The organism is Embleya sp. NPDC059213 (assembly GCF_042754445.1).
Classification (GTDB): Bacteria; Actinomycetota; Actinomycetes; order Streptomycetales; family Streptomycetaceae; genus Embleya.
The window spans coordinates 1-57184 of the sequence record NZ_JBHZAV010000041.1 but is presented as its reverse complement, the minus strand read 5'-3'; the positions used below and the strand labels follow the sequence as shown (position 1 = coordinate 57184).

The following is a 57184-nucleotide window of genomic DNA, read 5'->3' as shown; positions in this document are numbered from 1 at the left end:
ACGCGCAGGGTCTTGACTCAGTCAAGGACATCGTCGGCGTACTCGGGCGCTCCCGGGCACCGGAAACCGGTGTCGTAGTGTGGAGAGGTCACGGGAGCCCGGTGAGACCGGGCTGAGAGGGGGGCTGCGAGCCCCCGACCGTCCGAACCTGATCCGGGTCATACCGGCGAAGGGAGTTCTTCTCACCATGGCCGGACCCACCATGTCCGAGCACCCCACCGATGTCGTCGTGGTCGGCGCGGGCGTCGTCGGACTGTCCGTCGCCTGGCGCGCCCGCACCCGCCACGGACTCTCGGTCACCGTCGTCGACCCGACCCCGGGCCGAGGTGCCTCGCACGCCGCCGCCGGCATGCTCACCCCCGTCTCCGAACTCCAGTACGGCGAGGAGAGCCTGCTCCGGCTGAGCATCGAATCGGCCCGGCGCTACCCCGAGTTCGCGGCCGAACTGGCCGAGGCCGCGGACCTGCCCTCGGGCTACCGCGCGTGCGGCACGATCGCGGTCGCGCTGGACGCGGACGACCGGGCCGTCCTCAAGGACCTGCACGCCTACCAGCAACGACTGGGCCTGCAATCGTCCTGGCTGACCAGCCGCGAGTGCCGGCGGCTCGAACCGATGTTGTCCCCGGCGATCACCGGTGGCCTGCACGTCGAGGACGACCACCAGATCGACAACCGTCGGCTGGTCGCGGCGCTGCTCGCGGCCTGCGCCCGGGCCGGCGTCGCCTTCGTGCGCGAGGGCGTCGAGCGGGTCCTGGTCGCCGACGAGCGCGCGTACGGCGTGCGTACGGTCGGCGGACGCGACCTGCTCGCGGACCAGGTGTTGCTCGCGGCCGGTTGCCGTTCGGCGCTGATCCCGGGCCTGCCGCCCGAGGTGGTCCCGCCGGTGCGGCCGGTCAAGGGCGAGATCCTGCGGCTGAAGGTACCGCCGGCGCTGCTGCCGCTGCTGTCCCGCAACGTTCGCGGCGTGGTCAAGGGCGGCAGCATGTACCTGGTCCCGCGCGCGGACGGCGAACTGGTGATCGGCGCGACCGAGCACGAACTCGGCCACGACACCGAGGTGACCGCGGGCGGCGTGTACGAACTCCTGCGCGACGCACACGAACTCGTCCCCGGCATCACCGAGCTGCCGCTGGTCGAGACGCTCGCGGGGCTGCGCCCCGGCAGCCCGGACAACGCGCCGATCCTGGGCCGCTCCGCGCTGCCCGGCCTGGTGGTGGCCACCGGGCACTACCGGCACGGCATCCTGCTCACCCCGATCACCGCCGACACCGTGGCGGAGATCCTCGCGCACGGCACCACCCCCGAACTCGTCGCGCCGTTCGGGCCCGACCGCTTCGCGACCGCCGCCCGGAAGGTGATGGCATGAACGACACCGAGGTCCCCGTCGGCGGCACCGACGGCATCGAGGTCCGCGTCAACGGCGACCGGCGCCACGTCGCCACCGGCACCACCGTCGCCGAACTCGTGGCCACGCTGACCACCGCCGCCAAGGGCGTCGCGGTCGCGGTGGACGAGTCGGTGGTGCCGCGCGGGGCGTGGGCCGAGACCGTGCTCGACGCGGGCAGCCGCGTCGAGGTGCTGACCGCCGTCCAGGGAGGGTGACGGCATGGCCGACGACAAGGAAGACAAGCTGACGATCGCCGGGGAGTCCTTCACCTCGCGACTGATCACCGGGACCGGTGGCGCGCCGAGCCTGGAGATCCTGGAGCAGGCGCTGATCGCCTCGGGCACCGAGATCACCACCGTGGCGATGCGCCGGGTGGACCCGGGAACCGCGGGCTCGGTGCTGGACGTGCTGCGCCGGCTGGGCATCCGGGTGTTGCCGAACACCGCCGGGTGTTTCACCTCGGGCGAGGCGGTGCTGACCGCACGGTTGGCCCGCGAGGCGCTGGAGACCGACTGGGTCAAGCTCGAAGTGGTGGCCGACGAACGCACGTTGTTGCCCGACGGGGTGGAACTCGTGGACGCCGCCGAACGGCTGGTCGACGACGGCTTCCGGGTGCTGGCCTACACCAACGACGACCCGGTGCTCGCCCGCCGGCTCGAACAGGTGGGCTGCGCGGCGGTGATGCCGCTCGGCTCGCCGATCGGCTCGGGCCTGGGCATCCGCAACCCGCACAACATCCGGCTGATCACCGAGCAGGCCGGTGTCCCCGTGGTGCTGGACGCGGGGCTCGGCACCGCCTCGGACGCGGCGCTCGCGATGGAGTTGGGCTGCGACGCGGTGATGCTGGCGACGGCGGTCACCCGGGCGCAGTCGCCGCGGTTGATGGCCGAGGCGATGCGGTACGCGGTGGACGGCGGTCGGCTGGCGTACCGCGCCGGGCGGATTCCGATGCGTCATCATGCGCACGCGTCGTCACCGATGGCCGGCATGCTGGAGGCGAGCCCCGAACACCCCGCCTTCTGAGCCGCACACCGGCCGTCGGCGGGGAACCGAGGGGAAGACCGTCGGCGTCCACAGGACAGTGGACCCTACACTCCTGAACATGGACACGACCTTGAACGATCCGCTCGTCGGGCGGCTGCTCGACGGTCGATACCGGGTCGATGCCCGAGTTGCCGCGGGTGGCATGGCCACGGTGTACCGGGCCCTCGACACCCGACTCGACCGCACCGTCGCCCTCAAGGTGATGCACGCCGGGCTCGCCCAGGACCCCGAGTTCACCCGCCGCTTCATCCTGGAGGCGAAGGCCGCCGCGCGGCTGTCGCATCCCAACGTGGTCAACGTCTTCGACCAGGGCACCGACGGCGCCGTCGCGTACCTGGCGATGGAATACGTCGAGGGCCGCACGCTGCGCGAGTTGCTCCAGGATCTGGGCAACATGACCCCGCGCGAGGCGTTCGGGGTGCTGGAGCCGATGCTGGCCGCGCTCTCCGCCGCGCACCGGGCGGGCTTCGTGCACCGTGACGTCAAGCCGGAGAACGTACTGATCTCCGACGACGGCGGGATCAAGCTCGGCGACTTCGGGCTGGCCCGCGCGACCACCACGACCGCGACCGCCGCGACCGGCAAGGTCCTGGTCGGTACGGTCGCCTACCTCGCCCCCGAACAGGTCGAGCGCGGCGAGTCCACCCCGCGCTCGGACGTCTACGCGGCGGGTGTGGTGCTCTACGAGATGCTCACCGGCCGGCAGCCCCATCACGGCTCGACCGCGGTCGAGGTGATCTACAAGCACGTGCACGCCGACGTGCCGCCGCCCTCGCTCGCGGTGCCGGGTCTGTCGCACGCGTTGGACACGCTGGTGCGCGCGGCCACCGTGCGCGACCCCGAGCACCGGCCGAACGACGCCGAGACGCTGCTCACCCTGGTCCGCCGGACCCGGCACGCGATGCCGGACGCGGACCTGGACTTCGGCGCGGCGCTGCGCCTGCCGCCGCCGCCCGAGCCGATCCACGACAACGCCACCAGCGTGTTCCGCGCGGGCGAGGTGCTGCTGCCGCCGCACCTGGCACCGCTGGGCCTGAGCGTGGACTCGACCCAGGACGAACAGTCGCGCTACGGGGCCTACGACGACTCCTATCCGGCGGAGCACCACGAATACGCGCCGACCGCCGAGGGCGCCCCGCCGCCGCCGGACGCGCCGGGCGGCGGATATCCGCAGCAGCCCGCGCTGCCCGGTCGGCGCCGCCGGCGGGCCCCCTCGCGCGGGATGATCGTGCTCGCCATCGTGCTGCTGGTCGCCGCCGCGATCGGCGGCGGCGCGTGGTGGTACGGCTCGGGCCGGTACTCCGACGTTCCGGGCGTGCTGAACATGACCCAGGCCGACGCGGAGAAGCGACTCAAGGGGGCCGACCTCAAGGTCTCCTACGACGGCGACGGGGAGTTCAGCGAGACGATCGCCAAGGGCTCGGTGATGTCCACCGACCCGGCGCCCGGCAAGAAGGTGCTCAGCGGCTCGACGGTGAAGGTCAAGCTGTCCAAGGGTCCCGAACGGCACGTGGTGCCCACCCTGGTGAACCTCAAGGTGGAGGAGGCCCGGAAGGCGCTCGCCGACGCGGCCCTGAAGCCGGGCACCGAGACCCCGGTGGCGAGCCCCAAGCCGCCCGGCACCGTGGTGGGCAGCCAACCCGCCGTCGGCGAGCAACTCCAGCGGGACAGCGTGGTCGCGCTGATGGTCAGCCGGGGCCCGGACACCGTGGTGCCGGACCTGACCGGGCTGAGCCTGGACGAGGCCAAGGCCAGGTTCCTGCCCACGACCGGGGTGACCGTCGAGGCGGATCCGACCCAGCAGTTCTCGGACACGGTGCCGGTGGGCCGGATCATGTCCTCCACTCCGGGCACCAACGCGAGCGTGCCGTTCGGTACCAAGATCACCGTGGTGCTGTCCAAGGGTCCGGACCTGGTCCAGGTCCCGACGGTGACCGGGATGAACCCGGACGACGCGGGTCGCGCGCTGCAGGCCGTCGGGCTGCGGGTCAACAACCGGATGATCCCGCTGATCCCGGCGAACGTCGGCAAGCAGGACCCGGCGGCGGGCTCGATGGTCAAGCGCAACAGCGAGGTGTTCATCTCGAACTTCTAGTGCGCCCCGCCGAGCCGCCGACGCGGCACGGCACGTGCGAAGGCCCCACTCCGATTCACTCGGGTGGGGCCTTCGTAGGTACGGGGCGCGGTCTCCGGGCGACTCAGGTCAGCGCCGGACCCTCACCGCTCTCCTCCTGGTAGGAGTAGCGCTGCTCCTGCCACGGGTCACCGATGTTGTGGTAGCCCCGCTCCTCCCAGAAACCGCGCTTGTCGGCCACCATGTACTCGATCCCGCGCACCCATTTGGGGCCCTTCCAGGCGTACAGGTGCGGCACGATCAACCGGACCGGGAAGCCGTGCTCGGCGGTCAGCGGCTCGCCGTTGTGGTGGGTGGCCAGGATGGTCTGATCGTTCGCGAAGTCGAACATCCGCAGGTTCGAGCTGAAGCCGTACTCCGCCCACACCATCGCGTGGGTGACCTCCGGGGCGGGCGGGGCGATCTCCAGCAGCTTGGCGATGGTCAGCCCGCTCCACTCGTTGCCGAGCATGCTGAACTTGGTCACGCAATGAAAGTCGGCGATCACGGTGTCGTGCGGCAGCGCCGAGAACTCGTCGTAGTTCCAGCAGTGCTTGTCCCCCGAGGCGGTCGCACCGAAGACGCGAAAGTCCCATATCTCGGGCTTGAACCGCGGAACCGGTCCGTAGTGCAGAACGGGCCATCCGCGCTGGATGCGTTGGCCCGGCGGAAGTCGCGGATCGCGGTCCGGAGCCTCGGTCCCACCTTGTGCCGCTTCCGTATGCCCCATACCTCACATGGTCCCAGACGCCCCGACCGGCCAACGACCGCCCCTACCACACCCTTGGTCACCGACGGTCACCATTCGTGATCCCGAGGTCGGCACTTCGCCCCCGGCACCCTCCGACCGGGAACGCATCGCGTCCTGACCCAGGCGTGCGCCCGACCGGGCACCGCGCCGGATCGCTTCCACCTGGTGGCGAGCGATCCCGCGGGCACTCCCGAGGAGTACCTGGACGCCGACGGGGTCGGCGTCCGGGCGCCGGCGCACAACCTCTGGGGTGCGCCTGCGGACTCCGCCGCCGCGAGCGACGACTTCCCGATCCGGTTCGCCGGACAACATCACGACGCGGAGACCGGTCACCACTACAACTTCCAGCGCTACTACGACCCGGAGAGCGCGCGATATCTGTCCGCGGATCCGCTGGGCCTGGCCCCGGGACCGAATCCGTACGCCTACGTGGCCAACCCGATGTCCGGGATCGACCCCCTCGGCCTGGTGGAATGCCCGGCCGTCGGCTTCACCGAGGACACCGTGGGTACGGCGTTCGACGGCATGCGCGGCGGCGGCGGTCACGCCATTCGGCATCTGTTCGGCGAGAGGGACGGCCCCAGCGTGTTGCCGAACAAGGGCAGCCCGGACGCGAAGATGAAGGCGTTCCAGGAGGCCGCCACGCCGATCCTGACCCATCCGACGAAGACGTTCGACTGGCGGATGGGCGATGCCATGACGAAGGCGTTCGCCGGCAAGGTGAACGGGCGCGACGTCGTAATATTCGTCGCCAAGGACGGGCCGTACGCGGGGAAGGTCATCTCCGCCGTCGCTCCGGATGCCGCCAAGGCCGCACTGTGGGGGCTGTCGTGAACGAATTGGAACAGGCGCTGCGCTGGGACGGCGTGGACGCGATGGTCAGCCTCTTCGCGGTCCACCCGCGAACGGCGCCCGCGGTCGCCGGCCCGCTCGTGCCGGACCCGGCTCCGGTCGCCGTCGGCGTGCATGTGCTGCACGACGCGGACGCGGTGTTGCCCGGCCTGGTCGTCGTCGAGTGCGATCTCACCTACGAGCGGCTGCCCGCGGACCTGGCCGCGCTGCTCACCGGGATCCTGGAGCAGGCGTGCGCCGACGGCGCGGTGCTCGCCTGGCTGGGGTTCGAGGGGTCGTTCCACTTCGAGCACCTGCTCACCGCCGACATCGCGGATCAGATCTACGGCGTCTGCTCGAACGACCTGGGCCCCCGCCTGGCGCCGACCCGGGCGGTTCGGCGGGACGAGCACTGGCGAACCACGATCTCGACCTACCGGGAAATCCTCCGGGGAAGTGGGCGAGCGCGCTGAGCACGGCGGCCCCGCCGAGTGGGACATGTTCGACATCGGAAGGCAAGGCTGCCCTTCGTGGCGGAAGTGCTACCAAAAGTGACAGGATTCGAAGGAAACTCCTGCCTCTTGCGCGCTCGGGGTTCCCCCGTGTCCCACCCACACCGAAAGGTGCGTCGCGATGCACAGTGACCCGCAGATCATCGAGCTTCTGAACGAACAGCTCACCGCGGAGCTCACCGCGATCAATCAGTACTTCCTGCACGCGAAGATGCAGGAGCACCGGGGCTACATCAAGCTCGCGGCCTGGACGCGCCACGAGTCGATCGACGAGATGAAGCACGCCGAGAAGCTCACCGACCGCATCCTGATGCTGGAGGGGCTGCCGAACTACCAGCGGCTGAACGCGCTGCGGATCGGCCAGAACCTGGAGGAGATGTTCCGCGCCGACCTGGCGGTCGAGATGGAGGCCGTCGAGCGGCTGCGGCGCGGCATCCCGTTGATGCGCGAGAAGGGCGACGCGACCTCGGCCAACATCTTCGAGGACATCCTCGCCGACGAGGAAGAGCACGTCGACTACCTGGAGACGCAGCTCGGCCTGCTCTCCGAGGTGGGCGAGCAGCTCTACATCGCGGGCCTGCTCAAGCAGCCGAACGAGAGCTGACCGCGCGCCGGGACACCCTTCGCGGGACGCGTCGCGGACACCGCGACCCCCATCCGGACAACCGGCCGGATTGTGTCACCGATCACCCGGTATTCCCCCCGGCGAGCGCTGAGGTTACCCTTACCTAAGTAGCCTCGCCGCTGGGGGGAATCTCCGTGTACGTCTGCATGTGTTTCGGTGTCACCGACAAACAGGTGAACGACCGGATTGCCGATGGCGCGCGCAGCATGCGTGAGATAGCCCAGTCCTGCGGCGGTGCCGGCACCGACTGCGGGCGTTGCGTCAAGAGCATCACCGCGATGTTGCCCCGGGACGAGTCGCGTCGCCGCCGTCGCGAGTCGTGCGGCGAGGCCGAGACCTGCGCGACGACCGCGTGCTCCGGCGCCCCCGCCGTCGAGCCGGTCGCCCTGCCGATGCCCACGGTCGCCGTCGCGGCCGCGGCCGTGCCGGACAACGTGATCCCGCTGCGCCGACACACCGCCGCCTGAGCCCGCCGCCGGCCGGCTTTCAGCCCTTCGCCGCCTGCGCGATCGCGGTCGCGGCCCGCGCGCACCCGGCCGCGTCCACATCCATGTGGGTGACCAGCCGGATCAGCCGAGGCCCGAACGCCGACACCAGCACCCCCTCCGCCCGGCAGCGCTCCGCCACCGCGGCCGCGTCCGGCTGCCCCTCGCCCAGTTCGACCAGCACGATGTTGGTCTCCGGGTCGACCACCACGAAGCCCGCGTCGCGCAGCCGATCGGCCAGCTCCCGCGCGTGCTCGTGGTCCTCGGCCAGTCGCTCGACGTGGTGCCGCAGCGCGTACAACCCGCCCGCCGCCAGGATGCCCGCCTGCCGCATCCCGCCGCCCATCCGGTGCCGCATCCGCCGCGCCTCGGCCTCGTACTCGGCGGGCAGCAGTACCACCGAGCCGGCCGGGGCGCCCAGACCCTTGGACAGACACACGCTGAGCGTGTCGAACAGCGCCCCGTACGCCCGCAGCGGCGTGCCGGTCGCCACGTGCGCGTTCCAGATCCGCGCGCCGTCACAGTGCAGCGGCAGGTCGTGGCCGTGCACCAGGTCGCGGATCGCGGTCAGTTGCTCCAGCGGGTAGACCGAACCGCCGCCCCGGTTGTGCGTCTGCTCGACCGCGACCAGGTCGGTACCCACGGTGTACGGGTTCCCGACCCGGATCAGCCGGGCCAGGTCGGCGACCTCCAGCAGGCCGCGTGGGCTCAGCGTGGTCCGGGTCTGCACGCCGCCGTGCCAGGCCGCCGCCGCGTCCTCGTGCGCGACGATGTGCGCGTCGGCGTCCAGGACCAGTTCACCGCCCGCCGGCACGGACAGCCGCACGGCGAGCTGATTGGCCATCACCCCGGTCGGCGCGAACAGCGCGAAGGAGTGCCCGAACAGGTCGGCCACGTATTCCTCCAGCGCCCGGACGGTGGGGTCCTCGGCGTATACGTCGTCGCCGACCTCGGCGTTCGACATCGCCGCGCGCATCGCGGGGCCGGGCTTGGTGACGGTGTCGCTGCGCAGGTCGGTGAAGGTCATACCGGCAGCATTCCAGACGCGCCGAAGGGCGGACCCCGGGGAGGGTCCGCCCTTCGGCGATCACGTCGGCGCCGGATCAGCTCTTCCGGTACATCTCCGCGACCAGGAACGCGAGGTCGAGCGACTGGCTGCGGTTCAGCCGCGGGTCGCACGCCGTCTCGTAGCGCTGGTGCAGGTCGTCGACGAAGATCTCGTCGCCGCCGCCCACGCACTCGGTGACATCGTCGCCGGTGAGCTCGACGTGGATGCCGCCCGGGTGGGTGCCGAGCGCGCGGTGCACCTCGAAGAAGCCCTTGACCTCGTCCAAGACGTCGTCGAAGCGGCGGGTCTTGTGCCCGCTGGACGCCTCGAACGTGTTGCCGTGCATCGGGTCGGACACCCACACCGGCTGCGCGCCGGCCGCGGCCACCTTCTCCACCAGGGCCGGGAGGTTGTCCCGGACCTTGCCCGCGCCCATGCGCACGATGAAGGTCAGCCGGCCCGGCTCACGCTTGGGGTCCAGCTTGTCGATCAGCGCGAGCGCGTCCTCGGGCGAGGTGGTCGGGCCGAGCTTGACGCCGATCGGGTTGCGGATCCGGGACGCGAACTCCACGTGCGCGCCGTCCAGCTGCCGAGTGCGCTCGCCGATCCAGACCATGTGGCCGGACACGTCGTACAGGTCGCCGGTGCGCGAGTCCACCCGGGTCAGCGCGTCCTCGTAGTCCAGGATCAGCGCCTCGTGGCTGGCGTAGAACTCCACGGTGCGGAATTCCTCGGGGTCGGTCCCGCACGCGTGCATGAAGCGCATCGCGCCGTCGATCTCGGCCGCGAGCCGCTCGTAGCGCTCACCCGAGGGCGACAGCGCGACGAAGTCCTGATTCCAGGCATGCACCTGGCGCAGGTCCGCGTAGCCGCCCGTGGTGAACGCGCGCACCAGGTTCAGCGTCGCGGAGGACGAGTGGTACATGCGCTTGAGCCGCTCGGGGTCCGGGGTGCGCGCGGCCTCGGTGAAGGCCAGCTCGTTGACCGCGTCGCCCCGGTAGGACGGCAGGGTCACTCCGTCGCGGGTCTCCATGCCGCTGGAGCGCGGCTTGGAGTACTGCCCGGCCATCCGACCGACCTTGACCACCGGCACCGAGGCCGCGTAGGTCAGCACGACAGCCATCTGCAGCAGCGTCTTGAGCTTGTTCTTGATCGCGTCGGCGGTGTTGCCGACGAAGGTCTCCGCGCAGTCGCCGCCCTGGAGCAGGAACGCTTCGCCCTTCGCCACCGACGCGAGCCGACCACGAAGCTGGTCGCACTCGCCGGCAAAGACGAGCGGCGGATAGGAACGCAGGTCCGCGAGGGCGGAGCCCAGGGCCTCGTTGTCCGGCCACTCGGGCTGTTGGGCCGCCGGGAGGGTACGCCAGGATTCGATGTCGTTCAGGGTCACCGCTCAAGACTAAGCGGAGTGGCAACCCGATTGGACCCACCGCCCGGAGAGCGAGACGCCGACTCGGCCCGCCCGCTAGGCTGCGGCCGTGATTGCGATCGAATTCCATCGGAGTTTCTGGTGGCCCGTCCCTGCGGCGGCCCACTGACTTCGCGATCACCTTGACGATCCGACGGCCGCCCGGCAGGGCGGCCCTTTGTTTTTCCCGGACCGGGCGCTGCGCCCGGAAGCGGAGGACAACGGCGGATCGCCCGGTCGGGAGGGCGTCTCTTCCCACCGAGGAGCACCCATGCGCACCGCCGACGCCCTGTCCCCGCTGTTCTCCGCGGCCCCGCCGCCCTTCGCGCTGATCCGCCGCGAGCACTCGTCCGACGTCGAGCTGCTCACCGGCGAGATCGTCGACGTGGACGACCTCGCCGACCTCCCGCTGTCGCAGGCGGGCGGCCCCGGTCACGAATTGCTCGCCCTGGTGCCGTACGCGCAGATCCGCGAGCGCGGCTTCGAGTGCCACCGGGACGGCACGCCGCTGCGCTGCCTCCGGGTCACCGGACAACTGCGGCTGCCCCTTGACGAGGTACTGGCGGCGCTGCCGGACGGGCCGGTCGAGCTGCGCGGCGGCGGCTTCGACGTGGACGACGAGACCTACGCCACCATCGTCAAGCGGGTGATCCAGGACGAGATCGGCACCGGCGAGGGCGCCAACTTCGTCATCCGGCGCGACTACCGCGACCACATCCGGGGCTACACGCCGGCCACGGCGGGCACCCTGCTGCGCCGGCTGCTGACCCGGGAGAGCGGCGCCTACTGGACCTACCTGATCCACACCGGCGACCTCACCCTGATCGGCGCGAGCCCGGAGCGGCACGTCAGCTCGGTGGGCGGCGAGGTGGTGATGAATCCGATCAGCGGGACCTACCGGCATCCGGCCCAGGGGCCCTCGCGCGAGGGATTGCTGGCCTTCCTGCGCGATCCCAAGGAGATCGACGAGCTGTTCATGGTGGTCGACGAGGAGCTCAAGATGATGAGCGCGGTGTGCGACCTCGGCGGCGCGGTCGAGGGCCCGTTCCTCAAGCCGATGGGCCACCTCACGCACACCGAGTACCTGCTGCGCGGGATCACCTCGCACGACGTCGCCGAGGTGCTGCGCGGCACGATGTTCGCGCCGACGGTCACCGGCAGCCCGCTGGAGAACGCGTGCCGGGTGATCCGTCGACACGAGCCGACCGGGCGCGGCTACTACTCCGGCGTGCTCGCGCTGATCGGGCGCGACGACCTGGGCCGGCGCACGCTGGACGCGCCGATCCTGATCCGCACCGCGTACATCACCCCCGACGGCGCGCTGCGGGTGCCCGCGGGCGCCACCCTGGTCCGGCACTCCCGACCCGAGGACGAGGTCGCCGAGACGCACGCGAAGGCGGCCGGGGTGCTGGCCGCGCTCGGTGTGGTGCCCGCCGCCGAGCACACCACCGGCGCGACGCTCGCCACCGACCCCGAGGTGGGCGCGTTGTTGGCCGCGCGCAACACCGCGCTCGCGCCGTTCTGGCTGCGTCCGCGCGACGAGAGCGCGCTGCGCGCCCCCGAGCTGGCGGGCCGGCAGGTGCTCGTGGTGGACGGCGAGGACACCTTCACCGCGATGCTCGCCCACCTGCTGCGCACGCTCGGCCTGCGGGTGGAGGTCCGCTCGTACGACGACGTGACCTCGCGGCGGGTGCGCACCGCCGAGCTGGTCGTGCTCGGCCCCGGGCCGGGCGACCCGCGGGACGCGGCGCACCGCAAGATCCGGTTGATGGGCGCGCTGCTGCGGACCCGGCTGGACGCGAGCGGGCCGCTGCTCGCGGTCTGCCTGGGGCACCAGTTGTTGGCCCGCGAACTGGGCCTGGACCTGGTCCGCAAGGCGCGGCCGTATCAGGGCAAGCAGGTCGGCATCGACTTCTTCGGCCGGCCGGAACGGGTCGGCTTCTACAACGCGTTCGCGGCGGTGCGACCGGCCGCCGGCGTGCCCAACGTCGAGTTCGCGGCGGATCCGGAGAGCGGCCTGGTACACGCCCTGCGGTCGAGCCGGATGCGGCTCGCGGGCGTGCAGTTCCACCCGGAGTCGGTGCTCACCCACAACGGCCTGACCATCGTGCGGGAGTTGCTCGCCGGGCTGTGAGGCCGACTCCCGAAGCCGCCGCGCCCGGCCCGAAACGACCGGGTGCGGCGCTCGGGACCCGGCCGGCACCCGGCCCCGGCGTCGCACCGGCGTGCGACGATAATCGCGTTGCTCGCCACGGTGCGGCGGAGGATCCTCGACCCCGTTCGTTGACCGGTTTCCAGTGGAGGGGGTTCCCGTGGGCTCCGATTGTCCGCCGCACGACCCCGTCGACTGGAGCGGTCGCAGACGCTGCCGCAAATGCGGAGTGACCTTCGGTGGGCCGCGTCCGCTGCCACCGTCGCCACCGGAAGCCGATGGCTGACCCGCCGCTCCCGCCGCCGCACTTCCATACGGCGCCGCGCACCCCCTGGGACGCACTGCCCACGGACGCGCGCGCCGCGGTCGAACGGTGTGCGGGACGCGTGCTGGCCGTCGCCACGGTGTGGGCCGGATTCAACTGCGAGTTCGCCGCGACCGTGACCACCGAACGGTCCCGCTACTTCGTCAAGGGTGTCCCGCGCGATCACCCGGCAATCCCGCAGCAGCGGGTGGAGGCCCGGGTCGCCCCGCATGTGGGGGCCGTCTCGCCGCGGCTGCGCTGGGAGGTGCGGCTGGACGACTGGGTGCTCCTGGGCTTCGACCACATCGTCGGCCGACACGCCGATTTCGCGCCCGGCACCGCGGATCTGCCGCTGGTCGCGGACGCGCTGCGCCGACTGGGCCGGGTCCCCGTCCATGATCTGCCGCTGCCGCGGATCGAGGAGCGCTGGCGCTCGCTGTTGACCAGCCGTCAGTTGGAACTGCTGCGCGGCGAGAGCCTGTTGCACACCGATCTGCATCCGCACAACGTGCTGATCGGCGATCGCGGCCCCCGCGCCTACCTGGTCGACTGGGCCCAGCCCGCCCGGGGCCCGGCGTGGATCGAGGTCACGCTCGTGGCCAGCCGGCTGATGGACGAGGGACACACCGCCGAGCAGGCCGCCTCGTGGGCGGACCGATTCGCCTGCTGGCGCACGGTATCCGGCGAGGCCATGGAGACCTTCGTCTTCGCCGCCACCAACCAGTGCGCGCGCGGCATCGGCGCCACCCACGCGGCCCCCTGGAACGCCCGCCTGACCGCCCTCGCCCAGGCCCGCGCGGCCCGGGCCCACCGCCGCGCGTACTCCCCCGAGCCCATGCGATCGCCCGGCCGGCCGACCCCCGAGTGAACCGCAACAACCGAACCCGTCCTTTGGAGGCACCGATGTCCGACCTCGACGCAACACCCAGTCCGCGCAAGTGGGTCGCCGACCAGGCCCGGCTCTACGAGGAGTCCGGCGGCACCAAGGGCACCACCATGCAGGGCGCGCCGTGTCTGCTCCTGGACACGCTCGGCCGCAGGAGCGGCGTCCGACACCGCACCGTGCTGATCCACGGACGCGACGGCGAGGACCACCTGATCGTGGCCTCGCTCGGCGGCTCGGACCACCACCCGCTGTGGTACCTGAACCTGACCGCCGACCCGAGGGTATGGCTGCGGGTGGGCACCGAACGGTTCGCCGCGATCGCCGAGACGCTCTCCCCCGAGGAGAAGGCGCGGGTGTGGCCGCACCTGGTCGAGGTGTTCCCGCCCTACGAGGGCTACCAGCGCAAGACCGAGCGGGACATCCCGGTGATCCGACTGCGTCGTACCGACGATCGACACGATTCCTGAGCCGGAACCCACCGGCCGGCCCGCACCCTCCGTCCGGGGTGGGGGCCGGCGTGTACCGCCCGGTTATATGGGTGGGAGCCGGCGCGTACCGCCCGGTAGGCTCCGGCCGTTCGCCCCGACGGTCGAGCACGCTCCTTCCTACGACGGGTACCCCGCATGCGCCTGCGTCGCTGTCTCGCCTCGACGGCCTTCCTCGTGCTGCTCGCCTCGCCCGTCGCGCACGCGGCGCCGCTCCCCGATCCCGCCGCCGACCAGGCGTCGGCGCAGACGCAGCAGGCCGAGCTGATCGGGTTGCCGGATCGGATCCGGCCGGCCGCTCCCGTCGAGGTCACCGCGAAGCTGCGCAACACGGGTGCGGTCGCGTTGTCGCTGACCCCGGTGGTGACGATCACCGGGGATCGCCGGATCGCCCCCCACCAGGCCCGGGTGGAGGTGCTGGATCCGACCCTGGGCACCTGGGTGGTCAGCACGCTGGACACCTCCGCCGCCGCGCCGCTGCCGTTCCCCGGTGGGCACGGCGAGACCTCGGGGCGGCTGGCACCGGGCGCCTCGGTCGAGTTCCGGGTGCGTTTCTCGATCGCGGCGAACGTCCCGGCGCAGTTCGTCAGCGTCGGCGTCGGTCCCCGCCAGGGGACTCCGGCCGACGCCGGCGAACCACGCTTCACCAGCGGCTTCTTCGCCGAGACGATGTTGCTCGGGCCGGACGGCGGCCTGCCCACCCGCCCGCCGCCGCCCGGCGAGACCCGCGGCCCGTCGGTGCCCGACGCGGCGCCGGATCGTATGGGCGGCGTCGCGAAGGTGTTGCCGACCCAACGGCGCGGCTCCGGCGCGACGTTCGCGCTGACCGGCGTGCCCGGTTGGCTGCGGGCGGGCGGCGGTGCCGCCGAGTTCCGACTCACCCTCTCCAACGACACCGACCGGGTGCTGGCCGGGGTGCGGCCGGAGTTGATATTCACCACCGGCCAGTCGCCGATCACGCCCGGACAACTGGTGGTCGAGGCTTACGACTCCTACCGACCCGGCTGGAACCCGGTCGATCTCACGGTGCTCACCGACCCGGCGAACGGTCGCAGCGCGCACCTGTCCGGAGCCCTGTCGCCGACTTCTTGGGACGAGCAACGCCCGTTGCCGCCGGGCGAGTTGGCGACCATCGCGATCCGGGTGTCGATCCCGGCCGGCTCCCCGGTGGCCGGAGGCGACCTCGCGGTGCTGGCCGGCGGCGGCCCGCCCGGACAGGTACCGGCCCGGCTCGTCTCCCGCAGCGACTTCCAGGTCTTCCACGTGCCCAACCCCGGCGCGCCGGGCGGCACTGCCCGGCTGCGCCCCGAACTGCCGCCGACCGCCCCGGACTCGGCGGCCGGGCAGCGCGGGGAGGACGAGAACGACCCGTTCACCCTGGCCACCGTCGCGGTCTGGGTCGGGCTGGCCGGCCTCGGCGCGACGATCGTGCACTTCGCGCGCAAGAACCGCCGGCAGAGCGTCGGGGCCGGACTCGGACCCGACGCCTGACTCGGCGTCATCCGTGCTCGCGGATCAGCCGAACAACACCTTCGCCTCGTCGTACAGCGCCGCCGGCACGGTCTTGAGTTCGCGGGTCGCCGCCTCCAGCGGCACGGTCACCACGTCCGTGCCCTGCAGCGCGACCATCCGGCCCCAGTCGCCCGCGTTGACCGCGTCGATCGCGTGGAAGCCGAACCGGGTGGCCAGCCAGCGGTCGAACGCGGTGGGCGTGCCGCCGCGCTGCACGTGGCCGAGCACGGTGGTGCGCGCCTCGTGGCCGGTGCGCTTCTCGATCTCCGCGGCCAGCCAGTCGCCGATGCCGGACAGCTTGACGTGGCCGAACGCGTCCAGCGTCCGGTCCTTGGTGACCATCTGGCCGGCCAGCGGGATGGCTCCCTCGGCGACCACGATGATCGGCGCGTAGTTGGTCCGGAAGCGGCTTTCCACCCACCCGCAGACCTCTTCGACGTCGAAGTTCTGCTCCGGGATCAGGATCACGTTCGCGCCGCCGGCCATCCCGGAGTGGATCGCGATCCAGCCCGCGTGCCGGCCCATCACCTCGACGATCAACACCCGCCGGTGCGACTCGGCGGTGGTGTGCAGCCGGTCGATCGCCTCGGTGGCGATGTTGACCGCGGTGTCGAAGCCGAAGGTGTAGTCGGTCGCGTTGAGGTCGTTGTCGATGGTCTTGGGCACCCCGACGACCTTGACGTCGTGCTCGTGCAGGCGGGTCGCGACGCCGAGGGTGTCCTCGCCGCCGATCGCCACCAGCGCGTCCACCTCGAACTTGGCCAGGTTCTCCCGGATCCGCTCGATGCCGCGATCGACCTTGATCGGGTTGGTCCGGGACGAGCCCAGGATGGTTCCGCCGCGCGGCAGGATGCCGCGTACGGCCTTGACGTCCAGCGGCATGGTGTCGCCCTCGAGCGGGCCGCGCCAGCCGTCCCGAAAGCCGATGAAGTCGTACCCGTAGTCCTGGACGCCCTTGCGGACGACCGCCCGGATCACCGCGTTCAGGCCCGGGCAGTCGCCGCCGCCGGTCAGTACTCCGACACGCATCGAAATCTCCGATTTCTTCCGTCCGGCACGATTCGCGGCCCACGCTACCGGTGCGAGAAGCCACCTCGACTCTTCCCACCACCCGTTCGAGGTACCCGACTTGATCGCATCGATCGGCCCGCGTCCGGGCGCGCTCGCTCCGACGGCCTCAGTCGTCCAGGCCCTTCTCGATGGCGTAGCGCACGAGTTCGACCCGGTTGTGCAGTTGCAGCTTGTTCAAGGTGTTCTGTACGTGGTTCTGCACGGTGCGGTGGGACAGGAACAACCGCTGGGCGATCTGCTTGTAGGACAGGCCCTTGGCGACCATCCGCAGCACCTCGGTCTCGCGGTCGGTCAGCCGCGGCGCGGCCGGGCCCTTGTCCGCGTCCTTGCGCGGCGGGTCGGTGGCCATCCGACGGAACTCGCCGAGCACCAGCCCGGCCAGCCCGGGAGTGAACACCGGGTCCCCGACCGCGGTCCGGCCCACCGCGTCGACCAGTTCCTCGCGACTCGCGGACTTGACCAGGTATCCGGTCGCGCCCGCCTTGACCGCCTCCAGCACGTCCTCCTGCTCGCCGCTCGCGGACAACACCAGGATCCGTACCGAGCGGTCCTGCCGGACCAGTTCGCGAGCCACCTCGACGCCCGGCAGCTTGGGCAGGTGCAGGTCCAGGATCACCACGTTCGGCGAGGTGGCCCGGGCCCGGCGGATCGCCTCGGGGCCGTCGCCGGCGGTGGCGACCACGTCGTAGCCGGCCGCCGCGAGGTCGCGGGCCACCGCCTCGCGCCACATCGGATGATCGTCGACGACCAGGACCTTCAGCGGCGTCGAAGCCGGTTCGGCGGTCGGTGTGGGTGTACTCGTGTCGCTCATCCGCTCCCCTGCCTGGGCACCCGGAACTCCAACTCGGTGCCTTCTCCCGTCACCGACGACCACACCACGGTGCCGCCGAGATCGCGCACCCGGCCCTCGATCGACTGGGCCACGCCCAACCGGCCCTGGGCCCGGGCGGTCGCCAGTCGGTCCGGAGCCATCCCCGAGCCGTCGTCCCGGACGCTGATCACGATCTCGTCCGGTTCGTCCTCGACCAGGATCCACGCGTTGGCCTGCTCGCCGGCATGCCGACGCACGTTGTCCAGGGCCGCCGCCACGGCCGCGGTCACCTCGCGCGCGGCCGGCGTCGGCAGCAGGACCGGTGTACCCGGCGAGGACACCGTCACCCGCGCGCCGGCGAACGCGCCCAGCAACACCCGCAGATCCTGTCGGGCCGGGTCGCCGCCCTCCCCGGAGCCGGGCAGGTCGGCCGACTCGATCCGGGCGGGCGTCGCCGAGATGAGTTGCCGCAGTGCCACCTCCTGCTCGCCGGCCAGCCTGCCCAGGCCCGCCGCGTCACCGCCGATCTCGGCCCCGCGGCGTTGTACCAGGGCGAGCACCTGAAGCACGCTGTCGTGGATGTCCCGGGCCAGCCGCTCCCGCTCGCGGGTGGCCGCCTCCAGTTGCAGCGCGCGGGCCAACGCCTGTTCGCTGACCCGGGCGATCTGCACCACGTAGCCGACCGCGCCGCCGGCGAGCAGCAACAGCACGGTGTTGTGCTGGTTGTCGGCGGTGAGCGCGCCGCGCTCGGCCACGTTGGACGCGCCGATCGCGAGCGCGGCCAGCGCACCGGTGCGCCAACCACCCTTGATCGCACAGGCCAGCACCGGCGCCGAGGCCCACACGGTGGGCAGCGTCATGGTGCCCTGGGCGATCCGCTCCGGGTCGTCCAGCCAGCGGGTGGCCAGCACACAGCTCACCGCCACGCACACGTCGATGATCAGCAGCGGCGGCGCGCGGAACCGGGGGCTGCGGAAGCCGTACGCGGTCGCCGCCGTCCAGATGGTCAGCAGCGCCATGATGGCCCAGCCGCCGGCCGGATAGCGGTACTCGTCCGCCACCTGCGCGTAACGCACGACCGCGTAGCTCAGCGCGAGCACCCGAAAGACCGTGAGTGCCCGCCAGAGCGACTGTTCGACCCCCACGTGAACCCCCAGGATGTGCCGAGTGCGCCCGGTCAGGCGGCGGGTCGGCCGGAACCGCCCGACGCGTCGTTCGGGTCGGCCGCGGCGCCGGCCTCCGGATCGGTGGCGCCCGTCTTCTCGGCCGCCTTGGCCGCCTGCCTGCGGGCCTCGTCGATCCGCTTCTTGGCATCGGCCGCGTACGTGTCGACGTACTCCTGGCCGGACAGTTCCATCAGCGCGTACATGATCTCGTCGGTGATCGCGCGCAGGATGAAGCGGTCGTCCTCCATGCCCTCGTAGCGGGAGAAGTCCAGCGGCTCGCCGACCTTGATCCCCACCCGCATCACCTTGGGCACGATCTTGCCGGGCGGCTGGATCTTCTCGGTGTCGATCATCGCCACCGGGATCACCGGGGCGTGCGACTCCAGCGCGAGCCGGGCGATCCCGGTCTTGCCCCGGTACAGCCGGCCGTCCGGCGAACGGGTGCCCTCGGGATAGATGCCGAACAGGTGCTCCTCGCGCAGCACCTTGAGTCCGGCGTTCAGCGCGGCCTCACTGGCCCGGCCACCGGTGCGGTCCACCGGGAGTTGGCCCACGCCCTTGAAGAACGCGGCGGTGAGCCGGCCCTTGACCCCGCGTCCGGTGAAGTAGTCCGACTTCGCCAGGAAGGTGATCCGCCGCGGGACCACGACGGGCAGGAAGAAGGAGTCCGAGAACGAGAGATGGTTGCTCGCCAAAATGGCCGGGCCCCGGTCCGGGATGTGCTCCTCGCCCTCCACCCAGGGGCGGAAGAAGAGCCTCAACACGGGGCCGACGATCATCTTCATCAGCCGGTAGAACAACCCTGACCTCCTCCTCGGGACAGGACGAACCCTAGAGCATGCCTTCCCGCCCGGACCCCGGTACGGCCCGGTCCGACCGACCCCGGGCGCGGGCGGCGAAAGCGGGCGCACGGGGCCCGGAGCCGGATCGCGCCCCGGGACGAAGGCGGGCATCCCGGGACGGGTGCGACCGGCGTCGCGCCGCTGTACGCATCGCGCACCCCCGTGGGACGATTCCGGAGCGCCCGGGTGTTGGGAGTAGTAGGCGGAACCACTCGCCGTCCGACCCCGTTATGGAACCTGTATCGCCGTCGTCCACCGGCCGGCACACCTTCGGGCCGACCACCCGGTCGGCCCGTCTCGCCAAGCCCGTCACCCCGAAGGAGCCCGTTGGTGTCGATCCTGCCCGGTGCCGAGCCCCACCACCACGACGGCGGCCCCGTCGGCGTCCTGCTGTGCCACGGCTTCACCGGCACGCCGCAGTCGATGCGGCCGTGGGCCGAACACCTCGCCGAGGCCGGTCTGTCCGTGTCGCTGCCGCTGTTGCCCGGGCACGGCACCCGCTGGCAGGACATGAACCTGACCACGTGGCAGGACTGGTACGCGGCCGTGGACCGCGCGTTCGACCGGTTGCGCGAGCGCTGCGACACGGTGTTCGTGATGGGCCTGTCGATGGGCGGCGGTCTGGCCCTGCGGCTGGCCCAGCAACACGGCGACGAAGTGGCCGGCCTGGTGCTGGTCAATCCCTCGGTACAGGCCGACGACCCCAAGGTCAGGCTGTTGCCGGTGTTGCGCCACGTCATACCGTCGGTGCCCGGCATCGCGTCGGACATCCGCAAGGAGGGCTCGGTGGAGCTCGCCTATCCGCGCACGCCGGTGAAGGCGGCGTACTCGCTGTCCCGCTTCTGGCGTGTGGTCGGCGCCGATCTGCCACAGGTCACCCAGCCGGTGCTGCTCCTGCACAGCCCGCACGATCACGTGGTCTCGCCGGCCAACTCGGAGACGGTGCTGGCCCGGATCTCCTCCACGGACGTCACCGACGTCCTGCTCAACGACAGCTACCACGTGGCGACGCTCGATCACGACGCGGAACGGATCTTCGCATCCAGCCTGGAGTTCGTACACCGGCTCGCGCCGGACGCACGGACTCCGGAGACGGCCGAGAGGGACTGAACGAACGGTGCGCGGACGTGGCAACGGACTCGACGCGGAGTCCTTCAAGCCCCTGACCGACCTCGACCCCGAGGCGGCGGACGTGATGCTGGTCGCCCTGCGGGAAGCGGGGGTCGCGGCATACGTCTCGACGTTGGAGCCTCGGGACGCGGACGAGGAACCCGAACAGATCGAACGGCTGTGGGTGGACGCGACGGCGACGTCGCGGGCCCGGGCGATCCTGCGCTCGCTGACCGAGCCCTCCTCGCCCCGCTCCCGGGCCAAGGAGGCGACGGGCGGACCCGCCGACATCCCCCAGGTGGATCCGCCGCGCGCGGAGGGCGCCGACCGGGCGGAACCGGCGAAGCGGGCCGAGCCCGCCGAGGCCGCGACACCCGCCGAACGCCCGGGCGACGACGAGGTGTGGGCGCAGATCGTCGCGTCCTTCGACACCGACGTGGCCGACCCGGTCCCGCGCTGGCCGGTCGCCGAGGACCTGGGCGGCGAGCGTCCCGAGCGCGACGAGCCGCCCACCGACGGGTCGTTCAAGGTCGCGGTGCCCGCCGCGGGGCCGCGCGACTACTCGCTGGCGCCACCGGGATCGCCGGTGATCGACGAGTTGGACGAGGACCCGGAGGAACACTTCGTCCCGCCTCCGCCGCCCCCGCTGCCCAAGACCGACGCGGCCACCAAGGTCGCCTGGATCGCGCTGGTGGGCGGTCCGCTCTACCTGCTCGTGTCGGTGCTGCTCGGCCGCCCGGTCGGGCCGTGGACCTCGTTCGCCGCGTTCGCCGCGTTCACCGGCGGATTCGTAGCGCTGGTGGCACGGATGCGGCGAGATCGGGACGAGGACGACCCGGACGACGGCGCGGTGGTCTGACTCGGCGTCACCCGGGTCGGCGGCGGCGGGTTTCGACGAGACGTCATCCCGCATTCCGAGTCCGGGTCCGGGTACCTTCCTTGCGTGGACGCGGATAACGAGGGACGCCTGATCGGCGAGCGCTACCTGCTCGCCGACCGACTCGGGCGAGGCGGCATGGGTGCGGTCTGGCGGGCCCGGGATCAGGTCCTGGGCCGCGAGGTCGCGGTGAAGGAGATGCTGCCGCAGCCGGGGGCGGACGACGCCGAGCGGGCCCGGCTGCGCGAGCGCGCCGCCCGCGAGGCGCGCGCCGCCGCCCGGCTGAGCCACCCCTCGGTGGTCCGCGTCTACGACGTGGTCGAGGAGGACGATCGGCCTTGGATCGTCATGGAGTTGGTTCCCTCGCGCTCGCTGGCCGAGCTGATTCGCGCCGACGGCCCGATGGCCGCCGACCGGGTCGCCGAGATCGGCCTGACCATGATCGACGCACTGCGCACCGCACACGCGGCCGGCATCCTGCACCGGGACGTCAAGCCCGGCAACGTGCTGATCACGCTCGACGACCGGGCCGTGCTCAGCGACTTCGGCATCGCGGTGGTCGAGGGCGACTCGTCGGTGACCCAGTCGGGCGTGGTGCTCGGCGCGCCGGCGTACATTCCGCCGGAACGGGCCAAGGGCCTGAATCCGACGGCGGCTTCGGACCTGTGGTCGCTCGGCGCCACCCTCTACGCGGCGGTCGAGGGCAAGGCCCCCTTCGAGCGCTCGACGCCGCTGGCCACGCTGACCGCGATCGTCAGCGAGGAGCCGGCGCCGGCCAAGCACGCGGGCGCGCTCGACCCGGTGTTGCGCGCGCTGTTGGCCCGGGACCCGCAGGAGCGGCCGGACGCGGCGGAGGCCGAGGCCATGCTGCGGGAGGCCCTGCGCGAGATCCGGGAGGAGAACTCGGCCACCCGGGTGCTGCCGCTCCCGCCGGTGCCGCTGTTGCCCCGCCCCGCGCCGAAGGCGCCGGAGGTGGAACCCGAGCCGGCGTCGAGGGCGGAGTCGACGGCCGAATCGATACCCGCGGCGGTGCCCGCGATGCGCTCGATCGAGCCGGATCCGGACGAAATACCCCGGGGCGACGCGGAGATGGCGTCCCCGCTCGTCCCACCCCCCGCACCACCCGACACATCCGAGCGCCCGGCCCGCACCTGGCCCCGGCTGCCGCTGCCGGCCGCGATCGCGGCCCTGGTGGTCTTCGGCGTCGTGATCGGCCTGATCCTCTTCCTGATCGCCCCCGGGGACGACAAGAAGCCCACCGCGAAGGGCACCGGCGACACCAACTCGCCCGCCCCGCAGGGCAGTCCGTCGGCATCGACCTCGCCGAGCAGCGCCGCGTCCGCCCCGGCGGCGGGCTCACTCACCCAGCCGCCGCCGAACACCGAACCGCCGCAAACCGGGGCCGGCAGCCCACCCGCGCAGACCACACCGCCGACCGAGCCACCGCCGACCGGCTCGAACGGCCTGCCGGCGGGCTGGACTTCGTACACGGGTAACACCACCGGCTACCGGATCGGCCTGCCCCCTGGGTGGAGCAAGGTCAAGACCGACCAGTCGCAGGAGTTCTTCGCCAACGCGGAGCGCACGCTCAAGCTCAACGTGGACACCGTGCCCAGTTCGCCGACCGACCCGGTCCAGGACTGGAAGGATCTGGAGCCCGACGTACGCCGCAGTTTCCCCAACTACCAAAAGGTGTCCATCGAGAAGGCGACGTACCGCGACTACCCCGCCGCCGCCTGGCACTTCACCTATGGCAGTTCGGTCAGGCACCACGTGCTCAACCTGGGCTTCACGGTCCCGTCCGGCCGGGGCTATTCGCTCTACATGGACACCCCGGACGCGGTCTGGAACGACCCGGCCACCCAGGAGTTGTTGGCCGGCTTCATGGCCACCTTCCAGCCCTGACCCCGCGCGCCACCCTCAGCCGGCGGGCACCCGCAGGACGGCCAGCACCGGGCGGTGGTCGGAGGCCGCGGCGTACTCGGCGTCCGTGACATCGTCGGGCACGCCGCACCCGAGCACCTCGATGCCCCCGGAGGCGAACACGCCGTCCACCCGGCGACCGGGATCGCGGCGCGGCGAGGTGAACTCCGAGCCGTCGGGCGCGATCGCGTAGCCGTCCTGCAACTCCTCGGCCAGCCGGTCCCACCCGGGCCGACCGGCCGATTCGTTGAAGTCCCCGGCCAGCACCCGGTGTTCGACACCGAGCCCGGCCAACCGGCGCAACACCAGCTCGACGTGCGCCGAGCGCTCGGCGGCGTCCAGGCCCAACTGCGTGGCGGCCACCGCGAATTCCGCGCCGCCCACCTCGACCACGGCGCCGGCCATCCCGCGCTGCCCCAGCCCGGGCGTACGCGGCAACAACACGTCCTGCGCCCGGCGCACCCGCACCCGCAGACCCCCCAGCAACAGCGGGCCGGCCGCAGTGCCCCCGCCGGTTATCACCACCAGGCCGCACTCGCGTGCGAACCGGGCCACCGCGTGCCGCCACCGCAACGATCGCGGCGCCTCCTGGACACACAGCAGATCCGGCGCGCAGTGTCGAACGATGCGCACCACGGCCTCCCGGTCGTCGCGCAACGAGCGCACGTTGTACGACATGACCCGGATCCCACCGGTACCGACAGTCACAGCAGCCCCCTTGCCCGGTTTCCGGCCGCTCGCCCGGATCGACCGGCTCGTCCGTCCGCCCGACGCACGGGCGGTGTGTCGCACGCGAAGTCGCGGTACGGGTCAGTGCCGGGCCAGGTCCGCCGCGCCGACCAGTCCCGCGTCGCTGCCCAGCGAGGCCACCACGACCTCGGCGCCGAGCCGGTGGCCCCGGCGCAGCACACTGCGGTAGGTCTCCAGGGCGGGGACCAGCAGCAGGTCGCCCGCGTCCGAGACACCGCCGCCGATCACGAACGCGGCGGGGTCCAGCACCGCCGACAGGTCGGCCAGGCCCTGGCCGAGCCACGTGCCCAGTTCGCGGAAGGCGGCGAGCGCGACCGGGTCGCCCAGCAGCGCGGCCTGGGTGACGTGCGGGCCCTGGATGCCGGCGGGCGTGCCGTTGCCGAGCGCGAGCAGCTTCTCCGCGGCCTCGGGCATGCCGGCCGCGCGGTCGCGGGCGTAGCGGGTCAGCGCGCTGCCGCTGGCGTACTGCTCCCAGCAGCCGTAGTTGCCGCACGGACAGGCGATGCCGTTCGGAACCACCCGCATGTGTCCGGGCTCACCCGCTATCCCGCCGCCGCCCCGGTACAACTCGCCGCCGAACACGATCGCCCCGCCGATGCCGGTGCCGACGGTCACGCACATCACGTTGGTGTGACCCGCGGCGGCGCCGAAGCGGACCTCGCCCCACGCGGCCGCGTTGGCGTCGTTCTCCACCACGACCGGGAGGCCGATCAGCGCCTCCATCCGGTCCCGCAGCGGTTCGCCGACCCACGCGCCGACGTTGGCCGAGAACAGCACCGTCGACCGGTCCGCGCCGATGAAGCCGGCCGCACCGAGCCCGACCGCCTCCACGACGTGGTTCTGCCGCAGGGTGTCCACCGCCTCGGCGATCACCTGCGCGGTGCCATCGGCGTCCTTGGGGGTGGCGATCTTGAGCCGATCGAGGATCACCCCGTCGGCGTCGACCACGCCCGCGAGGATTTTGGTGCCACCGATGTCGACACCGATCGTGAGTCCCATGTCGTCCCAAGCTCGTTCGCGTGCATTGCCCGCAACGGATCGTACTGGTCCCTTCCCCGGGTCCACCCCACCCGTACGCCCGCAGGTCACCGCGGGGATGCCCGCTCACGGGCCGGCGGAGGGGCACCCGACCACGCCCGGGCGCGCACTCGCGCTATTCGTCGTCGAGCCGAATCCGCTCGGTCTCGGCCGGCTTCGCGGCCCACCGACGCTCGCGATCGCCGACGAAGGCCCGGTACGCGGACGCCAACTCGGCCCCGGCCGCGGCCAGGTGCGCGGCGACCTCGGGATGCCTGCGCACGACCTGCTCGCGCACCGCGTCGGCCTGCTCCACGAGGGTCTCGGCCAACCTGCGCGCCTCCTCCGCCAACCGCGCGGCGGGCGCCTCGTCCCCCTTGTCGCCCCCGGTCAACGAGTCGGCGAGCCTGCGCGCCTCCTCCCCCAGCCGCGCCCAGGGATCGGCCCGCTCGCCGCCGTCCCGCTCGGCACGCACTCGATCGTCGGCGTCCCCGGCGTCTGCGGCGTCCGCATCGGCCGGCGGCACCCGATCCGTGCTGTCCGCCCACGCACCCGCGTCGTCCTTTGCCCCGCCCTTGCCCGTCACCCGCTCATCAGGATCCATCCGACGCATTGTCCGCGCTCCCGCGGCGCAACGCGAACACGACGGCGCACCGCCGAAGGCGGAACCGCGCCCCTCGGCCGGCCCGCGAGGCAGGAAACCGAGCCCGGCCCCTACACGGCGGTCTGCGCCGGCCGCCGATCGGCACCGCCCGGCGCCGCCCGCTCCCCCGCCCCGGCCACGTCCCCGACGGCCCGACTCGCCCGCCACAACCGCTGGCCCGACACCACCGTCGCCGCCACCAGCAGCGCGTTGCGCAACCCGAGGACGAACACCGCGTGCGGCCGGGAGCCGAGCAACTCACCGAACCAGATCGGGAATTCGAGCAAAGTGAGCGGCATCGCACACAGCAGCAGCACGGCCACCGGACGCTGTGTGGTGTCCGGCCGCACCAGGCACACCGCCGCCAGCCCGATCAGCCACACCAGATACTGCGGGCTGATCACCCGACTGGTCACCACGAAGATCAGCACCGCGCACAGCGCCGCGTCGCACGCCGTCGCGCCGGTGAACCGACCCGCCCGCACCCGCCAGCACACCAGCCAACCGAAACCGAGCACGCCGGCGACCAGGCCGAGCCGGCCGACCGCCAGGACGTACGGGCCGTGGAACTCCAGCGAGCCGTAGCTCTCCCGCACCTCACCGCTCCAGCCGAACCGGGTCGCCAGGTGGAAGCCCATCGCGAACACCGACTCGACCTCGATGCCGCGTTCGCGCTGAAAGCCCACGAACGCGAACGCGCCGGGCAACACGGCGGCGCAGCCGAGCACCACGGCCGCGCCGCCGAGCAGGGTCCAGCCGTACACCCGGGCCGTTCGGGTCCGCCCGCGCAGGCCGACGAAGATCAGCACCGGCCAAACCTTGACCGCCGTCGCGACCCCCGCCAGCAGACCCGCGAGCCGGGTGCGATCGCCGCGCCGGCCACCGATCAGCAGCAGCGCGGCCACCGTCGGCGCGGTCACCGCGAGGTCGTAGCGAGCGAGCACTATCGGTCCGAGCAACGGCACCGCCACGACCCACAGGGCCGCCCCGTGTGGCAGGCCCCCGCGCCGGATCGTCCGCGCCAACAACCACAACACCACCGCGTCGGCGATGACTATCACCAGGTAGACCGACGTCGCGTAGTCGAACGGCAGCAGCCCGGGCAGCAGCAGCACCCCCGCCGCACCCGGCGGGTACTGCCAGCGCACGTCGTCCGCCGGAAAGGTCCCCGAGCGCAGCACGTAAAACCACTCGCGATAGATGGCCCGCGCGTCGCCGGTCACGAACGGCCACGGATTGGGCACCACGTCCATCGCGGTGAGCAACAGCAGGAGTCGGGTCGCCACCCAGACCGATGCGATGGCCCACAGGACCCCGGACGGACTGCGTAACACGCTCCGCGGGTGGTGCGAACGAGCAAGGCTCACCCCCGGATCGTATCGACGCCGGCGGCACCGATCCCCCGGTCTGGGATCCTCGATCGTGATGAAGACCTTGATCGTCACCAACGACTTCCCGCCGCGTCCCGGCGGCATCCAGTCCTTCGTGCACTCGATGGCCCTGCGGCTGCCCGCCGACGGCGTCGTGGTCTACACGTCGTCGTGGAAGGACCGGGCGGAAATGGCCGCGTTCGACGCGGCACAACCCTTCCCGGTGGTGCGCGACCGCACGCCGATGCTGGTGCCCACGCCCGGTGCGGTCCGCCGGGCCCGCGAGATCGCCCGCGCCGAGGGCTGCGACACCGCGTGGTTCGGCGCGGCGGCGCCGCTGGGCCTGATGGCGCCCCGGCTGCGCGCGGTCGGCGTCGAGCGGCTGGTGGCCACCACGCACGGGCACGAGGCGGGCTGGGCGGTACTGCCCGGGGCGCGGCGATTGTTGCGGCGCATCGGCGAGGGCGTGGACACCGTCACCTATCTGGGCGAGTACACCCGCGCGAAGATCGCCCCCGCGCTCACCCCGGCGGCCGCCGCCCGGATGGTGCAACTGCCGCCCGGTGTGGACGAGAAGCTCTTCCGCCCGGACGTGGGCGGGGTCGAGGTGCGCGCCCGGCACGGGTTGGCCGATCGGCCCGTGGTGGTGTGCGTGTCGCGCCTGGTCCCGCGCAAGGGCCAGGACGTACTGATCCACGCCCTGCCGCGAATTCGACGGCGGGTGCCGGACGCGGCCCTGCTGATCGTCGGCGCCGGACCGTACCGGGACCGGCTGGAGGCGATGGTGGACGAGGTCGGGGTACGCGATTCGGTGGTGTTCACCGGCGCCGTGCCGTGGGCCGAGTTGCCCGCGCACCACGAGGCCGGTGACGTGTTCGCGATGCCGTGCCGGACCCGGCGCAAGGGGCTGGACGTGGAGGGCCTGGGCATCGTCTACCTGGAGGCGTCCGCGGTGGGCCGGCCGGTCGTGGCGGGCGACTCGGGCGGTGCGCCGGACGCGGTCCTGGCCGGGGAGACCGGCTACGTGGTGAACGGGCGTTCGCCGGCCGACGTCGCGGACAAGGTGGCGGGCCTGCTGGCCGACCCGGCACTCGCCGCCCGGATGGGCGCGGCGGGCCGGCGCTGGGTGGAGCGGGAGTGGCGCTGGGATCTGCTGTCGGGGCGGCTGCGCGGGCTGCTGGACCCCGACGGGGCGACCTGAGCCGGCTCGTGCCGCAGGCGGCCGGCCCGGGAACCCCCCGGACCGCCCGCCTGCGTCGTCGGCAGCGCCCGCCGTGTGCTCAGCCCTCGTAGATCTTCTCGATGTCCTGCTCGAAGTCCCGCAGCACCAGGTTGCGCTTGAGCTTGAGGGACGGCGTCACGTGGCCGCTCTCCTCGGTGAAGTTGATGGTCAACACCCGGAACTTGCGCACCCCCTCGGCCCGCGACACGGCCTTGTTGCCCTCGTCGATCGCGTCCTGCACGGCGGCCAGCAGGTCCGGGTCCTCGGCGAGGTCGGCAACGCTCGCGTCGGCGGGCTTGCCGTGTTGTTCCTTCCAGGTCGGGAATGCCTCCGGGTCGATGGTGATCAGCGCGCCGACGAACGGGCGGCGGTCGCCGACCACCATGCACTCGCTGATCAGCGGGTGGGCGCGGATGCGGTCCTCGATCACGGCCGGGGCGATGTTCTTGCCGCCCGCGGTGACCAGGATCTCCTTCTTGCGCCCGGTCACGGTCAAAAAGCCGTCGTCGTCCAACACGCCGATGTCGCCGGTGCGGAACCAGCCGTCCTCGAACGCGTCGGCGGTGGCCGCGTCGTTCTTCCAATAGCCGGTGAACACGTTCGGACCCTTGGCCATGATCTCGCCGTCCTCGGCGATCCGCACCGTCGAACCGGGCACCGGCCGGCCGACCGTACCGATGCGAATCCCGACCGCCGGGTTGACCGTGTGCGCGGCGCAGGTCTCGGTCAGGCCGTAGCCCTCCAGGACGGTGAAGCCGATGCCGCGGAAGAAGTGTCCGAGCCGGGTGCCCAGCGGCGCGCCCCCGGAGATCGCGTGGGTGGCCTGGCCGCCCAGCGCCGCGCGCAGCTTGCCGTAGACCAGCTTGTCGAACACCTTGTGCTTGAGCCTGAGGCCCAGGCTGATGCTCGCCGCGTCCATGCCCTCGCTGTAGGCGATCGCCGTTTCGGCCGCCATCTCGAAGATCCGGCCCTTGCCGTCCGCCTGCGCCTTGGCCGAGGCCGCGTTGTAGACCTTCTCGAACACACGGGGCACCGCGAGCACGAAGGTCGGCTGGAAGGACGCGAGTTCCTTGGTCAGGTCCTTGACGTCGGGACAGTGCCCGATGCGTACCCGGGCCATGATGCAGCCGATCTCCAGGATCCGGCCGAGCACGTGCGCCAGCGGCAGGAACAGCAGACAGCTCGACTTCTCCGGGACGAACAGCTGGGTCAGCAGCGCGACCACGTTGCCCAGCTCCGCCTGGAAGTTGCCGTGCGTGAGGATGCAGCCCTTGGGCCGCCCGGTGGTGCCGGAGGTGTAGATGATGGTCGCCACCGAGTCGGCGCGCAGGGTCGCGCTGCGCTCCTCGACCACGGCGTCGGACACGTCCTGCCCGGCGCCGACCAGCGCGGCCACGGCGCTCTCGCCGACGCCCTCGTCGATCCGCCACACGTGCTTGAGCTCGGGCAGCCGCTCCCGGGCCCGCTCGATCGCGCCCTCGTGCGCGGAGGTCTCCACGATCACCGCGCGCGCGCCCGAGTCGATCAGGATCCATTCGAGCTGCTCGGCCGAGGAAGTCTCGTAGATCGGCACCGAGATCGCGCCGGCGCACCAGATGGCGAAGTCGACCAGCGTCCACTCGTAGCGCGTGCGCGACATCAGGCCGATCCGGTCGCCGGGCTCGATGCCCGACGCGATCAGGCCCTTGGCGATCTCGTACACCTCGGCCAGGAACCGGGTCGAGGTCACATCGGTCCAGCGTCCGCCCACCTTGCGGGCGAGCGCCGGGGCATCCGGTGCCTCCGCGGCGTTGCGCTTGATGAGGTCGGTCAGGTTGCCCTCCGCGGGAACCTCGGCCAGGGCCGGGACGCTGCACTCGCGCACTGATGCTCCTCGTTGCGGTCTCGGCGCCGGGGTACGGCGCTGCCGTTTGCCGTGTCCGTGTCGGTCCGTCGCCGGCGTGTCGAAGTCGCCGGTGGGCCCACGGGTCTGTGCTTCGGTCGGTTCTTCGGTCGGTGCTTCGGCTGTTTCTTCGGTGGGTCCGGTCGGTGCGGCTCTTCGTCGGCCCTGTCGAGTCGTCGACGGTGGCAGACGTTACTGGCAAGTAGGTCCGGGGGACAGAGGTCACGAGGATCCTGTGCCCGGGCTCACGCCACGGACAAGGCCCCGGCCGGATCGACGCGGATCCGGTCCGCGGACCGACGGTCCATCCGTCCCGATTCGGTGGTGCATGTCGAGAGTATCGATTCGCCGTGACGCACGGGTGTGACGGAGGCAACCCCGACACGCCGTCGGTTTCGGTTCCGAGCCGTCAGTACAGTGACGGGCATGCGGGTCCACGTGGTGAGCGACGTCCACGGCGCTGCCGAGGCACTCGCCCACGCGGGCGACGGCGCCGACGCCCTGGTGTGCCTGGGCGATCTGGTGCTCTTCCTCGACTATCACGACCTCGACCGGGGCATCTTCACCGACCTGTTCGGGGTGGAGAACACCCGCAGGCTGCTCGCGTTGCGCAACGCCCGCCGGTTCACCGAGGCCAGGGCGTTCTCCGGGGCGTTGTGGGCGGACGTGCCGGGCGGTGCCCGCGCGGCGATCGAGCAGGCGGTGCGCCGGCAGTACGCCGCGCTGTTCGCGGCCTTCCCGACGCCGACCTACGTCACCTACGGCAACGTCGACGTGCCCGACCTGTGGCCGGACTACGCGCGTGCCGGGGTGACCGTGCTCGACGGCCAGGTCGTCGAGATCGGCGGCCGCACCTTCGGCTTCGTCGGCGGCGGGCTGCGCACGCCGATGCACACGCCGTACGAGATCTCCGACGAGGAGTACGCGGCCAAGGTCGCCGCGGTCGGTCGGGTCGACGTGTTGTGCTGCCACATCCCGCCCGCCGTGCCGGACCTGACCTACGACGTGGTGGCCCGCCGGTTCGAGCGCGGCAGCGAGGCGGTGCTGCGGGCCATCCACGAGACCCGACCCGACCTGGTGTTGTTCGGTCACGTGCACCAGCCGCTGCGGGCGCGGATGCGGATCGGACGTACCGAATGCGTCAACGTGGGGCATTTCCAGGCCACCGGCAAACCGTACGTCCTCACCTGGTGAGCCGGTGCCGCGTACGCGCAGGTCGGGCACGATAGCCTTCGAGCGGATCGGTTGTACGCGGACATCCGGTGATGTCCGTCCGGGACAGCCATAACAGCTACGCGAGCTTCCGGAGGACTCCTCACGATGGCTGAACGGACCAGCTCGACCATCACGATCGACGCCACGCCGGCCGAGGTCATGGCCGTCATCGCGGGGTTCGAGGGCTATCCCGAGTGGACCGGCGAGGTCAAGGAGACCGAGGTCCTGGAAGTCGACGACGCGATCGGGCGCGCGGTGCGCGTGCGGTTCAAGCTCGACGCCGGGGTGATCAGCGACGAGCACGTGCTCGGTTACACGTGGGACGGCGACCGCGAGGTGCGCTGGACCCTGGTGACCAGCCAGATGCTCAAGGCGCTCGACGGTCGCTACGCGCTGAGCCCGATCAGCGGCGGCACCGACGTCACCTACGAACTGACCGTGGACGTCAAGATCCCGATGCTGGGCATGCTCAAGCGCAAGGCCGAGAAGGTCATCATCGACCGCGCCCTGACCGGGCTCAAGAAGCGCGTCGAGAGCTGAACCGGCGGTGACGCGGGTCCTGCTGGTCACCGGCCTCCCCGGGGCCGGACGCACCACCGTGGCGGCGGCGACGGCGGTGGCCTCGGCGCGGGCCGGGCGACGCACGCTGCTGCTCGCGGCCGACGGCACCCGCGACCTGGACGCGGTGCTCGATGTGCCGGTGGGCGCGGACCCGTTCGACGCGCTGCCGAATCTGACCGTGCAGCGGGTCGCCGCGCGGGCCGAGTTCCAGCGCGAGTTCCTCCTGGTCCAGGATCGGTTGAGCCAAGCGCTCGCGGTGGTCGGGGTGGATCCGCTGGATCCCGAGGAGATCACCGTGTTGCCCGGCGCCGGCGATGTGCTGGCGCTGCGGGTGCTCGCGCGGGCGGTGAACGCGCGGCGCTACGAGTTGATCGTGGTCGACCTGCCCGCCGTCGAACGAGCGGTGCCGGCGCTGGCGTTGCCGGAGGGACTGGCCCGTTACCTGGACCGGTTGTTGCCGGTCGAGCGTCAGGCGGCCCGGGCCCTGCGGCCCGTGCTGGCCGCGGTCGCGGGGGTGCCGATGCCCGAGGACTGGGTCTACGACACGGCTCGACGGGTGAACATCGAGCTGGAGGTGTTGCGGACGCTGGTGTCCGCGCCCACGACGACGGTCCGGGTGGTGGTCCGGCCCGGGACGGTCGCCCTGGCCGCGGCGCGGCGGGCCGCGTCGGCGCTGGCGCTGTTCGGCCACCGGATCGAGGACGTGATCGTGAACGGGGTGGGCGCCGCCGACTCGCCCGATCCGGTGGTGCGTTCCCGGGCCGAGGTGGCGCGCGAGACGGTGGACGCGCTGTGCGCGCTGTTCCCGCGGGTGCCGCTGGCACAGATCCCGACCCTGGCCGCCGAGCCGCTGGGCGCAGCCGAACTCGCGGACGTGGCGGCGCACTTCGCACCGGTCGGGCCGGGCGGCCGGACCGACGACGAGCACCTGATCGAACGCGACGGCGAGCGGCTGACGTTGCTGCTTCCGCTGCCGGGCACCGATCGCGACGATCTGGACCTGCTGCGCCGCGGCGACGAACTGGTGATCACGGTCGGCCCGAACCGCCGCCTGTTCAAGCTCCCGTCGGCCCTGCGCCGCTGCGTGATCGAGGGCGCGGGTCTGCGCGACGGCGTGCTGCGGGTGCGCTTCGTGCCGGACCCGGCGGTCTGGATGCGCCCGAGCACGTAGCCGGTTCGCCCGTCCCGCCCGGCTCACCCCTTCCCGTGCAACCGCTCCCAGTCGCGCGCGAGCGCGATGCGCTCGGGGGCGGAGGGGTGTGAGCCGAACAGGAACTGCAGGATCGGGTTCGGCGTGACGTTGGAGCGGTTGGCCACGGCCAGGCTGTGCTGCATCCGGATGAAGGCGTCCGGGTCGCGGGTCAGGTCGAGCGCGTGCACGTCGGCGCGCGCCTCCAGCCGCCGACTGATCAACATCTCGCCGGGCCCGGCCACCGTGCCGATCACCGCCACGACCGCGAGCAGCAGGGCCAACGAACGCGGGTCGCCCGGACCGTCCGCGCCCGCCCGACGCAGCAGCGGCGCGCACGTCATCAGCAGCCCCAGCGCGCACACGCCCGCCGCGAGCGCCGCCGCGCCGATCAGCGTCCCGTGCAGCACGTCGTTGCGCTTGGCGTGCCCCAGCTCGTGTGCGGCGATCAGCTCCACCTCGCGCGGATCCGCGTCCCGCACGGTCGTGTCGTAGACCACGATCCGCCGGGTCGAGCCGAACCCGGACACGTACGCGTTGAGCGCGGTGGTCCGCCGGGACGCGTCCGCGACCAGGACGTCCCGGACCGGCACCCCGTCCCGCTCGGCCAGTTGCATCAGCGACGTGCGCAGCGGCCCCGGCGGCATCGAGTGGAACTTGTTGAACGCCGGTTCGACCAGCAGCGGATACAGGAACGAGATCGCCACCACGAGCAGCGCGCCCGCGCCCGCCGCGAGCAGCCAGCCGGCCCGGGGCAGCGCCCGGATCAGCGCGTACAGGCCGAGCGCGACCAGCAGGAGCAGCCCGGTGGACAACGCGAAGCCCTTGGCCAGGTCCAGCCACCAGCTCCCCCACGACTGCACGGACAACCCGTACCGTCGCCGGACCACCTCCAGCCGGGCCGCGAACGGCAGCGTCGCCAGCCGGCCGATCAGGGCCAGCACCAGGCCGCCGAGCAGGATCCGCCACGCCCACCCCCCGCCCACGGGCCGGGCCACCGCCTCGATCACCCGCGCACCGAGGGGGGTGAGCCCGAGCACGAGCGAGACCACCAGCGACAGCGCCATGGACAGGTACGCGGGCGGCCGGGCGGCCCGGGCCAACGAGCGGCCCCGGGCGATCTCGGCGGTGGTGAAGTCCCGGGCCGCGTCCGGGTGGGTGAAGCCGCCGGGCGGCTCCGCCAACGGGCGCCACGGCGTGGTCACCACGACCGCCACCAGCAGCACCAGGCCCGTGCACACCAGGCAGATCAGCAACAACCTCTGGACCGACATGCCCGCCGTACCCCCGTCATCCGGCCTGCGTCCGCAGGTAGTCGAGCCAGGTCTTGGTGAAGGCGTCGGGGTTGGTGCCCAGCACGGACACCATCGCCGACGCGAGCGCCGAGGCCGGGTCGGGCGCGTTGACGCCGGGCGGCCGTTCGGCGCCGACCGTACGGTACAACTCGACCAGCTTGACCTGTCCCCACCGCTCGGCGATCAGTTTGCACGCCAACCAGCCCATCTCGTACGCCTGGGGCAGGTCGTCCTGCGTGGTCTCGAAACTCGGGTCGGCCGGCAACTGCGTGGGCACCTTGCCCGCCTTCACGTCCCGACGCAGTTCGGGGGCGGCCGTACGCATCGTCTGCGCCGATTCGAGATAGCCGACGTAGTCCGCGAAGCCCTCGGACAGCCAGGTCGGCGTCCAGGCCCGGGTGAACGCCCGACTCGCCACGTGGGTGATCTCGTGCGCCATCACCACCCGACGCTCCAGGTCGCCCAGTTCGCGAAAGGCGTCCGGATTGACGATCACCCGGTCGGCGGCGGCGGCGTCCGCGGCCGCGCCGCGTTCACCCGTGGTCACCGCCGCGATCTTGAGATATTTGCTCGGTTCGGCGCCGAGCAGCCGCGCCATCTGCGCCTGGGTGCCGGGCACCACGACGACCGTACGCCCGGGCCAGGACTCCCCCCAGACCGCGCTGACCTGGGGTACCGCCTTGTCCGCGGTGTCCGCGTACGCGCGCAGCTCGTCCCGGGTGCCGATGCCGAGCACCGTGCTGTGCGTGCCCTGGACGACGGTGACCGGCCCCAGGTCCCACACCTGGGTGGGGGTGCGCATCCCGGCCGCGGTGCCGTCGGTGTCGGCCGCGAGGTACCAGGTGCCGGCGCGCAACACGAAGGTCAGGTACTGCGGCACCCGTACCGGGGTCACATCGTGCCCGGTGATCCGGTAGAGCAGGTCGACCTGTGCGGTGAAGGCGGGCGCGCCGAGGGCGCTCTTGCGCGCGGCGGGGAGTTCGAACACGTCGGGGGTGACGATCTCGTACTCCCACCCGGCGAACGGCACCTCGGCGATGTTGTCGAAGACGCCGATCTGGGTCTGGCGGAACGCGGCGTCCTGCGGGTCCAGGCCGGCGGTGAACGCCTCGCGGTCGCGGGAGAGGAACGCGGCCGCGCGCCGGTCCAGGAGTGCGCCGACCGCGGTCCGACGCGCGTTGGCGTGTTGTTCGCCGCCGTCCGCCGCGGGCCGGCCGGGACCGTCGAAGGCGCCGGCGTGCGGTCGTGACGGCGCGTCGGTCACCGTGTCCGAGACGAACCGGGTGACTCCGAGGACGGCGCCGAGTTGGGCGAGCGCGCACAGCACGACCAGGACGGGCAGCAGGCTGCGGATCCGGCGCGCGGCCCGATTCGGGTCATCCACGTGGTCGATCGTAACGTGGGCGGCACGAACGGCCGGCCGAACCGGACCGGGCGGCCCCGAACGAGGTCGCCGACCGGGTCGGCGCGGGTCACCCGGGTCGGACGGCCCCGCCGATCGGCTCGCGCAGTTGGGCGCCGACCGCCGCGAGCATGCCCTCGGCCGCGAACAGACGCAGCGCCGTCAGCGTTTCCTCGTCCAGTTCGGTGTGGTCCGGGTGAGCGGCGCGCTCGCCGGAGTCGGCAAACGGAGAGACACCCGATAATTCGGGCGATACGTCGGAATCCATCGATCGAGCGCTGATCAACGCCGGCCCGATCGAGGCCGGTATCACGCAGCCGGCGCGGCCGCGGCCTCGGTGCGTACGACAGGCGATGCGCATGTGGCTTCTCCCCTTTCGTCGACTTTCCCGGTCAACGGTAGGGAGCGGCACCGACACGCGGTGCGAACGGCGGCCGGAGTCAGCCTCGGGTGAGCCTGCGCAGCAACATCGTCGAGGGCACCGGTCGGGCGCCCGCCTTGCGCACGCCCTCGGCCACCTCGCGGTCGGTGGAGACCACCACGACCGGACGGCCCGGCGGCTCGGCCCGGACCAGCCTGCGGATCAGCTCGTCGGCCGTCTCGCCCGGCTTGCTGAACATCACCCGCACCCCGCGCGCGGGCGCCAGCAGCACCGGCGCGTCCAGTTGTGCGCCGTCGAACACGCAGGTCACCTCGCAGCCGGTCTGCGCGGCGAGCCCGGTGAGCCCGCCGACCAGCCGGTCGCGCTGCTTGTTCAGCGCGAGCGTGGGGTAGCCGGTCTTGGTCACGTTGTAGCCGTCGATCACCAGGTGCGCCTGCGGCAGCGCGAGCAGTTGGTCGAGCAGAGCCGGGTCGTCGCCCTCCAACGCGCGCTGGGCGATGTCCTTTATCCCGGACGCCCCCGGCACCACCGCGTCCACCAGGTCGGCGGGCCGAATGCCCACCGGCGGCAGCGCGAGTTCGCGGCGCAGGCCCTGCGCGGCCTCCAAAACGGTGTCCAGGAGCAGCCGGACCCGGGTGTCCTCCATGCTGCGGCCCTCGCGGGCGGCCCGGCGGCTGGCCTCCAGCGCCGATTCGACCTCGGCGACCCGACCGCGCAGTCGGCGGGCCTCCTTCTCCGCGGCGGCGATCGCGGTCTGCGCCTCGACCCGCACCGCGTCCAACTCGGAGCGGGCCCGGCGGGCCTCCTTCTCCTCGTGCTTGGCACTGCCCTGCAGGCCGCGCACCTGGCGGCGCAGGTGGTCGGCCTCCTTGCGGGCCGTCTCCAGCTCCGCGCGCAGCCGTTCGTGCTCGGTCTTGGAGGCCGCGCGCAGTACGCCGACCTCGCGCTCCAGGCGGGACAACGTCTCGGCGGCCTCGGCCTCGGCGCGGTCGGCGGCGGCCTCCTTCGCCGCGTCGCCGGCGGTCTCGATCAACCGGACCCAGCCGCGCGGGCGCAGCAGGTACGCGGCGGCGGCCACGTCGAGCGGGTCGGCCGCGGCGGGCACCTTGCCGGCCTCCAGCGCCTCGGAGATCTCCGGCAGGCCCTTGCGGAAGCGCTCCGCTATGCGCTGCCGGAACACCGGGTCGTTCTCCAGCGCGGCGGCCAGCGGGGTCGCGGCGAACTTGGCCCGGCGCTGGTGGGTGAAGCGGGCGAACCGGCGCAGCGGGCCGGGCACCTCGTCCGCGGTCATCGTGCCGAGCGCGTCCGCGGCCACCGAGATCACCCGGACCCGAACCGCCTCGGGCAACGGCCCGGACAGCGCCTCGGGCTCGGCGGGCTGCGAGTCGGCGGGGCGGGAGTCCGCAGGCGGCGGCTCCGCGCGTGGCGCCCGGGCCGGCGGGGAGTCGGCGCCTCCCGGTCCGGCCGGGTGCGCGTGCGCCCCGGGATCGGTGCGGCCGTCCGGCTCCGGGTCGACCGCGTGGTCGACGGGCCCCTCGGGCTCGGCGGGGACGCCGGACAGGTCGGTCCCCGCCTCGGTCCGGGCCTGCGGGTCGAGGTCGGGCTCGGCTGCCGGCACCGCCTCGGCGGCCTCGGCGGCGTGCGCAGGCGTGACCTCGTCCGCGCGGGTATCCGGTCCGCTCACTGCTCCTCCGGTCCTTCCCGTTCCCTTGAGGCCCCTCCCCGCGTCACCGTTGCCGGGACGCCGACGCCTTGATCATGGCGCGTTCCGGACCGGGGACGGCCGCGCCGGGCCGCCCCGATGCCGAAACGATGCACAGTCCCATTGTCGCCGCACGGTCTCGGCGCTCAGCTCGCGTCGGGGCGCGCCACCAGCTCGACGGAGTCGGTCGCGTTGCACCAGCGGCAGCGCACCGACTCGATCTCGTCGGAAACGATCTCGCGTTCCTCGACCCGGGCGACGCCCGCGAGGTCGAGGTGGGTGAACTCGACCGCCTTGGTGGTCCGCGTCACGTCGAACCGGGTCAGGTTGCCGCAGAGCGAGCAACGCCACCGGGTGTCCTCGGTGGGGGCCTGGATCGACATGCGTGTTCCTTTCCTGTTTGGTCCGCGAGTCCTGTTCGGTCGCGAGCTTTTCCGATCGCGAGCGGTCCGCGTACACCCATGATGCCGGGCGGCGAGAGGCACCTGGGCGCGGCCGTGTCGGGCCGGAAACGTACCGTCCGGTACATGAGCAGCACCGCGCACCGGGATTGCCGGTCACGAGGTTCGGCGGGTCAGGGCTTGCCGGCGGCCGACCCGCCGCGGCGTTCCCGCCCGCCGGACAGTATCGCCCCGGGCCACGAGTTGCGAACCATGCACGGATCCCGAGCGATTCGTGACGAGGTGGAACGACAGGTGTTCACGGTCGTGGATCTGGAGACGACCGGCCTGGATCCGCAGGAGGCCCGGATCACCGAGATCGCCGCGGTCCGGGTGCGCGGGACGGATCGGTTGGGCGAGTTCGCGACGTTGGTCGCGCCCGGCGTGCCGATCCCGGAGTTCATCACCGACCTGACCGGGATATCCGACGACCTGGTGGCCGACGCGCCGCCGCTGCACCTGGTGTTGCCGGCGTTCACCCACTTCGCCGAGGACGCCGTGCTGGTCGCCCACAACGCCCCCTTCGACGTGGGCTTTCTGCGTGCGGCGAGCCTGGCGTGCGGTCGGCCGTGGCCCGATCTGCGGGTGGTGGACACGCTCGCGCTGGCCCGCGCGCTGCTGCCGCCGGGCACGGTGCCGAACATGCGCCTGGGCACCCTCGCGCGCTACTTCGAGGCCCCCACCGACCCGACCCATCGCGCGTTGGCCGACGCCCGGGCGACGGCGCACGTGCTGCGGGCGTTCATCGGCCGGATGCACGAGAGCGGGCGGCACGAGTTGGCCGACCTGCTCGACCTGGGTCGACCGCCGGCGCCCAGGGCGTGGCCGGGGCAAACCACTCCGATCGGGTGACCCTCCGGGCGTGTCGATCGGGCGGTTCTTCCGCCCGTGGTGGCTGCCCGCGTGGGTCGCGCGCCGACTAAGCTCGGGCATCTTGTCGTCGAGAGCCGGAGGACTACCCCGTGATCACCGCGATCGTGCAGGTCAAGACGCGTGTGGACCAGACCCCGGAAATCGCGGAGGCGATCGCCGCGATCGAGGGCGTGAGCGAGGTCTACTCGGTGACCGGCGAGTTCGACCTGATCGCCATGGTGCGCGTCCGCGCCCACGACGACCTGGCCGACGTCATCCCCGGCCGCCTGAACAAGGTCCCCGGCGTGGAAGCCACCACCACCCACATCGCCTTCCGCACCTACTCCCACCACGACCTCGAAGCCGCCTTCGCCATCGGCCTCGAATAGCTCCGCCCCCGGGCGCCCCACAAGCGCCCGGGGCCGCCCGCCACCGCGACAAGCCCCGCCCGGGCCGACCGAACCGGCCCGGACGGCGTTCGAGGACACCCCCGGCGGGGCCGCCGCCCGGCCCGTTAGGCACTTGAAGACCCCCGGCCGGCAAGGCCGAGAACCTACGCCGCCGGCAACTGCCGTGTGCGCGGGTCCGCGTCCGGAACACACCGCCCGCCATCAACCGTGTAGCTCCACAACGCCCCCCGCTCCACAAGCTCGCGCACCGCGGCCACAAAGCGGTCCAGATGCTCCACCGGCGTCCCGAGCCCGAAACTCACCCGGATCGCGTTGAGGTTCTGCTCTCCCTCGGGCGCGTCCGGGGACCCACACTCGGTCGGCTGATCGGCCCGCCCGCCCAACAGGTGCCGCACCAGCGGATGAGCGCAGAACAACCCGTCCCGCACCCCGATCCCGTACTCCGCCGACAACACCGCCGCGAACCGCGAGCTGTTCCATCCCTCGACCACGAACGACAACACGCCCACCCGTGCCGACTCGGGCCCGAACAGCTCCAGCGCCCGCACCGCCGGAATCGCCGCCAACCCCGCCCGCAGCCGTGCCGACAGCGCCTCCTCGCGAGCGACCAGCGCCGCCGGCCCCGCCTCGGTGATCGCCCGACACGCGGAAGCCAACGCGTAGGCGCCGATCACGTTGGGCGATCCCGCCTCGTGCCGAGCCGACCCGCTCTGCCACTCCACGTGGTCCCGGCTGACCGCCTTGCTCGCCCCGCCACCGGCCAGGTACGGCTCGGCCGCGTCCAACCAGTCGCCCCGACCCGCCAATACGCCCGAGCCGAACGGCGCGTACAACTTGTGCGCCGACAGCGCGATCCAGTCCACGTCCAGGTCGGCCACCGACACCGGGTGATGCGGCGCCAGTTGCGCGGCGTCCAGCACGATCCGCGCCCCGTGCCGATGCGCGACCTCGGCCAGCTCGGCGACCGGGAAGATCTCGCCGGTCACGTTCGAGGCACCGGTCACGCACACCAGCCGAGGCCCGTCGCCGGACCCGGCGAGTGCCGCCTCCAACGTCGCGACCGCCTGCGCCGGCGATCCGGGCGCGGCCAGTTGGGTCACCCCCGCGTGCCGGCGCCAAGGCAGCAGCGCCGCGTGGTGCTCGGTCTCGAAGACGAACACCCGGGTGCCCCGCGGCAGTACCGAGGCGAGCAGGTTCAGCGAGTCGGTCGTGCCGCGGGTGAACAACAGCGTGTCGTCGGCCCGCAACCCCAGAAAGCTCGCGACCGTGGCCCGACTCTGCTCGTACAGATCGGTGGACAACTGGGACAGGTAGCCCGCGCCCCGATGCACGCTTCCGTAATACGGCAGGTAGGCGGACACGTCGTCCCACACCCGCTGCAGACACGGCGCGCTCGCCCCGTAGTCGAGCGCGGCGTACTCGACCTCGCCACCGGTCACCAGCGGAACGAGAACATCCCGACCGACCACGGGCAGCGGAGCGGCGATGGCGACGTCACAGTCGAGGGCGGCGGCGGAAGTGGTGTCGACAGACATGGCGAAACTCCTCGGCAGGCACGGAACACCCCGGCGCATGTCGATTGATCGACATTGAACGGAGCCGGTTGATCCGCTGATGAAAAGTGATCTCGGGACCGGGCCGATGACGACCCGGGAATGACGCGCGAGAACTCAGCGCGTACGGAATAGGGCGATTCGCCCGTTTCGAGAAAGAGATTTCACGCCATCACATGCTCCCCAGGTACAGGACCCGGGTCACATGGAGCATCGACTGCCGTCATGCGAGGGTCCGCGCTTGCCAGGACGCCTTACGACGCCTGACCGTGTCATCACCCGGGGCACCCCACCGCGGAGCGAGGGTTGCCGGACAGCAAGCCGGGGCTTTCCACTGTCACTCGTGACCTGCGCAGAATTATTACCGGATGCAACGTCGCGCGCAACGACGGCCCCATCGTTCCCACATCCTGGACGCCGGCCGGGCGGGCCGCGCACGACCCACCCGACCGCCGAGCCCGCTACCCCTGTGCGAACGAACGCGTCGTGGCCACCCACCGCTCGAGCGCGGCCTGCGCGGCCCCCGAGTCGATCGCCTCGGCGGCCCGATCGATCCCGGCCGCCAACTGCTGGGTCAGCGACCCCTCGCCCGTACCCAACGCGGCCAGCGCCGCCGCCGAGTTCAACAACACCGCGTCCCGCACGGCACCCTTCTCCCCCGCGAACAGCCTGCGAGCGACCTCCGCGTTGAACGCCGCGTCACCGCCGCGCAACGTCTCGATCCCGTTCAGCGCGATCCCCAGGTCGCGCGGATCCACCCGGTCCTCGCGCACGTCGCCGTCCCGCACGATCCACACCTGCGACGTGGTGGTGACGGTCAACTCGTCCAGCCCGTCGTCGCCGCGGAACACCAGCGCGGTCGCACCGCGATCGGCCAGCACCCCGGCCACGATCGGCGCCATCCGCAGATCCGCGACCCCGATCGCGTGGAACCGCACCCGGGCCGGATTGGTCAACGGCCCGAGGAAGTTGAACGTGGTCGGCACCCCCAACTCGCGCCGCGCCTGCGCCGCGTGCCGCAGCGACGGGTGGAAGCGCTGCGCGAAGCACAGCGTGATGCCCGCCTCCTCGGCCGTGCGCGCCACCTGATCCGGAGTCAGGTCCAGCACCACCCCGAGCGCTTCGAGCACGTCGGCGGCCCCGCTCGACGAGGACGCCGCCCGGTTGCCGTGCTTGACCACCGTCTCGCCCGTACCCGCCACCACGATCGCGGACATCGTCGAGATGTTCACGGTCCGGGCCAGGTCGCCGCCGGTACCGACGATGTCGACGGTCCGGCCGGGCACCTCGATGGTCGACGCGTGCGCGTACATCGCCTGTACCAGGCCGGAGACCTCGTCCACCGTCTCGCCCTTGGCCCGCAGCGCGATCACGAACCCGGCCACCTGCACCGGGGTCGCCTCGCCGGTCATGATGTGGTCCATCGCCCACGCGGTCGCGTCGGCGGGCAGGTCGTCGCCACGCATGAGCGCCGCCAGGAGGTCCCGCCAGGAACGGGCCGCCGGGTTGCCGCCGCTCTTGTTCGTAGAGGTCGAGGCGCCCATGGTCCGCTCCCGCTGTGTCATCGGATAAGTCCGCGACAGCGTACCCACCGGGCCGGGCCCGGCCGGGCGGTTATCCGGGATGCGGTCAGGCCGGCTGACGTCCCGCGATCCGACCGCGGATCAGGTCGGCGGCGGCGTCCGCGAGCGTGCGCGGGTCCAGCGGGTGGGCGACCACCGCGTCCGCGCGGCACCACGTGGCCAGCCACGCGTCCTGCGGGCGACCGACCAGGGTCAACACCGGCGGGCAGTTGTAGATCTCGTCCTTGAGCTGACGGCACACACCCATGCCACCGGCCGGGGCGGTCTCCCCGTCCAGGATCACCAGATCGATGCCGCCCTTGTCCATCGCCTCGATCACGGCGGGCTCGGTGGCGCATTCCAGGTATTCCACGAACGGCACGTCGACGGCGGGCCTGCGCCCGAGCGCGAGGGTGACCTTCCGACGGGTGTTGCGGTCGTCGCTGTACACGAGGACGGTCATGGTCTCGCCGCGCGTCATGTCCACCTGCCTGTGTCTGGGCTGCGAATCTTCGGGGCTGCGCATCTTCAACGCTTGTTCGGCTACGGGGGCAACACTCGGACCGACCAGGATGTTAGCGCTTTCCGGCGGGAAAATGTGTGCCTCGTCACGCCCTCGTCCCGGCTCGCCCACACCCGCCGCGCCGGCCGCGCCCGCGACTCACCCGCGCGCGAGCACCTCGTAGCCCTGCGCGTCCCCGCCCAACCGCTGGGCCAGGCCCGCCATCCGGGTCCGCTCCCGGGCCGGCTCCAGGCCGGTGAGCACCTGCTGTCGGGAGATCAGCACCCGCAGCGGAAGCTCGTCCGGTGTCGGCGCCACCACCGCCCAGCCGTCCGGCGTCAGGATCCGGGCCGCCTCGTCCGCCGCCGCCAGGTCCGGCAGCGTGAGCACGTGCCGCATCACGAACACCCCGGTATCCACCGGCACTCCGGCCGCCCGCAGCTCCGCGACCACCGCCGAATCGGCCCGAGCCGGATCGAAGCACGAACCGACGACGGTGAGCGTGCCGTCGTCCACGAGCACGGGGGCGGGCTCCGGTCGACGACGGCGCAGGAAACGTTCGAGGATCATGCCGCGACGCTACTGGGCCGCGTCGGCCGACCGCGGTTCGGACCCTCGGGCGACCCGGACGGCCGAGTCGGCCTCCCCCGTTCGGGCAGAGTCACCCGGAAGAGTGCTCTTCGGCACGGATTTTCCGGCCGCTTCCAGGCCCGGTTCGGCACCCTCGCCGGCCTCCGCCGCCTCGCGTGCCAACCGCTCCTCGCGCGCCTTGCGACCCGCCTCGATCAGTTCGAGCCGATCCAGCCGACGATCCTCGCGGACCGCCTCGCGCTCCGACGCCCGAGCCCACTGCACGAACAACACCAGGAAGACCAGCAGTCCGATGATGTCGCCGCTGCCCCACAGGATTCCGCCCGCCGTGCCCTGGTCCGAAAGCGGACTCGCGCCCCAGTCCCGACCGAGGTCGTTGTACCAGTCACCGGCCAGGACGTTGGACGAACTCATGATCGCGATACCCAGCCACGCGTGGAACGGCAACGTCGCGAACACCGCGAGCAACCGCATCGGATAGCTCGCGCGCGGCATCGGATCCAGTCCCAGCAGTGGCCAGAACCACATGCAGCCGATGATCACGAAATGCACGTGATTCATGTCGTGCATGAACGTGTTCCGCAACGTCAGCTCGTACCAGGGCGTGAAGTACAGGGCGAACGGGTTGAGCACGAAGATGAATCCGGCGAAGGCCGGGAAGGTGACCACCTTCGCGTATCGGCTGTGCAGCAGGGCGTTGAGTCGATTGCGCCACTTGGCGGGCAACGTCCGCAGGGCGAGGGTGATCGGTGCGCCGAGCGCCAGGAAGATCGGCGTGATCATCGCCAGCACCATGTGCTGGACCATGTGCACGCTGAGCAGCACGGTGTCGTAGGCGGCCAGCGCCGACTCGGTCGCGAGCAGGAACGTGCCCAGCCCCAACCCCAGGAAGGAGAAGCTGCGCCACCGCGACCACGAGTCCCCACGGGCTCTGAGCTTGTGCACGCCGTACAGATAGAGGCCGCCGAACAGCATCGCGACCAGAATCGGGATCGGTTCGAACACCCACCCGGTCAGGAGCCGAATGGGGGTCAGTTCCGGCGGTACGTTCCCAGGGGTCGCGTGTGCCAGGAACATCCCGGCATCGCCTGCAGAGCCACTCACGGAACCAGAGCCTAACCCCGACACGTTCTACAAGGGTTACCCCCCGAAGTGTGGGCAGATCCGGCGACCGCAATAATGGCCGCCGTGGCGACAGCAACTTCACTAGAAACCGGGCCCCCCTCACACGGGACACACGGGACGCTCAACCGTCCCAACTTGGTCAGCATCGGCACGATCGTCTGGTTGGCGTCCGAGCTGATGTTCTTCGCGGCCTTGTTCGCGATGTATTTCACGATCCGCTCCGTCACCGGTGCGGACGCTTGGCGTGAGCACGCCAGTGAGCTGAACATCCCGTTCTCGACGGGCAACACGACGATCCTCGTGCTGTCCTCGCTCACCTGCCAGCTCGGCGTCTTCGCGGCCGAACGCGGTGACGTCAAGAAGCTCAGAATGTGGTTCGTCATCACCTTCGTGATGGGCGCCGTCTTCGTCGGCGGCCAGGTGATGGAGTACACGGAGCTGGTCAAGGAGGGCACGACTCTCTCGTCGTCGGCTTACGGTTCGGTCTTCTACCTGACCACCGGCTTCCACGGCATGCACGTGACAGGCGGTCTGATCGCCTTCCTGCTGATCCTCGGACGCACCTACGCGGCCCGACGGTTCACACACGAGCAGGCCACGGCCGCAATCGTCGTCTCGTACTACTGGCACTTCGTCGACGTGGTCTGGATCGGTCTGTTCTTCACGATCTACGTCATCAGGTAGACGTCCCGACACTCACTACGCAGACGACATTGGACCGGGGTTTTCCGTGAAAAAGCTCTCCGCGCGGCGACGCCACCCCTTGGCGGCGATCGTCGTACTCATCTTCGCGCTCGCGGCTACTGGGGGGCTGTACGCCGCGTTCGCGCCTGCCAAGAAGGCGGAGGCGGACGACTCCGCCTCCATCGCGGTCGAGGCGGGCAAGAAGCTCTACCTGAGTGGATGTTCGACCTGCCATGGGCTCGACGCCCAGGGCTCCTCCGACGGCCCCTCCCTGGTCGGCGTCGGCGCGGCCGCCGTCGACTTCCAGGTGTCGACCGGCCGGATGCCGCTTCAGCAGCCCGGCGCGCAGGCGCCGCGCAAGCCCGAGGTCTACACCGAAACGCAGATCGCGCAGCTTTCCGCGTATGTGGCCTCGCTCGGCGTCGGACCCAAGATCCCGACGGCGAACATGTACGCGCCCGACGGCGACGTCGTCAACGGCGCCGAGTTGTTCCGCACGAACTGCTCGCAGTGCCACAACTTCTCCGGTGAGGGCGGTGCCCTGACCGAGGGCAAGTTCGCTCCGCCGCTGAAGGACGTGGACCCGAAGCACATCTACGAGGCCATGCTCTCCGGCCCGCAGAACATGCCTTCGTTCCCGGACAGCACGATGCCCGAGCAGCAGAAGAAGGACATCGTCACGTACGTCCACGAGACGACCAAGAAGGAGCCGAACCCCGGCGGCCTGGGTCTCGGCCGCCTCGGCCCGGTCTCCGAAGGTCTGTTCGGGTGGGTCATCGCGCTCGGTCTGCTCATCGGATGCGCGATCTGGATCGCCGCTCGGACCCCCAAGGCCAGGACCAAATGAGTAGCCAGGACAAGTCTGAAGTGCCTGAAGAGCACCTGCCCGAGGTACACGCCTCGGCACATGTTCCGGCGGAAGGCGACCCGTTCGCCGACCCCGGCCTGCCGGCCCACGAGCCGCGTGTCACCGACATCGACGAGAAGGCCGCCAACCGCGCCGAGCGTCAGGTCGCGTTCCTCTTCGTGATCTCGATGTTGTCCACGATCGGTTTCATCTGGGCGTACGTCGGCATCGACAAGTACCGCATCATCGACATCTTCTTCTTCGGGAAGATCGGTGCCCAGAACCTCGCGCTCGGCGGCTTCCTCGGCCTCGCGCTGTTCTGCATCGGCGCCGGCGCGATCCACTGGGCGCGCACGTTGATGACGGACGAGGAGATCGTCCAGGAGCGGCACGAGTTCACCTCGGACCCGGAGACCCGCGAATACGCGATCCGCGAGTTCAGCCAGGGTGCCGCGGACTCGGTGATCGGTCGCCGTCCGCTGATTCGGCGCACGATGATCGGCGCGATGGCCCTGGTGCCGTTGTCCGGCGTCGTGCTGCTGCGCGACCTCGGCCCGCTGCCCGGCACCAAGCTGCGGCACACCGACTGGAAGCCGGGCGTGGAGCTGATCAACGAGGCGACCGGCCTGCCGATCAAGCCGAACGACATCGTCAAGGGCTCGCTGACCATGGTGCTGCCCGACGGGCTGGTCGAGAAGTACGGCCCGGCCGGCCAAAAGGAAGAGCTCTCGCACGGCTGGCTGGAGAAGGCGGGCATGTCCGCGGTCCTGGTCGTCCGGCTGGAGCCGGAGGACATCAAGTCCAAGAAGGAACTGGACTGGGGCTACGAGGGCATCGTGGCGTACTCGAAGATCTGCACCCACGTGGGTTGCCCGATCGGCCTGTACGAGCAGCAGACGCACCACCTGCTCTGCCCGTGCCACCAGTCCACCTTCGACCTGGCGGACGACGGCAAGGTCGTGTTCGGCCCGGCCGCGCGCTCGCTGCCGCAGTTGAAGATCCATGTGAACGAGGCGGGTAACCTCGCCGCGTCGCAGGACTTCGCCGAACCGGTCGGCGCGAGCTTCTGGGAGCGTGGCTGATGTCGAGCGAACAACCCAAGGGCGGGGCGAACAAGAGCACCCCGATCCCGGACAACGCGGCCGTTCGCGCGGCCGACGCGCTGGACAGCCGGCTGGGCATCTACGGCGCGGCGAAGAAGAACCTGCGCAAGGTCTTTCCGGACCACTGGTCCTTCATGCTCGGTGAAGTGGCGCTGTACAGCTTCATCGTGCTGCTGCTGACCGGTGTCTTCCTGACCCTGTTCTTCAAGCCGAGCATGCAGGAGGTCGTCTACGACGGCTCCTACGTGCCGCTCCAGGGCATTCACATGTCCCAGGCGTACGCGTCGACGCTGGACATCAGCTTCGACATCCGCGGTGGTCTGGCGATGCGTCAGATCCACCACTGGGCGGCGCTGATCTTCGTGTCGTCGCTGTTCGTGCACATGTTCCGGATCTTCTTCACCGGAGCGTTCCGGAAGCCGCGCGAAATAAACTGGCTGTTCGGCTTCCTGCTGCTGATCCTGGCCATGGTCAACGGCTTCACCGGCTACTCGCTCCCGGACGACCTGCTTTCGGGTACCGGTCTGCGCATCGCCGAGGGTGTGGTCCTGGCCATCCCGCTGGTCGGCACGTACGTGCAGTTCTTCCTGTTCGGCGGGGAGTTCCCGGGCGAGGACATCGTGCCCCGCCTGTTCACCATCCACGTGCTGCTGATCCCGGCGATCATGGTCGGTCTGGTGACCGTGCACCTGATCCTGGTCTTCTACCAGAAGCACACCCAGTTCCCCGGCCCGGGCAAGACCGAGAAGAACGTGGTCGGCCTGCCGCTGCTGCCGGTCTACGCGGCCAAGGCCGGTGGCTTCTTCTTCATCGTGTTCGGCATCACCGCCTTCCTGGGCGGCATGGTGCAGATCAACCCGATCTGGGCCTACGGTCCATACAACCCGGGGCAGATCACGGCGGGTTCCCAACCGGACTGGTACATCGGGTTCCTCGAGGGTTCCCTGCGCATCATGCCGAACTGGGAATGGAACATCTGGGGACACACGCTCAGCTTCAACGTGCTGATCCCGTCCCTGGTCCTGCCCGGCGTGCTGTTCACCTTCCTGGCGATGTACCCGTGGATCGAAGGCTGGATCACCGGCGACAAGCGTGAGCACCATCTGCTGGACCGCCCGCGCAACATGCCGGTACGCACCGGCCTGGGCGTCGCCTGGATCGTCTGCTACGGCGTGCTGTGGGTCTGTGGTGGCAACGACATCATCGCCACCCACTTCCACATGTCGATCAACACGATCACCTGGATCGGCCGCGTCGCGTTCTTCGTCGCGCCCGTGCTGGCCTACCTGGCCACGGTGCGGATCTGCAAGGGTCTGCAGCGCCGCGACCGGGACAAGGTCCTGCACGGTCGCGAGACCGGTGTGATCAAGAAGCTCCCGCACGGCGAGTTCATCGAGATCCACGAACCGCTGGACGCCGCGGTGCGGCACACCCTCACCGCCCACGAGCAGCCCAAGCCGTACGAGCTGGAGGCCGCCGAGGACGAGAACGGGGTGGCCCGCAAGGTCAAGCGTTCGCAGAAGCTGCGTTCGAGGATGTCGCACTGGTACTTCGCCGAGCCGATCGAGAAGCCGACGGCCGAGGAGTACAAGGAACTGACCAGCGGACACGGTCACCACTGACGCGACCGGGGCCGGGCTGCTGACGCCACATCGGCACGACCCGTAGGACGCGCAGGAACGACGAAGGGCCCCACCGGATCTCTCCGGTGGGGCCCTTCGCGTTACGCCCCGCAGACGGCCGCACGGGACTTCGCGGATCGTTCTTCGCGCGGCGGTGTCGTCGATGCGCTCACAGTCCACGCGTGATGGCCGCGCCGACCGTGCTGTGGGTCAGCCACTGCGCCCAGTCCAGGTTCCATTCGCCGTAGCCGTTGCCGATCGGCTCCATCGCCTTGGCATCGCCGGTGTTCACCACGGTGACCACGTCGCCGACCTTGACCTGGTCGTAGAACCACTTGGCGTTCTCGTCGCTCATCCCCACGCAGCCGTGGCTCACGTTCTCACTGCCCTGCGCGCTCACCGACCACGGCGCGGCGTGCAGGAACTCGCCGCTCCAGGTCACCCGGGTGGCCCACGAGACGTCCAGCCGGTAACCGTCGCTGCTGTCCGCCGAGATGCCCACCGTGGTGCCGTCCATCAACACGTGCGGGGCCTTGCCGAGCACCACCTTGGTGCCCGAGCGGGTGGTGAAGCCGGGCTTGCCGGTGGTCACCGGCACCGTCTTGAGGTCGGTTCCGTTGCGCTTGACCGTCATCGTGTGCGCCGCGGAGTCCACGGTCGCCACCACGGCGTCGCCCACCTCGAAGCCGAACGACGCGCCCGGGCCGCCGTAGACGCCGTTGCCGAAGTCGACCCCGAGCAGGCTGGTGGCCACCGAGACCCTGGTGCCCACCGGCCAGTACTCCCTGGGCCGATAACGCACGGTCGTGTCGTCCACCCAGCCCCAGGCGCCCTCGACCGGCGTCGAGGCGGACACCAGGAGCCGCTTCTCCACCTCGGCGCGCTGCGCGGGGTCGGTGACCGGCTTTTGCAGCGTGACGGTGATCGGCATGCCGATCCCCACCGTGGTGTCGGCCTCCGGCAACATCGAGGCCACCCCCCGCTCGGCCTCCGGCGCCAGCGTGGTGAAGGTCTCGGTGCGGGTCGCGGTCAACCCGAACGCGTCGACCGCCGCCGCGGTCAGCGTGTAGGTGGTGTTGTACGCCAGCGGTACCGAGTTGGTCCACGTCGCGTCGCCGGCCGCGTTGCCGCCGGGCACCGGCTTTCCGTCCGGGCCGGTCAGGCTCACCGCGTACAGCCGGCCGCCGCTCGCACCGACGGTCACCGGCCGGCCCGGCTGCGCGGGTCGATCGGTGCGCACGTCCACCGTGAGCCGGGCCACGCTCTTGGCGGGCCGGTCGATCTCGGTGCCGCGCTGCTTCTGCCACGTGCCGCATCCGGTGACGAACACGAGTGGCAGCGCCGAGGTGAGCGCCCAGCCGATCCAGCGGAGGCGAACACTCCCGTTCCGATTCACTCTCGACCTCCAGCCGTGCTCAACGAACGCGATCCGCCCGTGCCGGTGGGGCGCGGGCTACGCGGAGTTGTTGCATCGAGAGTGGCCGGGAACGCCCTGCTTCATTCATCCGAACGTACAAACCGCCCGATCGCGCCATGCCGACCATCGGTCGGATCGCGCGATCGGGCGGTTCGCCCTACCGTGTGAAACCTCGTGCGGGAACCTCGTGCGTGCCGGCGCTCAGCCGGCCGGGGTGCCCGCCGTCCCGCCGCCCAGCGCGCTGCCCTTGACCCAGGTCGCCCAGTCGACGCTCCAGCCGCCGAGCCCGTTGCCGGCCTTGACGGTCTTGTCGGTGCTGTTGATCACCTCGACCGGGTCACCCTGGGTGACCAGATCGAAGAACGTCTTGGCGTTCGAGGCGCCCAGCCCGATGCAGCCGTGGCTGTCGTTTTGCCGACCGAACTTGCCATCGTTCCACGGCGCGCCGTGGGCGTAGGTGCCGGACGCGGTCAGGTGCACCGCGTGCCGGACGTTCTTCATGTTGTACGCGGAGCCCAGACCGACCGTCTCGGAGTCCATCGTGATGCCGTCGACCTTGTCCAGCACGACCATCGTGCCGCCCCAGGTCGGGTAGTTCGGCCCGCCGGCCGAGATCGGCAGGTCCTCGATCCGGGACCCGTCCTTGCTGACCACCATGTGCTTGGACTTGAGGTCCGCGGTGGCCACGAGCGAGCGCCCGATGGTGAACTTGATGTCCTTGGTCTGCTTGCCGTACAGACCCGGCGCCGCCTTCGCGCCGGTCAGGTTCGCCTTGAGGTTCACCTTGGTGCCGCTCGCCCAGTACTTCTCCGGGCGGTAGTCGATCCGGTCGTTGCCGTCGAGGTCCTTGAGCCAGGACCACGAACCCTGCACCGCCGGCTCCGCGACCACCTTGAGGTTGCGCTCGATCGCGGCCTTGTCCTTGATCGGCTCGTTGAACTTCAGCGAGATGATCGCGCCGACGCCCCACGTGCTGTCCGGCTCGATGTTGAAGTCGGCCACGAACGTGTCGTCGGCGGCCTTGGTGTTGAACTTGCTCTGCGCGGTGACCTCGGCGCCGTCGGCGTTCGCGGCCTTGGCCGCCACCGTGTAGGCACCGCCGTTGGCCAGGGGTGCGGCCGGCTTCCAGCCGATGCCGTCGGGGCTGAGCTGCCCCTCCACGGTCTTGCCCTTGGCGTCGGTGACCACGACCGAGGTCAGCTTGCCGCCGGTCGCGTCGACCTTGAGGGCGCCGTCCGTCTCCACGCTCTTGGTGCCGTCGGCGGGTGTGATCGCGATGGTGGCGGGAGCCGCCGCCTTCTTGTTCGGACCGGTGCCCGAACCACCGGAGTTGCCTCCGGTCCCACCCGAACCGGTCTTGCCGCCGTCGGACGAGCAACCTGCGATGAATATGAGCGGCGCCACCATGAGTCCCGCGAAGAGGCGTATTCCGCCGCCCGCTACCCCCGTGCGCGATGCTCCGTGTATCCGGGGCACGCGTGTTCCTCCCTCGTCCTGGAACTCCCTTGCGTCCATTTGACGCTTCGACCCCCGGTCGGGGTTGCTACGACCGGCGAACAGTCACACACCGGTGACATTCGGGGGATCTTCAAGGAAGTCCTCTGTAGATACCACACAAGGCCGATCACCCATTCGGGTGATCGGCCTTGTGGCGAAACCGTATTGCGAAGGTTGCGAATCGGTAGCGCTAGTAGCGCTGGTCCGCCCCCCGGTAGAACTCGAAGACCCAGCCCCAGACGCCGATCGCGACGATCGGCGCGGCGAACATCGCGAGCCACCAGCCGAAGATGACGCCCAGGAACAGCAGCGCCGAACCGACCGCCAGCATCAGCGGCTGCCAGCTGTGCGGGGCGAAGAAGCCCAGCTCGCCGGCGTCGTCGGCGATCTCGCCCTCTTCGTTGTCCTGCGCGAGCAGGTCCATCCGGCGCGCGGTGAAGATCAGGTAGAACCCGATCATCAGCGACAGACCGAAGGTCAGCGACAGCGCGGTGGTACCGGTCGGGTCCTCGGAGAGCACCCAGTAGACGATCGTCACCGGCAGCAGGAACACGGCCAGGACGGCGAACAGGACACCGTTGAACTTCACTTCTCGGCTCCCTTCGGCGGCTCGGGCAACGCCTCGGAACGCTCGTCGGTGAGGTACTCCAGCGCGGCGATCTCCGGGTGGTGGAGGTCGAACGCGGGAGCCTCGGAACGGATCCGCGGAATGCTCGTGAAGTTGTGCCGCGGCGGCGGGCAGGAGGTCGCCCACTCCAGCGAACGACCGTAGCCCCACGGGTCGTCCACGGTGATCTTCTTGCCGTACTTGTGCGTCTTCCAGATGTTGTAGAAGAACGGCAGGATCGACAGACCCAGCAGGAACGAGCCCAGGGTCGAGATCGTGTTCAGCGTGGTGAAGCCTTCCGAGTCCAGGTAGTCCGCGTACCGACGGGCCATGCCCTCGGCACCCAGCCAGTGCTGCACCAGGAACGTGGTGTGGAAGCCGATGAACAGCGTCCAGAAGGTGATCTTGCCGAGCCGCTCGTCGAGCATCTTGCCGGTGAACTTGGGCCACCAGAAGTGGAAGCCCGCGAACATCGCGAACACCACGGTGCCGAACACCACGTAGTGGAAGTGCGCCACCACGAAGTAGGTGTCGGAGACGTGGAAGTCCAGCGGCGGCGAGGCCAGGATGACGCCGGTGAGACCACCGAACGCGAAGGTCACCAGGAAGCCGACGGTCCACAACATCGGTGTCTCGAAGGACAACGAGCCGCGCCACATGGTGCCGATCCAGTTGAAGAACTTGACGCCGGTGGGTACGGCGATCAGGAACGTCATGAAGGAGAAGAACGGCAACATGACCGCGCCGGTCGGGAACATGTGGTGTGCCCACACGGTGACCGACAGGCCCGCGATCGAGATGGTCGCGGCGATCAGGCTCTTGTAACCGAACATCGGCTTGCGCGCGAAGACCGGGATGATCTCCGACACGATGCCGAAGAACGGCAACGCGATGATGTACACCTCGGGATGGCCGAAGAACCAGAAGAGGTGCTGCCACAGGATCGGTCCGCCGTTGGCCGGATCGAAGATGTGGGTGCCGAACTTGCGGTCGGCCTCCAGCGCGAACAGCGCGGCGGCCAGGACCGGGAACGCCATCAGGACCAGGACCGAGGTCAGCAGCACGTTCCAGCAGAAGATCGACATCCGGAACATGGTCAGACCGGGCGCGCGCATGCAGATGATCGTGGTGATGAAGTTGACGGCACCGAGGATGGTGCCGAAGCCCGACATCGCCAGACCCATGATCCACATGTCACCGCCGATGCCCGGCGAGCGGACCGCGTCGGACAGTGGCGCGTACGCGAACCAGCCGAAGTCGGCGGCACCCTGCGGGGTGATGAAGCCGGCCACCGCGATGATCGAGCCGAACAGGTAGAGCCAGTAGGCGAACATGTTCAGGCGCGGGAACGCGACGTCGGGCGCGCCGATCTGCAGCGGCATGATCCAGTTCGTGAAGCCGGCGAACAGCGGCGTCGCGAACATCAGCAGCATGATCGTGCCGTGCATCGTGAACGACTGGTTGAACTGCTCGTTCGACATGAACTGCGTACCGGGGCGGGCCAGCTCCGCGCGCATGAGCAGCGCGAGCACACCACCGATGCAGAAGAAGACGAACGAGGTGATCAGGTACATCGACCCGATCGTCTTGTGGTCCGTGGTCGTCATCCACTTGATGACGATGTTCCCGGGCTCCTTGCGGCGGACCGGCGGAGGTCCGTCCGGGGCCACGGTCTGTGGCTCACTGAGGATTGTCACTCGTCACTTCTTCCCGTGCGCTTCAACGGGGGCCGGCTCGTTGATCTTGCTGCGCAGCTCGCCGGTCTGGCCCTTCGCGGCCAGCTCCTTCAGGTGCTGGACGTATTCGGCCTTGTCCACGATCTTCACGTTGAAGAGCATGCGCGAGTGGTCCACACCGCACAGTTCGGCGCACTTGCCGCCGTACGTGCCCTTCTTCGTCGGGACGACCTCGAACTTGTTCGTTCGGCCCGGGATGATGTCCTTCTTGTAAAGGAAGTTCGGGACCCAGAACGAGTGGATGACGTCCGGCGAGGTCAGATCGAACCGGACGGACTCCTTCACGGGCAGGTAGAGCGTCGGCGGCTTGCCGGGCGTGCCCTGCTCGTAGACGTCGACCGTGCCGTCGGCCGGGTCGCCCTTGTAGTTGAAGGACCAGCTCCACTGCACACCGACCACGTTGATCACGTTGTCGGGATTCTTGGAGAGTTCTTCGAGCTTGGTCTCGTCACGCGCGGTGAAGTAGAAGAAGACCGCGATCATGATGCCGGGGATGACCGTGTACAAAACCTCGATGGGGAGGTTGTAGCGCGTCTGCGGCGGGATCTCGATCTTGGTGCGCGACCGGCGGTGGAACGCGACGCTCCACAGGATGAGCCCCCACACCACGGCCCCGACGATCAGCGCTGCAATCCAGGCGCCCTGCCAGAGCGACAGGACTCGCGGACCCTGCTCGGTGACAGGGTTGGGCAGGCCGAGTCTCGGCAGGTCCTTGGAATCGACGGAGCAGCCGGTGGCGGTCGCAATGACGAGGCCCAGAGCCAGCAGCTGCGGCACCCTGCGCCGCATCCAGCGCCGCGGCGAGCGGTCGGAGCCGTAGGGACTCACGTAGCGCCTTCCCGAATGTCTCGCCCGCGCGCGAGTCGAGGTGGGGAACTTTTCTTCCCTGGCGACCCGTTGCGCGGACAGGTATGGATGTTTCTGCGGGCCAAACCCTACTCCAGCCCTATTCGGGTCGCGCGCGGAGGTCTGGTGTGGCGGACCGGGTAGATGTGCCGGTGCGTCCGTTCGGGCGAACGGCCCGAACGTGTCCGGGATTCGGGTATTGGCTACGGTCCGACGCATGGCGTATTTCGACGCGGCCTCCACCGAACCGCTGCACCCGGCCGCGAAAGCGGCCTTCCTGAGCACTCTCGACGAGGGCTGGGCCGATCCCGCGCGCGGGTATTACGACGGCCGACGAGCCCGAATGCTCCTCGACGCCGCACGGGAGACGGTGGCATCCGTACTGGGCACTCGATCTGATGAAGTGTCATTCACCACATCCGGGACACAGGCGGTCCAGTTGGGCATGCTCGGCGTGCTCGCGGGCCGTCGTCGGGTGGGCACGCACCTGGTCCTCGGCGCGGTCGAACACTCCTGCGTATTGCACACCGCGGACGCCCACGCGGCTCGTTCGGAGCAGCGTGGCTCGGTCGCGGAAATCACCCGGACGGGGGTGGACCGTACGGGCCGCCTCGACGTGTCGGCGTTCGGCTCGGCCCTTCGTTCGGACACCGCGCTCGCGTGCGTGCAAAGCGCCAACCACGAGGTGGGTACGGTGCAGCCGATCGCCGAGGTGGTGACGGCGTGTCAGGCGGCGGGCGTGCCGCTGCTGGTGGACGCCGCGCAGTCGGTGGGCCGGCTGTCGGTGCCGGACGGCTGGTCGGTGCTGACCGCGAGCGCGCACAAGTGGGGCGGTCCGGCGGGGGTCGGTCTGCTCGTGGTGCGCAAGGGCACCCGCTTCTCGTCGTCGCTGCCCTACGACGAACGCGAGGCGCGCCGGGTACCCGGCTTCGAGAACGTGCCGGCCATCGTCGCGGCGGCGGTCGCGCTGGGTGCGGTGAGCACCGAGTCGGCCGAGGAGGACCGCCGACTGTCCGGCCTGATCGACCGCATCCGCACCCGCGTTCGCGAGACGGTGCCCGATGTCGAGGTGGTCGGCGATCCGGTCGACCGACTCCCGCACATCGTCACCTTCTCCTGCCTGTACGTCGACGGCGAGGCCCTGCTGACCGAGTTGGACAAGGCCGGCTTCGCGGTCTCCTCGGGCTCTTCGTGCACGTCATCGACGCTGACCCCCAGCCATGTCCTGGAGGCGATGGGGGTGTTGTCCCACGGCAACATCCGCGTATCGCTGCCGCGCGGCACGGCCGAGGCCGAGGTGGACCGCTTCCTGGCCCTCCTCCCACCCCTGATCGCCGACCTCCGCGCGACAGTCGCCCACACCCCCACGCCGGCAGCCCCCGAAGCCGCGGCCGAAGGCGTGATCGTCAACGCCCTCGGCCGCCGCTGCCCGATCCCGGTGATCGAGTTGGCCAAACGCATCCTCGACGTCGAGGACGGCACCCTGGTCACCGTCCTCTCCGACGACGAGGCCTCAGCCCTCGACATCCCCGCCTGGTGCGAAATGACCGGCCACGACTTCATCCGCGCCACCCCCCACCCCCAAGGCACCGCCTACACAGTCCGCCGCCACCAAACCCCCACCCCACCCAACGCCTGAGCCAAACCACACCCAACCCAACGCCAAACGCCGGCCGGGCCCAATCAGCCCGGCCGGCGCATGAGGCCACTCAGCCCCGCCGGCGCTTGAGGCCAAGCAGCCTCGCCGGCGTTTGAGGCGAACCCAGCCCGGCCGGCGCATGAGGCCAAAAACCCGGCTCACCCATGCCAAGACCGCC

The 57184-nt window shown here is 70.9% G+C and carries 53 protein-coding genes and 2 riboswitches; of the genes, 26 read left to right on the top strand and 27 right to left on the bottom strand.

Annotated elements, in window-relative coordinates; translation table 11 throughout:
- Window positions 1-80: 80 nt before the first annotated feature.
- Window positions 81-192, top strand: a riboswitch (TPP riboswitch).
- Window positions 193-202: 10 nt separating this feature from the next.
- The 4 genes from thiO (at window position 203) to pknB (ending at window position 4526) form a co-directional block, all read left to right on the top strand.
- Window positions 203-1366: a glycine oxidase ThiO gene (thiO, locus tag ACFXMF_RS17770; protein WP_360305461.1), complete on the top strand. Its 1164-nt coding sequence runs from the start codon at window positions 203-205 to the stop codon at window positions 1364-1366.
- The gene (gene thiS, locus ACFXMF_RS17765) at window positions 1363-1602 is read left to right on the top strand and encodes a sulfur carrier protein ThiS (RefSeq protein WP_360305016.1); all 240 of its coding nucleotides are present in this window, start codon (window positions 1363-1365) and stop codon (window positions 1600-1602) included. Before thiO ends, thiS begins: the two co-directional genes overlap by 4 nt.
- Before the next feature lie 4 nt (window positions 1603-1606).
- Window positions 1607-2410: a thiazole synthase gene (locus ACFXMF_RS17760; protein ID WP_360305014.1), complete on the top strand. Its 804-nt coding sequence runs from the start codon at window positions 1607-1609 to the stop codon at window positions 2408-2410.
- 79 nt (window positions 2411-2489) lie between these two features.
- Window positions 2490-4526: a Stk1 family PASTA domain-containing Ser/Thr kinase gene (pknB, locus tag ACFXMF_RS17755; protein WP_360305012.1), complete on the top strand. Its 2037-nt coding sequence runs from the start codon at window positions 2490-2492 to the stop codon at window positions 4524-4526.
- Window positions 4527-4629: 103 nt separating this feature from the next.
- Here the strand turns inward: pknB and ACFXMF_RS17750 are convergent, their stop codons facing one another.
- Complete coding sequence (locus tag ACFXMF_RS17750) at window positions 4630-5274, bottom strand: sulfite oxidase-like oxidoreductase (protein ID WP_360305010.1); 645 nt, start codon at window positions 5272-5274, stop codon at window positions 4630-4632.
- 186 nt (window positions 5275-5460) lie between these two features.
- Here ACFXMF_RS17750 and ACFXMF_RS17745 point away from each other — a divergent pair, with 186 nt between their 5' ends.
- The 4 genes from ACFXMF_RS17745 (at window position 5461) to ACFXMF_RS17730 (ending at window position 7730) form a co-directional block, all read left to right on the top strand.
- A complete protein-coding gene (locus tag ACFXMF_RS17745) occupies window positions 5461-6129 on the top strand; it encodes an RHS repeat-associated core domain-containing protein (protein ID WP_379991943.1) in 669 nt (222 codons plus the stop codon).
- Window positions 6126-6599 (top strand): hypothetical protein, encoded by a 474-nt coding sequence (locus tag ACFXMF_RS17740; RefSeq protein ID WP_379991942.1) that lies wholly within the window; start codon window positions 6126-6128, stop codon window positions 6597-6599. Before ACFXMF_RS17745 ends, ACFXMF_RS17740 begins: the two co-directional genes overlap by 4 nt.
- 160 nt (window positions 6600-6759) lie before the next feature.
- Window positions 6760-7242 (top strand): bacterioferritin, encoded by a 483-nt coding sequence (gene bfr / locus ACFXMF_RS17735; protein ID WP_360305004.1) that lies wholly within the window; start codon window positions 6760-6762, stop codon window positions 7240-7242.
- A 167-nt stretch (window positions 7243-7409) separates the two neighbouring features.
- Complete coding sequence (locus ACFXMF_RS17730; RefSeq protein ID WP_379991944.1) at window positions 7410-7730, top strand: bacterioferritin-associated ferredoxin; 321 nt, start codon at window positions 7410-7412, stop codon at window positions 7728-7730.
- A gap of 19 nt (window positions 7731-7749) precedes the next feature.
- On the opposite strand, the gene ACFXMF_RS17725 is transcribed toward ACFXMF_RS17730, so the two are convergent.
- On the bottom strand, window positions 7750-8775 hold the full coding sequence (locus ACFXMF_RS17725; protein ID WP_360305002.1) for a GntG family PLP-dependent aldolase: 1026 nt from the start codon (window positions 8773-8775) through the stop codon (window positions 7750-7752).
- 76 nt (window positions 8776-8851) lie between these two features.
- Window positions 8852-10186 (bottom strand): class II 3-deoxy-7-phosphoheptulonate synthase, encoded by a 1335-nt coding sequence (locus ACFXMF_RS17720; RefSeq protein WP_360305000.1) that lies wholly within the window; start codon window positions 10184-10186, stop codon window positions 8852-8854.
- Window positions 10187-10475: 289 nt separating this feature from the next.
- Between ACFXMF_RS17720 and ACFXMF_RS17715 the strand changes: the two genes are divergently transcribed.
- From ACFXMF_RS17715 to ACFXMF_RS17700, 4 genes are all read left to right on the top strand, one after another.
- Window positions 10476-12338, top strand: a complete 1863-nt coding sequence (locus tag ACFXMF_RS17715) for an anthranilate synthase family protein (protein WP_360304998.1) — start codon at window positions 10476-10478, stop codon at window positions 12336-12338.
- Window positions 12339-12634: 296 nt separating this feature from the next.
- Window positions 12635-13528 (top strand): phosphotransferase, encoded by an 894-nt coding sequence (locus ACFXMF_RS17710; RefSeq protein WP_360304996.1) that lies wholly within the window; start codon window positions 12635-12637, stop codon window positions 13526-13528.
- 35 nt (window positions 13529-13563) lie between these two features.
- Complete coding sequence (locus ACFXMF_RS17705; protein WP_360304994.1) at window positions 13564-14013, top strand: nitroreductase family deazaflavin-dependent oxidoreductase; 450 nt, start codon at window positions 13564-13566, stop codon at window positions 14011-14013.
- A gap of 156 nt (window positions 14014-14169) precedes the next feature.
- Entirely contained in the window at window positions 14170-15522 is a 1353-nt protein-coding gene (locus ACFXMF_RS17700) for a hypothetical protein (protein WP_379991612.1), read from the top strand.
- Window positions 15523-15546: 24 nt separating this feature from the next.
- On the opposite strand, the gene ACFXMF_RS17695 is transcribed toward ACFXMF_RS17700, so the two are convergent.
- The 4 genes from ACFXMF_RS17695 to ACFXMF_RS17680 form a co-directional block, all read right to left on the bottom strand.
- Window positions 15547-16572: a 6-phosphofructokinase gene (locus ACFXMF_RS17695; RefSeq protein ID WP_360304990.1), complete on the bottom strand. Its 1026-nt coding sequence runs from the start codon at window positions 16570-16572 to the stop codon at window positions 15547-15549.
- 148 nt (window positions 16573-16720) lie between these two features.
- Complete coding sequence (locus ACFXMF_RS17690; protein WP_360304988.1) at window positions 16721-17425, bottom strand: response regulator transcription factor; 705 nt, start codon at window positions 17423-17425, stop codon at window positions 16721-16723.
- Complete coding sequence (macS, locus tag ACFXMF_RS17685; protein WP_360304986.1) at window positions 17422-18570, bottom strand: MacS family sensor histidine kinase; 1149 nt, start codon at window positions 18568-18570, stop codon at window positions 17422-17424. Before macS ends, ACFXMF_RS17690 begins: the two co-directional genes overlap by 4 nt.
- A 32-nt stretch (window positions 18571-18602) precedes the next feature.
- Window positions 18603-19391, bottom strand: coding sequence for a lysophospholipid acyltransferase family protein (locus ACFXMF_RS17680; RefSeq protein ID WP_360304984.1), 789 nt, complete (start codon window positions 19389-19391; stop codon window positions 18603-18605).
- 372 nt (window positions 19392-19763) lie between these two features.
- On the opposite strand from ACFXMF_RS17680, the gene ACFXMF_RS17675 reads away from it, so the two are divergent.
- The 3 genes from ACFXMF_RS17675 to ACFXMF_RS17665 all read left to right on the top strand — a co-directional run bounded on the left by ACFXMF_RS17675 (window position 19764) and on the right by ACFXMF_RS17665 (window position 23325).
- Window positions 19764-20543: an alpha/beta fold hydrolase gene (locus ACFXMF_RS17675; RefSeq protein WP_360304982.1), complete on the top strand. Its 780-nt coding sequence runs from the start codon at window positions 19764-19766 to the stop codon at window positions 20541-20543.
- 7 nt (window positions 20544-20550) lie between these two features.
- Entirely contained in the window at window positions 20551-21402 is an 852-nt protein-coding gene (locus tag ACFXMF_RS17670) for a hypothetical protein (protein WP_379991613.1), read from the top strand.
- Between the two features lie 84 nt (window positions 21403-21486).
- Entirely contained in the window at window positions 21487-23325 is a 1839-nt protein-coding gene (locus tag ACFXMF_RS17665; RefSeq protein WP_380017713.1) for a protein kinase, read from the top strand.
- A gap of 15 nt (window positions 23326-23340) precedes the next feature.
- Here the strand turns inward: ACFXMF_RS17665 and ACFXMF_RS17660 are convergent, their stop codons facing one another.
- From ACFXMF_RS17660 to ACFXMF_RS17645, 4 genes are all read right to left on the bottom strand, one after another.
- Window positions 23341-24051 (bottom strand): endonuclease/exonuclease/phosphatase family protein, encoded by a 711-nt coding sequence (locus ACFXMF_RS17660; protein ID WP_360304976.1) that lies wholly within the window; start codon window positions 24049-24051, stop codon window positions 23341-23343.
- Between the two features lie 102 nt (window positions 24052-24153).
- A complete protein-coding gene (locus ACFXMF_RS17655; protein ID WP_360304974.1) occupies window positions 24154-25092 on the bottom strand; it encodes an ROK family glucokinase in 939 nt (312 codons plus the stop codon).
- A gap of 154 nt (window positions 25093-25246) precedes the next feature.
- A complete protein-coding gene (locus tag ACFXMF_RS17650) occupies window positions 25247-25714 on the bottom strand; it encodes a DUF5304 family protein (protein WP_360304972.1) in 468 nt (155 codons plus the stop codon).
- 110 nt (window positions 25715-25824) lie between these two features.
- Entirely contained in the window at window positions 25825-27120 is a 1296-nt protein-coding gene (locus tag ACFXMF_RS17645; protein ID WP_379989559.1) for a glycosyltransferase 87 family protein, read from the bottom strand.
- A gap of 55 nt (window positions 27121-27175) precedes the next feature.
- Between ACFXMF_RS17645 and ACFXMF_RS17640 the strand changes: the two genes are divergently transcribed.
- Window positions 27176-28324, top strand: coding sequence for a glycosyltransferase family 4 protein (locus tag ACFXMF_RS17640; protein ID WP_360304968.1), 1149 nt, complete (start codon window positions 27176-27178; stop codon window positions 28322-28324).
- A gap of 79 nt (window positions 28325-28403) precedes the next feature.
- On the opposite strand, the gene ACFXMF_RS17635 is transcribed toward ACFXMF_RS17640, so the two are convergent.
- Window positions 28404-30209, bottom strand: a complete 1806-nt coding sequence (locus ACFXMF_RS17635; RefSeq protein WP_360304966.1) for an AMP-dependent synthetase/ligase — start codon at window positions 30207-30209, stop codon at window positions 28404-28406.
- Window positions 30210-30653: 444 nt separating this feature from the next.
- Here ACFXMF_RS17635 and ACFXMF_RS17630 point away from each other — a divergent pair, with 444 nt between their 5' ends.
- The 3 genes from ACFXMF_RS17630 to ACFXMF_RS17620 all read left to right on the top strand — a co-directional run bounded on the left by ACFXMF_RS17630 (window position 30654) and on the right by ACFXMF_RS17620 (window position 33174).
- Window positions 30654-31421 carry a metallophosphoesterase gene (locus ACFXMF_RS17630; protein ID WP_360304964.1) on the top strand — a complete coding sequence of 256 codons (768 nt, stop codon included), beginning with the start codon at window positions 30654-30656 and terminating at the stop codon, window positions 31419-31421.
- Window positions 31422-31547: 126 nt separating this feature from the next.
- Window positions 31548-31982 carry an SRPBCC family protein gene (locus tag ACFXMF_RS17625; protein ID WP_360304962.1) on the top strand — a complete coding sequence of 145 codons (435 nt, stop codon included), beginning with the start codon at window positions 31548-31550 and terminating at the stop codon, window positions 31980-31982.
- Window positions 31983-31989: 7 nt separating this feature from the next.
- On the top strand, window positions 31990-33174 hold the full coding sequence (locus tag ACFXMF_RS17620) for an ArsA family ATPase (protein ID WP_379989560.1): 1185 nt from the start codon (window positions 31990-31992) through the stop codon (window positions 33172-33174).
- A gap of 23 nt (window positions 33175-33197) precedes the next feature.
- Here the strand turns inward: ACFXMF_RS17620 and ACFXMF_RS17615 are convergent, their stop codons facing one another.
- The 5 genes from ACFXMF_RS17615 to ACFXMF_RS17595 form a co-directional block, all read right to left on the bottom strand.
- Window positions 33198-34466 (bottom strand): M48 family metallopeptidase, encoded by a 1269-nt coding sequence (locus tag ACFXMF_RS17615; RefSeq protein WP_360304958.1) that lies wholly within the window; start codon window positions 34464-34466, stop codon window positions 33198-33200.
- A 16-nt stretch (window positions 34467-34482) separates the two neighbouring features.
- Window positions 34483-35871: a hypothetical protein gene (locus tag ACFXMF_RS17610; protein WP_360304956.1), complete on the bottom strand. Its 1389-nt coding sequence runs from the start codon at window positions 35869-35871 to the stop codon at window positions 34483-34485.
- Window positions 35872-35959: 88 nt separating this feature from the next.
- Window positions 35960-36157 (bottom strand): hypothetical protein, encoded by a 198-nt coding sequence (locus tag ACFXMF_RS17605; protein ID WP_379989561.1) that lies wholly within the window; start codon window positions 36155-36157, stop codon window positions 35960-35962.
- 172 nt (window positions 36158-36329) lie between these two features.
- A complete protein-coding gene (locus ACFXMF_RS17600) occupies window positions 36330-37955 on the bottom strand; it encodes an NYN domain-containing protein (protein ID WP_360304952.1) in 1626 nt (541 codons plus the stop codon).
- Window positions 37956-38119: 164 nt separating this feature from the next.
- A complete protein-coding gene (locus ACFXMF_RS17595; protein WP_020552989.1) occupies window positions 38120-38356 on the bottom strand; it encodes a hypothetical protein in 237 nt (78 codons plus the stop codon).
- A gap of 300 nt (window positions 38357-38656) precedes the next feature.
- On the opposite strand from ACFXMF_RS17595, the gene ACFXMF_RS17590 reads away from it, so the two are divergent.
- The gene (locus tag ACFXMF_RS17590; RefSeq protein WP_379989562.1) at window positions 38657-39265 is read left to right on the top strand and encodes an exonuclease domain-containing protein; all 609 of its coding nucleotides are present in this window, start codon (window positions 38657-38659) and stop codon (window positions 39263-39265) included.
- A 110-nt stretch (window positions 39266-39375) separates the two neighbouring features.
- Window positions 39376-39654 (top strand): Lrp/AsnC ligand binding domain-containing protein, encoded by a 279-nt coding sequence (locus ACFXMF_RS17585; RefSeq protein ID WP_360304948.1) that lies wholly within the window; start codon window positions 39376-39378, stop codon window positions 39652-39654.
- Between the two features lie 164 nt (window positions 39655-39818).
- On the opposite strand, the gene ACFXMF_RS17580 is transcribed toward ACFXMF_RS17585, so the two are convergent.
- The 5 genes from ACFXMF_RS17580 to ACFXMF_RS17560 all read right to left on the bottom strand — a co-directional run bounded on the left by ACFXMF_RS17580 (window position 39819) and on the right by ACFXMF_RS17560 (window position 44987).
- Window positions 39819-41210, bottom strand: a complete 1392-nt coding sequence (locus tag ACFXMF_RS17580) for an aminotransferase class V-fold PLP-dependent enzyme (RefSeq protein ID WP_360304946.1) — start codon at window positions 41208-41210, stop codon at window positions 39819-39821.
- A gap of 250 nt (window positions 41211-41460) precedes the next feature.
- Window positions 41461-41577, bottom strand: a riboswitch (SAM riboswitch).
- 112 nt (window positions 41578-41689) lie between these two features.
- Entirely contained in the window at window positions 41690-42793 is a 1104-nt protein-coding gene (gene trpD / locus ACFXMF_RS17575) for an anthranilate phosphoribosyltransferase (protein WP_379989563.1), read from the bottom strand.
- Window positions 42794-42857: 64 nt separating this feature from the next.
- Window positions 42858-43271 carry a response regulator transcription factor gene (locus ACFXMF_RS17570; RefSeq protein ID WP_020552994.1) on the bottom strand — a complete coding sequence of 138 codons (414 nt, stop codon included), beginning with the start codon at window positions 43269-43271 and terminating at the stop codon, window positions 42858-42860.
- Window positions 43272-43451: 180 nt separating this feature from the next.
- Window positions 43452-43862 carry a hypothetical protein gene (locus ACFXMF_RS17565; protein ID WP_360304944.1) on the bottom strand — a complete coding sequence of 137 codons (411 nt, stop codon included), beginning with the start codon at window positions 43860-43862 and terminating at the stop codon, window positions 43452-43454.
- Window positions 43863-43871: 9 nt separating this feature from the next.
- The gene (locus ACFXMF_RS17560) at window positions 43872-44987 is read right to left on the bottom strand and encodes a cytochrome c oxidase assembly protein (RefSeq protein ID WP_360304942.1); all 1116 of its coding nucleotides are present in this window, start codon (window positions 44985-44987) and stop codon (window positions 43872-43874) included.
- Between the two features lie 75 nt (window positions 44988-45062).
- Between ACFXMF_RS17560 and ACFXMF_RS17555 the strand changes: the two genes are divergently transcribed.
- Genes ACFXMF_RS17555 through ACFXMF_RS17540 form a run of 4 tightly spaced genes read left to right on the top strand, consistent with a single transcriptional unit; the run spans window position 45063 to window position 49264 of the window.
- The gene (locus ACFXMF_RS17555) at window positions 45063-45692 is read left to right on the top strand and encodes a heme-copper oxidase subunit III (protein WP_360304941.1); all 630 of its coding nucleotides are present in this window, start codon (window positions 45063-45065) and stop codon (window positions 45690-45692) included.
- 46 nt (window positions 45693-45738) lie between these two features.
- Window positions 45739-46539 (top strand): cytochrome c, encoded by an 801-nt coding sequence (locus ACFXMF_RS17550; protein ID WP_360304939.1) that lies wholly within the window; start codon window positions 45739-45741, stop codon window positions 46537-46539.
- Window positions 46536-47621 (top strand): Rieske 2Fe-2S domain-containing protein, encoded by a 1086-nt coding sequence (locus tag ACFXMF_RS17545; RefSeq protein ID WP_360304937.1) that lies wholly within the window; start codon window positions 46536-46538, stop codon window positions 47619-47621. The genes ACFXMF_RS17550 and ACFXMF_RS17545 overlap by 4 nt, the downstream gene beginning before the upstream one ends.
- Window positions 47621-49264: a cytochrome bc complex cytochrome b subunit gene (locus tag ACFXMF_RS17540; RefSeq protein WP_360304935.1), complete on the top strand. Its 1644-nt coding sequence runs from the start codon at window positions 47621-47623 to the stop codon at window positions 49262-49264. Before ACFXMF_RS17545 ends, ACFXMF_RS17540 begins: the two co-directional genes overlap by 1 nt.
- A 169-nt stretch (window positions 49265-49433) precedes the next feature.
- Here the strand turns inward: ACFXMF_RS17540 and ACFXMF_RS17535 are convergent, their stop codons facing one another.
- The 5 genes from ACFXMF_RS17535 to coxB form a co-directional block, all read right to left on the bottom strand.
- On the bottom strand, window positions 49434-50660 hold the full coding sequence (locus tag ACFXMF_RS17535; protein ID WP_360304933.1) for an Ig-like domain-containing protein: 1227 nt from the start codon (window positions 50658-50660) through the stop codon (window positions 49434-49436).
- 222 nt (window positions 50661-50882) lie between these two features.
- Complete coding sequence (locus tag ACFXMF_RS17530; protein WP_380018235.1) at window positions 50883-52085, bottom strand: Ig-like domain-containing protein; 1203 nt, start codon at window positions 52083-52085, stop codon at window positions 50883-50885.
- 283 nt (window positions 52086-52368) lie between these two features.
- The gene (locus ACFXMF_RS17525; protein ID WP_360304929.1) at window positions 52369-52767 is read right to left on the bottom strand and encodes a cytochrome c oxidase subunit 4; all 399 of its coding nucleotides are present in this window, start codon (window positions 52765-52767) and stop codon (window positions 52369-52371) included.
- Entirely contained in the window at window positions 52764-54482 is a 1719-nt protein-coding gene (gene ctaD, locus ACFXMF_RS17520) for a cytochrome c oxidase subunit I (protein ID WP_360304927.1), read from the bottom strand. Before ctaD ends, ACFXMF_RS17525 begins: the two co-directional genes overlap by 4 nt.
- A gap of 3 nt (window positions 54483-54485) precedes the next feature.
- Window positions 54486-55349 carry a cytochrome c oxidase subunit II gene (gene coxB, locus ACFXMF_RS17515; protein ID WP_360304925.1) on the bottom strand — a complete coding sequence of 288 codons (864 nt, stop codon included), beginning with the start codon at window positions 55347-55349 and terminating at the stop codon, window positions 54486-54488.
- A 235-nt stretch (window positions 55350-55584) separates the two neighbouring features.
- Between coxB and ACFXMF_RS17510 the strand changes: the two genes are divergently transcribed.
- Window positions 55585-57006, top strand: a complete 1422-nt coding sequence (locus ACFXMF_RS17510; RefSeq protein WP_379991918.1) for a cysteine desulfurase/sulfurtransferase TusA family protein — start codon at window positions 55585-55587, stop codon at window positions 57004-57006.
- Window positions 57007-57184: the final 178 nt, after the last annotated feature.

Excerpts from the sequence above, each read along its gene's own strand:
- thiO (WP_360305461.1), top strand. The coding sequence starts at position 203 with ATGTCCGAGCACCCCACCGATGTCGTCGTGGTCGGCGCGGGCGTCGTC.
- thiS (WP_360305016.1), top strand. The coding sequence starts at position 1,363 with ATGAACGACACCGAGGTCCCCGTCGGCGGCACCGACGGCATCGAGGTC.
- ACFXMF_RS17760 (WP_360305014.1), top strand. The coding sequence starts at position 1,607 with ATGGCCGACGACAAGGAAGACAAGCTGACGATCGCCGGGGAGTCCTTC.
- pknB (WP_360305012.1), top strand. The coding sequence starts at position 2,490 with ATGGACACGACCTTGAACGATCCGCTCGTCGGGCGGCTGCTCGACGGT.
- ACFXMF_RS17750 (WP_360305010.1), bottom strand. The coding sequence starts at position 5,274 with ATGGGGCATACGGAAGCGGCACAAGGTGGGACCGAGGCTCCGGACCGC.
- bfr (WP_360305004.1), top strand. The coding sequence starts at position 6,760 with ATGCACAGTGACCCGCAGATCATCGAGCTTCTGAACGAACAGCTCACC.
- ACFXMF_RS17730 (WP_379991944.1), top strand. The coding sequence starts at position 7,410 with ATGTGTTTCGGTGTCACCGACAAACAGGTGAACGACCGGATTGCCGAT.
- ACFXMF_RS17725 (WP_360305002.1), bottom strand. The coding sequence starts at position 8,775 with ATGACCTTCACCGACCTGCGCAGCGACACCGTCACCAAGCCCGGCCCC.
- ACFXMF_RS17715 (WP_360304998.1), top strand. The coding sequence starts at position 10,476 with ATGCGCACCGCCGACGCCCTGTCCCCGCTGTTCTCCGCGGCCCCGCCG.
- ACFXMF_RS17710 (WP_360304996.1), top strand. The coding sequence starts at position 12,635 with ATGGCTGACCCGCCGCTCCCGCCGCCGCACTTCCATACGGCGCCGCGC.
- ACFXMF_RS17705 (WP_360304994.1), top strand. The coding sequence starts at position 13,564 with ATGTCCGACCTCGACGCAACACCCAGTCCGCGCAAGTGGGTCGCCGAC.
- ACFXMF_RS17700 (WP_379991612.1), top strand. The coding sequence starts at position 14,170 with ATGCGCCTGCGTCGCTGTCTCGCCTCGACGGCCTTCCTCGTGCTGCTC.
- ACFXMF_RS17695 (WP_360304990.1), bottom strand. The coding sequence starts at position 16,572 with ATGCGTGTCGGAGTACTGACCGGCGGCGGCGACTGCCCGGGCCTGAAC.
- ACFXMF_RS17690 (WP_360304988.1), bottom strand. The coding sequence starts at position 17,425 with ATGAGCGACACGAGTACACCCACACCGACCGCCGAACCGGCTTCGACG.
- ACFXMF_RS17655 (WP_360304974.1), bottom strand. The coding sequence starts at position 25,092 with ATGGGACTCACGATCGGTGTCGACATCGGTGGCACCAAAATCCTCGCG.
- ACFXMF_RS17650 (WP_360304972.1), bottom strand. The coding sequence starts at position 25,714 with ATGGATCCTGATGAGCGGGTGACGGGCAAGGGCGGGGCAAAGGACGAC.
- ACFXMF_RS17630 (WP_360304964.1), top strand. The coding sequence starts at position 30,654 with ATGCGGGTCCACGTGGTGAGCGACGTCCACGGCGCTGCCGAGGCACTC.
- ACFXMF_RS17625 (WP_360304962.1), top strand. The coding sequence starts at position 31,548 with ATGGCTGAACGGACCAGCTCGACCATCACGATCGACGCCACGCCGGCC.
- ACFXMF_RS17615 (WP_360304958.1), bottom strand. The coding sequence starts at position 34,466 with ATGTCGGTCCAGAGGTTGTTGCTGATCTGCCTGGTGTGCACGGGCCTG.
- ACFXMF_RS17605 (WP_379989561.1), bottom strand. The coding sequence starts at position 36,157 with ATGGATTCCGACGTATCGCCCGAATTATCGGGTGTCTCTCCGTTTGCC.
- ACFXMF_RS17595 (WP_020552989.1), bottom strand. The coding sequence starts at position 38,356 with ATGTCGATCCAGGCCCCCACCGAGGACACCCGGTGGCGTTGCTCGCTC.
- ACFXMF_RS17580 (WP_360304946.1), bottom strand. The coding sequence starts at position 41,210 with ATGTCTGTCGACACCACTTCCGCCGCCGCCCTCGACTGTGACGTCGCC.
- trpD (WP_379989563.1), bottom strand. The coding sequence starts at position 42,793 with ATGACACAGCGGGAGCGGACCATGGGCGCCTCGACCTCTACGAACAAG.
- ACFXMF_RS17570 (WP_020552994.1), bottom strand. The coding sequence starts at position 43,271 with ATGACGCGCGGCGAGACCATGACCGTCCTCGTGTACAGCGACGACCGC.
- ACFXMF_RS17565 (WP_360304944.1), bottom strand. The coding sequence starts at position 43,862 with ATGATCCTCGAACGTTTCCTGCGCCGTCGTCGACCGGAGCCCGCCCCC.
- ACFXMF_RS17555 (WP_360304941.1), top strand. The coding sequence starts at position 45,063 with ATGGCCGCCGTGGCGACAGCAACTTCACTAGAAACCGGGCCCCCCTCA.
- ACFXMF_RS17545 (WP_360304937.1), top strand. The coding sequence starts at position 46,536 with ATGAGTAGCCAGGACAAGTCTGAAGTGCCTGAAGAGCACCTGCCCGAG.
- ACFXMF_RS17540 (WP_360304935.1), top strand. The coding sequence starts at position 47,621 with ATGTCGAGCGAACAACCCAAGGGCGGGGCGAACAAGAGCACCCCGATC.
- ACFXMF_RS17510 (WP_379991918.1), top strand. The coding sequence starts at position 55,585 with ATGGCGTATTTCGACGCGGCCTCCACCGAACCGCTGCACCCGGCCGCG.